The sequence below is a fragment of the Halegenticoccus tardaugens genome, from assembly GCF_004116405.1.
GTDB classification, from domain to species: domain Archaea; phylum Halobacteriota; class Halobacteria; order Halobacteriales; family Haloferacaceae; genus Halegenticoccus; species Halegenticoccus tardaugens.
Map to the genome: position 1 here is coordinate 230,001 of NZ_SDIC01000008.1, position 56,562 is coordinate 286,562.

Here is a 56,562-nt window from a genome sequence, read left to right on the forward strand (position 1 = left end):
CCGTATGGAGGAAATCCTCGACTATGCCGTCGAGAAGCGTCGTCAGGGCGAGCTGGACCTCGCAACCTCGACCGGTGGCCTCCTCATTCCCTGGGATCTCCCCGACGGCAATATCGTCAACGACCCTGACGCATCTTTTGCCGACACGTTCGACGGCGGACTGTGGAAGGGCTACGGCGGAGACCCCGAGATCCGCACGACCGGCGGACACACTGGTGACAACTACTGGGCGATGGGAACCGATATAACCGGAGAGCAAACCAGCGGCATCTTTGAGCAGGGAATCACGCTTAACCCGACGTTCCCCGCCGGAATGATCGACTTCTACGCCCGCGCGCCCGGCGGCGAAGGCAACGTTACCGTGCGTCTCGACTCGTTCGCGAGCGACGTGCTCGAAGGCGAGGAATTCGACACCACGCGGACGGTCGGCAGCGAGTGGACGCGCGTGTTCGTCCCGTTCGGCGTTCCGCGCGCCGATGCCGGCTCACAACAGAGCGGCGGGTGGCGCGTCGCGATCTTTACCACCGACGCTGAGGTTCACCTCGACGACATCAATATCTACCCCTGTTGAAAATAGGGGTTGGTTTTGGATGGATGTCGTACCGGTAAGGACGGAACGGACCTACAGATGCACTCGCGTCTTATCGGCGATATGGTGTTCTTCGATCCGCTGTCGATCGACCGGATCAACGGTCGACCGGTACGCCTTCACCACCCCGACAGCCAGTCGGGTGAGGTGATGACACGGATCCTTTGCATCCTCATCGACGGTGATCTCGAGTTGTCGAAGCGTCCGGGCCGCAACGTCATCCACAATCTGCTGTGCCGTTGCGACGGCATTCAGCACCCACCCAACATCCGCGTGCCACTCACGCTCTGATTTCTGCGTGTCAGTCGTCTCTGCCCCCACTCGCCGATCAAAGATTGCCGGCGTTGTCTCTCGAAGAACGGCAGTCGCTTCATCGCATACCACCGCAAGCGCGGTTAAATACCGTTCCTCAGACGTATGATTGTATTCAGCGAAAAATATCGACGCGGGTAAACTTCTTCCCCCGTGTCGGTTGCGTCAGTCGTCTGCCGCGGCTTCTTGCTCTTTGATGTGCTTGACGATCTCGTCCGTTTCGACAACGAAGTCGTCCACGTTCACCTCGTTCCCATGAAGGATTGTCGAGAAGTACTTCGTGACGCTGGCGAGGTTGACCGCCTCCTCAAGTTCATCCTCCGTGACGCCCTCTAGCCGTGCATCCTCTTTGTGGAAGTAGGAGCAGTAGGGACAGCTGATAGCGGCTGCCACGCCGACGCCGATGAGCGCTTTCTCGCGTGCGGACAGGTCAGTTTCCCCGGCTTCGAGATCGCGGAACAGTCCCCAACTGTGTTCGCTCGCCGGCTCTGCAAGTAGCTCCATCCAGGTGGGTACTTGACCGAGTATTTCTTCCATCTCCTGCTGTGTGTCTTCCGATACCATGGACAATCACCTTCACCTCCCGCAGCCATCTATCTGGACGGTAGGAGATGCAATATGTAAATCGGCAGCACACAGCATGTAGCTTGTCACAACGGACGATTTTCTATAAAGTGTGTATCCAGAGTCACTCCTGTCCACTGTCGATGAGCCGTGACGGTACCGTGAACCGCCTCGGGGTCAAGCCCGAGACACGCGGCTTGCTCCGCCTGTAGAAGGCTGCTAGTCCGAGCATTTAATCACCGATCATCGACAGCCATAGGTATGGGTTACCATCTCATCGATCCCAACGACCTCGACCAGTGGGACGACCGTCCGACCGATGTCCGGTCACTCAGTGTTGCAGCAGGATACGACTATCAGAACTCAAAGCTCGGTCTTCGGGTCTACGAGCTCTCTCCTGGTGAGCAGTCCGGGCTTAGCTACCACTCCCACGATGAGCAGGTCGAGGCATTCTACGTTCTCGACGGGACGCTTCACGTCGAAACCCCCGACAAGACCTATGTCGTTGAATCCGACCAAGTCCTCTTCGTCGATCCTGGAAGCCCACAGCGAGCATTCAATCCCCAAACCGCCGAAACAGCCACACGTATCCTCGCCATCGGGGCGCCGTCAGTCGACGACGCGCACCCGTACGATCCAACTGACGACACTTGACATCCTCCCGCGCCTGAAGACGCGGGAATCCCACGGCACCGTACCGCTGAGTTGGGATATTACGGTTCGCGGTTAGCAACCTGTTCTCGTGGGGCGAAACCACCCTCACGACGGTCGAACAGGTGAACCGCTGGCTGTGCCAACCAGCTGTTATCCCTATCACCGCCGTCCGTGGCGAGACTCAGGAGTACCTTTTGCCGAATGTTCTCCGCACCATTCACGTCCGCATTCGCAACCGTATCACACTCCTTACACACGTACAACCCGCGTTCGACACGCTGGTTATCGTCCGTGTGACCACACGCCGAACACAACTTCGATGTGTCGCGTTCAGACACCAACTCAACGCCGATACCCTCCGCTTCCGCCTTGTAGTCAAGAAGCGTTGTAAGCTACCCACGACTACAGTCGTGGGAGGAATCGCCCTGCAATCTTGTGAAACGGTCGAACGCCCACCCGTGCAAGTCGAGATTGCCGTGGTCGCCCCAATTCCGAGACTCACCACTTTCGTCGTCTTCACGGATCCCACCGAGGTCGCCCACAGCAATCGTTCCGACACATCGTTGAACGCACTCCTCTACGATTGCTTTCGAGAGTGCGTGCAAGAAGTGCGTCCGGCGACCCGTTCGCTTGCGGTCAAGACGAGTGGCCTCCCGGGACGAGGAATCGTCGCACTTGGCTTTCTTCTTCGTGAAGTAGTATTCGTCCTCTTTAAGTACGCCACCGGGATACAACACGGATTCCCCGCCGAACGAGACGGCGGCGAAGTTGCAAATCCCGAGGTCAACACCGACAACTTCCTCACCCGGCGGTTCCGGGTCGATAGTGGTGCGACAGACGAATTGCAACCGCCACTCGTCGCGCGTGTAGACGGCGTGAACCTGTTGAATGTCCCACTCGGTTAGGTCAACATCTGGGCGAGTCTGGTACTCACACAGGATGAAGTCTGACCGGTGTTCTTTGAGGTTGCGGCCTTTCGAGAGGCGAACACGGGTGAACTGTGCGTCATGCTTGAAGCCAGCCGCTTTGAACGACACGGTTGAACGTGGGTGGGAGTCTCCGTTTTTGCGGTAGCCGGGCGGTCGGGCACGGCCGTCGTCGTTCCGACGCTTTGCGAACCAGCCGTTGAACGCTTCAGCGAGTTCTTCGAGAACGCGCTGACTGGATTGAGAATGTAAGTCCGTGTAGCGTTCGTGGTTTTTGAGTTCAGCTTTGAGTACCCCGTCATTGGGAATCTCGCCCGTTTCGTCCCACTGTTCTTGCGTGTAGTAGCGACCGACGTTCCAGAGTTTTGAGGCGGCCCATCCGAGGTGATCAAGGTCGTCACGAACCTGTTGCTGGTTCGGTATCGTGGCCTCGAATGTTCGGATGGTACGCATCGGATTCTGTCCTCATAACTGGTTATGAACGGTGTTCTCTAAATAGCGGGGGGTTGGCGTGGAATATCCGCCCTTGCTGTCGAGCGGTGGATTGTGTAGGAGTTATCGGATGCATCCTGCGGCTAAAGCCGCAGGTATTCTCCCTGATTCTGTATAACGACTCGGTTGGGAGACGGCTCGACGAATATCGGCTCCGGGTTCATGGTAAGTACAGAGGATGTATTCAGCAGGGCAAACTCTACAGATGAGATAAATCTTGAATGGCGTGAAAAAAGTTCAACTTCTATCGTGTCCTCTCTACGTAGGCTATGGAACGATACGTCGATGGTTTCGTCCTCCCAGTCCCGACCGAGAAACTCGATGCGTACCGCGAAATGGCCGACGAGGCCGGAGAGCTTTGGATTGAACACGGCGCCCTCGAGTACTTCGAAGGGGTGGGAGACGACATGGAGCCAGACATGGACGGGATGCAGGTACGGACCTTCCCACAACTTGCCGAAACCGGGGACGACGAAACGGTCGTGTTCTCATTTATTGTGTTCGAATCGCGGGAGCACCGCGACGAGGTGAACGCGAAGGTCATGGACGATTCCGCGATGGATCCAGAACAGGTCGCCGAGGACATGCCGTTCGACCCCGAGCGCATGGCCTACGGTGGCTTCCGCTCCATCGTCAGCTACGAGGGCTGAGTGAAGTTTGAGAGGCGTCTTTCGACGAAGAAGATACCGATCAGCAGCACCCGCTTAGTTACTCATGTTCACCCGTTAGTCCTGCGTTCATCGGAGCTCATATCACGGTGTTTCCGACGGCGGCACTCATCACACTCCCAATACTGAGCGTCAACCTCACTCTCGTTGACGGACGCTAAGTGTGCGAATAACGGCCCATAGTAGTGGCCTTCCGCCTGCGTACCGTCTCCAATACCACGCTACGTTCCCCGATCTGCGACTCGACGTCGAAGGAATGGTCGCCGATATCCATATTTCCCCCACATTATCCCTAAATGACATTAATTGGCAGGCGTCCTGCCTCTGTTTGTTATTAACGAGTGAAGATGAGGAGTTCTATCGGTTAGCTCTCAGTGGACTGTTGCACCTCATAGGTGAGCACCGCAAACACATCCCCCCGTTTTTCCACGTCAGCCAGTTTCAGGGGCGGGGTGGTGATTGTGCGCGGCAAGAGTGGTGCACCCGAAGCGAGCGTTACAGGAGCAACGCTGAGAATTATCTCGTCGAGTAGCCCCTGGTCATGGAACTGTCCGACGAGGTCACCGCCACCGACAAGCCAGACGTTCTTGCCGTCTGCGGCCTTCACCATATCCGCATGGACCGGCGCAACATCACCCTCCACGAAGTGAATGTCCGCGCCCTCGACCGCCGGTACTTCCCGAGTACTGAACACCCATGCTGGGACCTCGTACGACCACTTTCCCGGGTGCTCCAGTAGATTTTCGTGATCGATGATCCACTCGTAGGTCGTCGAGCCCATGGCCAATGCACCAATCTGGTCGATGAACCGGGAGTAATCAGCATCCACGCCCTCGATGTCTTCGATCTCCCCGAACTGAAAGAGCCAGTCGAGGGAGTTATCCTCATCTGCGAGATACCCGTTGATGCTCGTTGCTGTGTAGTATTGGGTCTTCATCTGTTCAGTCGCCGTCTAGGATGTCTTCTGCCGGGATAAAGGCTATATACCCCATCCAGATGCGCTCCATTCTCTACCCAAATCTCCTAAATTGGGGGTGTGGATTAAATCCGGATTTCAAGTCATGTGAATAACCGGTGGCACGCTACTCAGAGGACTAAGTTGGCCATCGGTGCAGCTCAGTACATATCGAATATTTGTCTGTTACTCAAGTGAGTCCCTCACCGACCCCCCCAACGTCTACGACGCTATAGTATTCGACATCAGACAGATAGCCACGAGTTATGAAGTCAGAAGTCTCCGCTTGTAATATTTCATCATCCCGATGAACGCCAGTACGGACGTGGCTACGCTGGTTCCGAGCCGAACCCAGTGTCCTACTTGGAACTCCCACGCCGTCTGTTTCAACACCTCAACTGAGTGTACAGCCACTCCCTCCTCGAACATAATGGTATTCCGTGGCCAGAAATAAAACACTGACAGGATGAACAACCCGATGACCAGTAAGAATACACTCGCTAACAGCCACGTACGAATACCTTCTACGCGCCAGCAGAGAACCACCGAACTGATCCCAAGAACGACCGCGAGCATCCCCACAGACGGAAAGAAGTCACTCGGACCGGCGACGGTAAGGAAGTCCATACTCGTCTGAAGCGATTCCGGGACGTTATGGAAGATGTTCGGATAGATGATGAACGTCTCGAATACGATTGCTCCAAGGAGGATCATTACAGCCCATACATAGGCGACGCTGGATGCGAACGCGAGTTTCTCTCTGTTCATACGAGTTTTCACAGCTACACAGACAGGGGATACGTCGATAAGAACGGAAGCAGAATCGCCGGATCAGCACCCCTGCATAAGGTATTTATAACCCCTATTTTAGAAAAGGTGATCGGCAGAGGTTCTCAGTGCGTTATGGTGCCACGGTGAGGCTTTGAGGATGGATCATTCCAGAGCCCGTACCCGAACGCGATGAACGCCAGATAGATTGGTAACTCAATTCCAAATGCCAGAACCCCGAGAATGGCAACGGAGCAAGAATGAACATCGAGGGGAGAATCAGCGCGAAGAGACCGGCAGCGACTCGGCTGACATCCGTCCGTCGCCACAGAATAACTCCGTACACGGTTCCGAAGATCCGCGTAGCGAAGAACGCAATCCCGATGAGGCTAGTGAACGGATCAATTGAGAACGCAAATACCCTCATCGAAAGAACAATCACAACGGTTGAGGTAGCATAGCTCACCAATGCTAGAGCAAGTAGTAGCGCTGTATTGTTCCCTCCGCCCCCATAAGCACTCTTGTAGCGAGCATTCCCTGCAAGTAGCATGATTGGTGAACTACCCTGCCCTACTCGTTCACGGCTTGCGCCGTTCGCTCCGTGAGGGCAGGGCTTCCTGCTTCCATGACGCGCTGTGCAGGAACCGCAGTGGTTCCCGTAGCGAGCGCAGTCTCCACAGGCATTGAATCGGAGTGAACCACTCCTACGTGATCGAGACCGCGAGCAAGAATGTTCAGCGCCGCGTTCGCGTCCCTGTCCGCTTCGAACCCGCACGACGGACACGAGTGTTCGCGCACCCACAGCGGTTTGTCGGTCGAAACACCACACTGCGAACACTCTTTCGTCGTTCCGCGTGGATCGACCGCGACGAAGTGCGTGCCTTCGCGGTCGCATTTGTATTCGAGCATCCGCAAGAACGTTCCCCATGACGCCGACGCTCGGTTGCGGCTGTTCGACGGGAGTTCCATCAGGCCCTTCGCGTCGAGGTCTTCGACGGCCACGAGATCGTATTCTCGCGCGTAGTATGCGGACAGTCGGTGAAGGAAGTCCCGTCGCTTCCGTTTCAAGTCGGCGTGACGCCGAGCCACGACGCGCTGTTGCGTGCGGTAGTTCGCTGAGCCGTGTTCCTTCCGCGAGAGCTTCCGTTGCTCACGTTCCAACCGCTCGCGTTCCTCGGAGAGATCGAGCGGCCCGACCGAGAAGCCGTCCGAATCGTGGGTGTACGAGAGAATCCCTACGTCGATACCGACGCACCGGCCGGGATTCTCGGGTGGCTCAGGCGGTTCCCGGTCTACTTCAACGCCGAAGGTAGCGAACCACTCGCCCGTCGGTTCCTTCTTGAGCGTGACCTGCTTGAGCTTCGCGTCGTCGGGGATCTCTCGATGAAGCCGAATCGGAACGTCCGCGAGTTTCGAGAGTGACAGGACAGTCTGACCGCCCTTCTTGTCGAGCTTGAAGCCAGAGTGACTGTACGTGAAACTGCGGAACTCGCGTGGTGGCTTCCACGTGAGGTGGCCGACGCCGTAGCCGTTCTGTTTGAGTTTCCCGAGAGACTTGATGTTCTGCTCAATCCGCATGACGGTGGTCTGAAGCACTGTCGAGTACACGTCCGAGAGGCCATCCCACCACACTTTCAGGGCGGGAAGCTCGTCGCGGACGGACCGGACGCGCTGGTTGAGAGTGCCCGCGTCCTTGGGGATTTGGTTGAAGCGGTAGAGCGCGTGATTGTAGAGTTGCCTACAAATATCGCGGTGGCGGTCCAACTCCTCGCGATGAGCGTCGGACGGTTTGAGACGATATTTGTAGGCGTAGTACATCCGCTACTCCCGTTCCTCGAGTTGGTCGCGGACGAACGACGAGAGGTTGAGGTGCTGATCCTCGACCCACTCGTCTTAGTCTTCGCGGATGGTGATAGTCTTCCGTTTCACCACAGTACTACTCATGCACGCTATACGTAAAATATTACCAATAACGTGGGCCTGTGGGCCGGCAGTATCGCACGAAATAGAGACGATGACGGCGTCATCAGAACGCTTCGCGTTCTGATTGGCTAACGAGACGCTTTGCGTCTCGTGAACGCTGTATCCCTTCCCTACGACCGAGCGAAGCGAGGTCGTTGAGGAAGGGGGCTTAGCGCCTGCAATTAGCTAATCGAACCGGGCTCGATACCCAAGCCTGTGCGGCTGATCGAGAGGAGGGAGAGTACGGTTCCGCCGAGACTACCTCCAAGACACGCTAGCTTGACCCGCTGATCGGAGTCCCAGAGTGACGTGCTGTTCTTCTCTTCAGATGTTTCTGTTGTCTGTTGATTCATGATTAGTTCTCTGACCCACCAGTCGCTTCTTCGACCACTATCGCACCCTTCATTCCGATCGACTCGTGTGGCTCACAGTAGTAGAGGTACGTCCCTGGGGACTCGAAGGTGTGTTCGAAGGTCATGTTCTGCTCTGGATTCCCACTATCGAACTCACCACCGTTAGCGACGACATTATGGTAGCCGTCAACCCAGTTCCACGTGACGGTCGTCCCTGGAGTGATTCGAATTGCCGCTGGAGCGAACGCATTCCGTCCAGCGTTACCTTGATCTCCTACCTTCACCGTTACCGATGTTTTCCCGGTCAGATCTCGGAGCGACTCGTAATTCCCGGTGTTCGCGAGCCACTCGTTCACACTCGTCTTGCCGTCGCCGTCGCTATCCCCGCCCGAACCCCGGGTATCACCTCCCAGGCAGCCGGCAACGGAACCGATGACAAGTATGCCGCTTGCTGACTGGAGGAGTTGGCGGCGGCTTACGGTGTGTCGTGGCGTCTGGTCGTTCTGGCTCTTTTCGTCGCCACGGACGAGCGTCTGTCCGGCGTCAGTTTGTCTGGATGTCATTCTGTGGTATCTCCAACGTCCTCTGAGGGGTGGGGTGTGGATATACAGAGAAGCAGAAACGCTACGGTGGCATTTGTGCGTAAAATATATATCGAGGGATCTTCGGAAAATTCTGTCAAACTATACATGACGAAAGCGTAACTCGGCGCACTACTGACTTGGCTTCGTCAACACCAAGTCTACGCCTTCGTGAGCGCGTAGAGAATCGCCAGCACGCCAGCAAGGTGTGAGAGCGTTATGACGAGAAGAATCTCCGCCTCGGTCGCGGTCGTCACTCCCTGGAGAGTGTAGTCCATAGTCACAGGAATCGTCGTCAGGAGCAGGATACCGACCGACAGATAGAGCATCGGACGGCTCGCATTCCGCCGGTACCCCCAATACGCAAGAGAAGCGACGAACAGACCAGCGAGCGCGGTCGTCACCGCGAAAATTGCGATTGCCCCCAGACTGTCGCCCAACGCGATCGGACTCTGAGCGAGCAGCCCCATCATGATTCGTCCTCCTCCGTATGAGCGGAATCGTAGTTTGTGCAGTCGGGTCGGCGGCGGGCGGTAGAGCCACCGATTGATTGGGTGACTCCGTAGATGGCATAGAGCATCGCTGCGAGCCCAGCCAGTTTACTCGAGTTAGCGATGGCAGATCGTACATGCGAGGCTACGTCGAGGTTTGTTAAGATGAATTGGCTCAGTATCGGTCCCGTAGTCAGGAGGAGGAGACCAACAGCGAGATATAGTCGGGCACGATCCCGATTTTGACTGTACCCACGAATTACGAGATATGCGACAATGAGCGCGAGTATCGCTGTAATGAGCAGACTAACGAGTGTGAGTGCGACAATAAAGGGTGACCCGCCCGTCGATGTCTGGAGGAGCGTTAGTGAAGTCATGTTATCGTAGCCCCTCGAAGAGGTCGGTAAAGCGGTCGGCAGCGTTCGCTTCACGATATTCAAGTTCTATGGTGAATTCACCGTTCTCCAGTTCGATTTCGATGCGTTCGAGTCGTGCAGTATACGTGTTGTAGTGATGGCCATCCCTGTCGAGTTGGAGACTTTCCTCGAGCAGCTCGTACTCTTGGAGACGTTCGATTCGACGATAAATGGTGGAGACAGACGCATTGCACGCCTCACTCAGTTCTTGTGCGGACATCTCCTGTGTGCTTGTCTGGATGAGGATAGCACGGGCATACTCGTCTTCGAGGAGTGCACCGATTGCTCGCACATCGCTGTCCTCAGTCATTCCGGATACGACGATGTGGCCTGGGACCAGCTGATAGAGGATAGCGTAGTGCGCTCTGTGCCATCATTCGTTTGAGTAGCATGAATCGGAGGAGCCACTTAAATGGATAGACGGCGTTGCTAAGGGTGGGACTGTGGGTAGGGATTCAGATCCCAAGCGTGAGTTTGTAGCGATCTATCGTCCGACTGTTGAGCTTGCGTCCTATACGTCTGCTTCCACGTGGTCACGGACACATCGTCAACAAGTGACAAGGGAGTCATCGGTGGTTGCGCTGCCAAGACGTTGGCCAGTAGCGCGGTGTTGTCAGCATTCGTCGTGCGTAGGCTGCCCAGAGTTCTGCTGCGGCGTTCCCAAACAGGAGAGTACCCCATAGAAGTACAAGGCCAAACGCGGAGACGAGGAGTGCACCGAACAAGGTTTCGATGTGCCACGAAACAAGGCGGAATGTTGTGGTGAGACCAATGAGGAGAGAGTCCCAGCCGAATAAAATATCGAGTGTGAAGTTGGAGGTAGGGAGTGGCCAGTATGCGGAGATCGGGCCGTCTTGATAATAAGTGGGTGCGAATAGAAAGCTCACCGCTGTAGCGATTCCGGAGGCCAGGAGGCCAAAGGTGATCGTCCCGTAGACGAATTCCGAAAGTAGATATCCCACTGCTCTCCACGTCTGCGAAGCAGTCACAAGGCGTTTGGAGCGCTCCCAGCGTGACCCATCTATATCGGGTTCTCGCGCTGGAATAGCCGTCTCTAAGAGTATCCCCACGAGACGTCGTTCGAACCCAGCTAGTTCGACGATGATACCAAAGAGAATGAAGAGGAGGGGAATTCCGATTCCAATCATGATAAGTGAAATCCCGGTGAAGAACCCAACAATCAGTAGGTTAAAATAAATTATTCCCAAGGGAAACATCAAAATAAGATAGAAGAGTTGCTTGTAGGTCTGGAATCGTAAGGGAGAACTCAGTAACTCCTTGATCGAGGAAGAAAGATCGTTGTCATTCGAAAGCGCGTGAGCAGACATGGTGTCGATATCCACTTCCCGCCGAGGCAATCTATATTTGTCGTAGCTTTCAACGTGTTTAACTGACGTGGTTGTCTTCGTCAATCTCAGAGAGCCATTGTCAAACTAATTGGATTTCTGATGACTATCTCTGTAAAAGCCACGTCATCTCAACGTAAAGACTGGGTGAGATTCATCTCAACCACTTCAGTTCGGACTATTCGCCGTATATCCATTACCACAGTCGACACCGGGATGAGAACCAGAATTGAGTCATTCCTCAAGTAGAACCAATATCGCCCTGTAGGCCGTCAATAGAGGGGAGAGGATATCCAATGTTGAGATCGCAGGAGGCCCATAACGATAGGCGAAGATGACGACTTCCACTCTGGAACACGCGGCTGCTGTCCGACGGCCGTTGAGAGGCGACACCCATGTCAGATATGAGACTGGACCTGCAAACGGACACGCTCGATGAAGGGACGGTCACGTATGAGGACGTCCGTATCGTCATTATTCCTGAAGGGCCGTTTCATCACAAGGTGCTGGTGAGCCACGCTGACGGCGACCGTGCTGACCACGCCGTTGAACACGTCGCTATCAACACGACACTGGTTCACCTGAACAGTCCCATTTGGTTCATCGGCGCGGATCTTGACGTTGGTGTCCCCATTAGACAAGTCGGGGAGACGGCGTGGGTGTGGCCCTGACCTAATCACTGACTATACCGATCCCTTACGAAGCTCTCGTACTTGATATGCGTCCTAAACCGTTTGACTAACCCACACCTCCCCCTCCAACTCAATGTGGGTTAGGAGAGAGCCACCCTCAAGCCATCTCCTCGCCCGGCGTGACAACAGTTTCCCAACCTCCCAGCCAATCAACAGAGACTTAAGGCTCTTCTGTCCATCGATCACCCACGCACACCACATAATGCTGATGAGTATATCCGTTGCTGGTGTACCTTTTGAGTAATGTTTCTCTTCGACCTCAGTGGCTTCCAGTGCGACCTCCTCATCGTCATCGCCGGCCACGACCAACCCTCCGGCCAACAGCTCAAAACAGCACTCGAAGACGCCCGCACCGAAGAGATCACCCACGGGCGCTTGTACCCCAACCTCGACGGGCTCGTTGACAGGGGCTACGTCGAGAAAGGCGAGATCAACCGCCGCACCAATTACTACGAAATCACCGACAAGGGCCGAGATGCCCTCCGAGAACGTCGCGAGTGGGAAGCACAGTACGTCCGAGAGACCGCACTCGCCTAACCTCGAACGTCACGCTGGAAACCCCCTCTGTCAGTGTGAATCCTGAGCCCTCACGAGACACCGAGCCTACGTAATGCGGATTTGCTCGCCAACATAGTAGATGTAGCCACGGTTGTGCAGAATAGTCAACAGCCCCTCCGCAGATTCCTCGTCGAACTCAGACGCAATCACTGCGCGAGCTTGCTCACGAGGAAGGTCACCACCCGCATTCTCGACTGGCGAGCGAAGCGCCTCAAGCGCCTCGTTTCGCTCGCGATATTGATGTCACAACCTGATCGATTCGAAATCAGGGACATCGGTCACTCGAGCCCTCACCTCAGTGTCGGCTATCCTCGTGGTCCAGTGAACATCTCTGGTGAGTCCTCATGAGCCCGTTCACAGCGAGACCGCTAGAAGTAGCGGTCCGCGATGCGGTCCGCGGTCCGCAGCGCGAGGGCCTGTCCACTGTTCGTCGGGTTCGGTCCCCCGACGCCGTTGGCCAGTGCAGAGTGGTCGGCGACGAACAGTCGGTCGACGTTCTTCGCCTCGGCGCTCGCGTCGAGGACCTCACCCATCCGCATCGACGACTGCATATGCAACAGCAGGGGCGGCCAGTCGCACCGGTGAACGTGCTCGGCGCCGGCCTCACGGTGGATACGGGCTGCGATGCGGGCAAGTTCGTCGCGCTTCGCATCGTCGTCCGGGTGAGGCTCCCATCGTACCTTCGGGACCGCCCCGTGTTCGTCGGCGAAGGTGGTGTCGAGCGAGACACCGTTGTCCTGTCGTGGCAGGTCGTCGGTGAGGATGAGCAGCGCTTTCGTCTGGCGGTAGTCGGACATCCGGCGCTTGAGTTCCTCGCCGACGACGTAGCCACGGGTGTCCCACGGTTCGTCCGGGTCGACCGGCGTGTCGAAGCTGTAGCCCGCCTGGCTGAACAGGTAGTCGGCGTACGACACGAGTCCAGGGGACATCCCGATGTCCTCCATCCCACCGACGCCGGGCTTGTCGAGCCGAACGGCGGAGTTCTGCCCGATGTACGGGTCCATGTGCTCCCCCTCCGGATTGATTTCTGCGATGGTCTCGTCGTCGTAGACGCCAACGATCCAGTCGAACCAGTGGGTCGTTAGCCCCTTACCGACCCAGCCGTCGTCCGGAAGGCCCGCGTTGAGCCAGAGTCGCGGCGTCTCGATGCAACCACCTGCGAGGACGACCACGTCGGCTTCAACGGTCTGAGTCCGGCCGGACCAGCTATCGCGGAAGGTAACGCCGGTCGCCTCCAGCCGGCCGGAGCCCTCGTCCGTCTCGACGTCCGTGACGTAGGCGTTCGGCCTGATGGCGACGTTCCCCTTCGAGGAGTCGTCGTTGGTGTCGAGCGCCCGGGGGACGTAGCCCACGTTGCTCGACTTGCGGGCCTTCTCCCGGACCGGAGCGTCGACGGGCGTTGAGGATCCCTGGAAGTGGTCGCCGACAAGTGTGTCGCCCCGGAAGCCGTCGTCGTAGCTGAACGAGCCGTCGTAGTCGGCGTCCAATGGTTTGCCGGTCGACGTCTGCCGGCCGGGTACCTCGACGGCGTTGGCCTGTGGTCGCCACCCCGTCTCGGTGACGTTCGTCGTCTCGATAAGGGGGTAGCCGGCATTCGTCGCCCCCTCGATAAACACCTCCTCCTTGCCGGTCATCGGCGCTTGCTGAGTGCTCGTTAGTTCCTCGTTCAGCTGGTAGTACGGGACGAGGTCCTCGTAGTCGATGGGCCAGTGGGGCTGGTCGTTGAACGCCGTGGGGTAGCCCCGCGGGTGATTGGCGAAGTAATGCAACGAGGTGCCGCCGACGGCGCCGACCTGCCATATGAAGGCGTTCTGGTGGAGATTGCGGAACCACGGCGCCCGCGAGTGGTCAGCCGGACCAACGCGCAGGTAGCCGTAGGTAGGGTCGTTCGCGTCGGCCTCGCGGTGGGTGAACTGCTCGTCGAGCAGTTTCCCGTCGAGGTCGTCGGGGTCGGTACTTACCGTCCCACCCGCGTCGGCGTGCGGTTCGGGCCACTGCTCGTTACCGTGCCACGGTCCACCCTCCAGCACGAGAACGTCGAGACCGTGGTCCTCGGCGAGTTTCCACGCGGCAGCCGGTCCGTCCGCACCGGCACCGACGACGACGACGTCGGGGTCCAGCATCACCGCTCACCCCCGATGCCCTCGATGACGTCATCACCCGTCAGGTCGTCTGGGAGCTCCAGGTCCTCGACGTCCGGGTCGTCGAACCCTCCCTCGACGGCGTGACGCCAGTTCGCGGCGTGTCCGGGAGCGGGCCCGGGGTAGCCGCTCTGGGCTCGGCTCTGGACCTCACCGGGAGGTTTCTGCATCTCCCGCTCGGTTGGCGTGTTCGTCTTCGTCTCACCGAGTCCGGACCACTCCGTGTAGTAACCGAAGCCGTGGAGTCCGTTGACGGCCATCACGACGTACTTCAGGATACCCACGTCGGGCACCAGTGGCGACAGCAGGTCGTCGAGACGGTCGACGACGCCGTCGTCGACGATGGTCCAGAGACATCGAAGCCGGTCCTCGGGCGCGAGCGTGGTGAACGTCCCTCCGGCCGGGAACTTCTCCGAAAGAGCCACTGGATCCTGGTTCTTTCCTTGGGCGAGGAACTCAGCCGCGACGACGTCGAAGACGAGCGTGAACGCCGGCGCGTACGGATAGTTCTGGAGCACCCGTCGATACTCTTCCGTCTCCGTCGCGACGGTGACCTCGAACTCCGCCACCCCCTCGACTTCGGCGTCGAGGAGCGCGACATCGAAACGCTGGGCCGCACCGAACGTCAGGTGGTCCTCGAGGGCGTCCGCGTCCAGGTCCAGCCCAAGAAGATCGAGGAGGCTAAGGTCCGCGAGGTCAAGCAGGGCATCGAGGGGCGAGCCGGATCCGGTCACGTCAAGCGTTGTCTCGAGCAGGTCGACGGGCATCGCGAGCCCTGACGGGTCCGTCTTTTCGGTGACCAATTCCGTTCGGATCTCCTGAAAGTGGTTGAAGTCCCAGATGAGGAACTTCTCCAGTTCGACATCGAGACCCCCGGGGACGTGCTCCGAACCGAGTTCGTCCCCGAGCGCCGGCGTCCGGGGGATGATCGCGTCGACGATCGCCCGATACGTGTCGGCCGTGTGGGGGTCGCTGAACAGCGGGTTGTTCGTGGCTGCCCGTGCCTCTGCGACCGTCGCATTGGACATCGAGAGCACGGCGAGGCCACCGATACCTTTCATCATTCGCCTCCGGGTCAGAGAGTCGTCGTTAGAGTCTTGCATGGTCGTCACTCGTAGGTTCACGTCAACAACCGACAGTCGACTTGTTGGCGAACCGTACCCACCCAATACAATAGTAATAAAATAAATCTTCGTAATAGACAGAATTATCATATTTGCAGAGTGACACGATAAATAGTGATGTTCCGTAGAGTAGCTTAAAGTCGTCTATTACTCCGTTTATCTGCGTTTCACGGAGTTCATATTCGTCGCTCATTCGTGGCGTTGCTATCGGTATCGAAAATGATAGAATCGAGGAAATCATTCCGAAATGAAGCCAGTCTTCGAGGCGTGTGTCCCACATCGTCGAACAGTGTTAAGTGCACGTCGTCCACATGTGGTGCATGGACGCAGACCCTGACGTCCCCATCGAATCGGTGAAACGCTCCTACGCGGTGGTCGACGCGATCCGGGAGCGAGAGCAGGCGGGCGTCACCGAATTGTCGAACGCGCTCGACCTACCGAAGAGCACTGTCCACAACCACCTACGGACACTCGACACGCTCGGCTACCTCGTCCGCCGAGACGGTCAGTACCGGCTCAGTACTCGATACCTCCACCTCGGACGAGAATCGCGCAACGGGAGCGACGTGTTCCTCTACGGCCGCGAGGAGGTGCGGTGCCTTGCCGAACGGTCGAACCGATACTCTCAACTGGTCGTTGAGGAGAGCGGCAGGGGAACGATACTGCTCGCGACCGGTTGGCACTACGAAGACCTCCCACCGTCCGCCCGGCACGTCTATCCGACCCACGAACACCTTCACACTAATGCCCCGGGGAAGACCATCCTCGCGCACTTGCCGGACGGTCGGGTCACCGAAATCGTCGCCCGACATGGACTACCGGAACGCACCGAGAGAACGATAACCGACGAGGCTGCCCTCGACGAGGCGCGAGCGACGGTCCGTGAGCGGGGCTATGCGATCGACAGAGGCGAGATGATACTGGGGATGACGGGCGTCGCCGCCCCGATTGCGACTGACGAGCGGGTCTATGGGGCGGTCGCTGCCTACGGGTCGGATTCCGAGATGCGCCCGGCTATCGAGGGAACCCTTCCGACCCTCGTCCAAGAGGCGGCGGATGGCGTGCGAGCGGAGCTCACGTTCGCGGCGCTCGAGTGACGGGAACCGTCGCGAGGGACGGCCAACACGACTGCGACGTCCCACAATGTGGAACGCGTTCGGGCGACCATGACCGAATCGAACACCACCCGACATCACGGGCGAACCGAACACACGGATTGGGACAAATCTGATATATCAATATACGTCAAAAAGACAGTTGCGCTCGGCGAAGGTTTCTGCGGTATGAACTTCGGTAACATCGTCGACTTGGCTGCCGCGGACATCCCGGCGAGGCCAGCGGCGGGTGACGCCGGGGGACTCCTGACGTACGCAGCGCTGTCGCGGCGGACGAACGCGGCGGCGAACGCGTTCGCGCGCCTCGGCGTCGACGCCGGCGACCGCGTTGCCATCTGCTTGGACAATGGGCTGGCGTTCCTGACCGCGCACCTGGGGGCGATGAAGCGCGGCGCGGTCTCCGTCTCGATAAACACGCAGTTCACCGATGCGCAGGTGCGGTACGTCCTCGACGTCAGCGATGTCTCGGCGCTCGTCACGGATAAGGCGTTCGCGTCAGTGGCCGATGTCGTGGACGCAACGCTCACCGTCGACGGGAGCGCGAGGACCGACTACCGAACCGCGCTGGAAGCGGCCGACGACGAGGCGACCGTCCACCCGCGGCGAAGCGACGAACTCGCGGAGATACTCTACACCAGCGGGACGACCGGCCGACCGAAGGGCGTCCGCCATACCCATGGCAACGTCGTCGCCAATGCGATGGGTATCGTTACTTCCCTCGGATTGACACGGAAGGACGTCGGGCTGACGGTGTGTCAGTGTTTCCACGTCACGGGACTCAACGTCACCACGACACCGCTGCTCTTTGCGCGAGGGGAGAACCGTATGCTCCCGACGTTCACCCCCGAGCGCGTGTTCTCGGCCGTCGAAACCTACGGAATCACATACGCGTTCTTCACGCCGAGTATGGTCATCGACCTCATCGAGGATGGCGGGGCGGCTCGCTACGACCTTTCGTCGCTAACGACCGTCGGCGTCGGCGGCGCGCCAATGCCGAAGGGACGGTTCGAGGAGGCGGAGGCGACGTTCGGCTGTCCGATCCTCGAGGGGTACGGGATGACGGAGACGACACCCTTGGCCGCATTCAATCGCCCCGACACCGAGCGAAAGTCGGGGAGCGTCGGACCACCCGCCCGCGAGGTCGTCGACCTCCGCATCGAGGACCCCGAGACAGGCGACGCGGTCGCGCGAGGGGAGCGTGGCGAACTCCTCTGGCGCGGCGACACGGTGACGCCCGGCTATGAGCGACGGCGAAACGACGCCGCAGCCTTCGTCGAGCGCGACGGCGAACGGTGGTTCCGCTCGGGCGATGTCGGCCGACTGGACGAGGACGGTTACCTCTTCGTCGTCGATCGACTCGAGGACATGTTCACCACCGGTTGTGCGAACGTCTCTCCCCGAAAGATCGAGGAAGCCCTCTACGAACTCGATGCGATCGGCGAGGCGGCGGTCATCGACACGCGCGATGACCTCAAGGGGGCCGTCGTCACGGTCGTCATCGTACGGGCTGGCGACGACCTCACCGCCGAGCAAGTCCAGACGGTCTGCGACGAACGCCTTGAGGACTACGAGGTCCCGCAACGAGTCGAGTTCGTCGAGGAGCTACCGACAACGGCGACCGGGAAGGTGGACCGCGTCGCCCTTCGAAAGGCGTACGGCGACCCCCGAACGCGCCGACAGGGCGAGGCAGGACCAACTCAGTAAACTACCCCGCCCTACTCGCCCCCTCCCGCCTTGCGGCGGTCGGTCACTCCTTGAGGGCGGGGCTTTCCCGCACCGACATTGTGCCCCGTGACCCCATGCATGGACGCGGCCCGGCTTCCTATTACCGTCCTGTCGACGGCGTAGGCGCATTGTTGATGCCTCCTACTCCGACCGCCGACGAGGATTGTCCCGCCGATTTAATTCCCGGTGTTCTCACGCTCTATCCCCAATCGGGGAACGGGAGTCGAACCCGTTCGCGGTCGTCGTTCCCGAGTTTAGGACGCGATACTCTCGCGCCACAGGCGTCGGTCTACTGGCGACGCCTACTCACCCGGACGTGTGCCGGGAGAGCAGTAACTCAGAAGAGGCAGCACACCGGCTTAACCCTTTGCGAAACGCGCTCCTCCCCTCCCTACTCGCTCCCTGTGGTCGCTAGTTGAGGAAGGGGGCTCCGCGCGATCCGCCAAAGCTGAACGTCCAGTAGCTCGCGGTGGTGACGGTACTCACTCCGGTCACCTCACGTCGACCTGCGCTCTCGTGTTCCTGAGGCAGCCGCGTAAAGCGTCGCTGTCGCGATGGAGCGGAGGATCCTGTCACTATCAGTACGTCTCAATCAGTTAGTGTAACATCACGATAGATGTGGTTAGCTTCTCAGAAAGCGTCTGGATGAGTATGAACTTGATCCGTTTCCCAACCTCCCAGCTAACCAACAGAGACTCAAGACTCTTCTGTCCATCAATCACTCACTCACTCACACCACACAATGCTGATGATTATATCCGTTGCTGGTGTCCCTTCTCGGTGATGACCCTCTTCGAACTCAGTGGCTTCCAGCGAGACCTCCTCATCGTCATTGCCGGCCACGACCAGCCATCAGGACAAGACATCAAAACAGAGCTCGAAGACGCCCGCGATGAAGAAATCAACCACGGCCGCTTGTACCCCAATCTCGACGTGCTCGTCAACAAAGGCGACGTCGAGAAGGGCCAGATCGACCGCCGGACCAATTACTACGAACTCACCGACGAGGGCCGCACCGCCCTCCGAGAGCGCCGTGGGTGGGAAGAGCAGTACCTCCAAGAGACCGCGCTTGCCTGACTCCGAGAGCCATATCAGAGCACCTTCTCACCAGAGTAAAGATCTCACCGAGTTGGAGACCACAAAGGACGCTAGCTCGGACTACCGTGACTCTGCAACGAGCGGGACAGCTCGACTACGCCGTTCAGGCGCTGGTGAGGACGAACATTCACGCCTCACCCTGTCTGGTTACGCTTCGTCGAGGACCTGCTTCCACAGTCTCGGCAGGTCGTCAATTTGCTGCCACCCGGCGGCTTCGTCGATGTCTTCTTCGACGATTATGAGGTCCGTGAAATAGTCGTCGAGGACTTCGGCACGTTCCATCGCAAGCGGCGGGGAGCAGTAGTCCTCCTCGATCCAGACCGCCTCCCCACTCGCCGGGTCGAATCGCGCGTTCTCCAGTGCCCTCGTCAGTGCACGGCCAAACGGCTCCATCGCTTTGATCTCACCGCTATCGAGTCGGTTCCGGAGATCTGGTAGCTGCTCACGCTTCATGCGAGCTCGAACGAATCGCTTTGCCATACAAATACGTACGAGCTGGCCGCTAATCAGCTCTCGGACCTGCCGCTGATCAAAGGAGTTCAACGGGAAGCTCGTCATTCCAAAGCGAGTAATGGGGTGGCTTGAACGAGGTAGTAAGTGCGTGCACGCCAACCCCGGTTTCCTGCACCTGGGCGAGTAACTCAGCGAACTCTGGATCGACATCTCGGTAGGGGCGGAAGCGTTCGACGTCGGGTCGTTGCACGACGAACACAACGTGTGTTTCGTGTCCGTCCTCGCAGAGCGCTTTGAGGCTCCGGAGGTGACGTCGCCCACGCTCGGTTTGTCGATCTGGGAACTTGGCGACGCCATCCTCAACGTGTGTGCAGGATTTGATCTCGACGTAGGCGGTGTCGCCGCTCAGTGTATCGAGGAGGAAATCTGTTCGGCCGTGATCTGGCAGCGCTGGTTCACGTTTCCGACAGGTGTAACCAGTGAATGTGGGGATCGAATCGTGAGCGAGTGCGCGTTCGAAGAGAGCGTTCGCTAACGTCGGTCGGACACTCACGTACACGTCGTCCACGTGGACAGCGATGGCGTCGTAATCTGTTGCCCTCTCTGGGTTGTCTACTGGCGAGCAGAGAATCTCATTTCCCGGTTCGACTGTGCTTTCGAGTGCTCCAGGGTCACCGAGGAAGACACGCCCGAGCGTGTCTTCGAAACGAACGCGGACAACGAATCGATTCGGCCGGTCATCGATAATTCCGGTAAGTAGATCGTCGTCGATGGTGAGTAGCAATTCCATGGAAGGTATGTGCGTGAATACGACTGACCGGAGACCAATTATTCGGCTCGGTTGTCTGAGGCAGTCTCATCCACGCCTTGATAGACAATCATCGCCATGAACAACGGTAGGATGAACACGTGTATAACGTGGGGGGTGGAAGGCCAATCGTCACCTGAAGGGCATAGTGGTTGATCACGGCGACCATACCCCGGAACGTTGCAGTTACGTCCTGAATGGGATGGGCCCCAGGTGTTAATGCCTCCCGCACCAACCACGATATATGGTAACGAACACCGAACAAAATTTTGAACCAACTCTGTACGTCTGTCGCGACTGCGGAGACGGTTTCGAAGATCCCGAGGACACGCTCAGCTGTCCGGAGTGTGGTGGGCGGTTGGTGAACAGCAGCGTTCCACACGACGACTGAGAGGCAGTCGTACCCATCACGCTCCGTGTACGAGCCCGTGCCATAGGAGCCATAGCACGGGCACCGACAGTCGAGACCGAGCGAATACTTTCTTTCTCATCTCAGAACCATCACCAGCATGCGTATCGACCAGAGCGATCGTACAAACGTTGATTTCCCAGCCGTCCACAGAAGACCATGGCCGAATTTCCAGACGAACGACAACTCGTACTACGAGCGCGTTCCCAGTTGGACCAGTGGACGAAAAGTGCCCGAATGGAGGCGTACGCTGAACTGTTCGAGGGTGACGATCGCCTCCTCTCCCCTGAAGAGGTGCAATTGCTTGATACACTCGATTCCGAACTGGAGCGAGAGGGCGGCGATGGTGTCTGGGGAACCGATCAGTACGGAATCCACACAGCGGGGACCTCAAGTTCGGATACCTCACTCGGAGTGGTCTGTGTGTACCACCCACAGATCACCAAAGACTCCGTCCTTCGCGGAGCCGACGATCTCGACGACGAGACCGAAGAGCGACTCAACGCAGCACTCTGGCAATATAGCGAACGCGTCGCGACGCTCATCGAAGAGCAACTCCATGAGTTTATCGGTCAAACGCAGAGATAGGTTTCGACTCAGGTTCAATCCCGCATTTACAGGTAGTTGGTTTACACGATAGTCTCTTCTTTCCACGAGTTGACAGAGGGGAAATGACTGCTCGAATGGCACTCGTGGCTTACGTCAGCTACCCACGACTACAGTCGTGGGGTTCCGCCTCGAATGTCGTCTGAATTGCAGGTGGGTAAGGCCCCTTCCTCACCGAGCGGCGACGAAGGAGCCGCGAGGAGGGAGGGGATACGCCCGCCGTCCTCGGCTTTCTGACGTGTGCGCTAGCGTGATGTACTATCCCACCAATGCGGTACTATGCGTGATAGTAGAGGAGTTGAATGTTCAACTCCTCGCACGCACTGCGCAGTGGGGTCAGATAGGCATGGGACGGGCCGAATCGACGCCTCCGGAGACTGCGACCGCTGTGGATTCCGTGTGAATCTGCACGTCGCGTCGGTGACCGAGGAAGCCCCTACCTCAAGAAGCGAGGGGTGAGCAACCCCGGGCGCGGTAGGTGGAGGTAGTTCACTGTTGTTCCCAGCCCGGTCTGGGGGCTCCTGGAAGCTCGTCCGTCGTATCGAGTAGTTCATCCTCAGTCGTCCAGGGATAACACCGCTCGTGGAGTTCGAAGAGGCGAAAGTCGTTCAAGTGAACCCAGCTGTACGAGGGAACGCCAATATGCTGGTCCTCAAGTTCGTTAGCCACGGCGTCGACAGTGATGTCGATACCTGCTTGGTCTGCACGTTCGACGAGCGCCTCGAGTTCTGCAGCTTTCGTCTCCCCGTCGACGTCTGTGGCAGCCAGAATCTGTGCCCCAGCAGCGAGCACGTCGCGTTTAGCTGTAAGATTCTCTTCCATCTCCCAGTGGTAGGAACGTGGGAATGCATACGCTTTCTCGAAGTATTCGGTTTCACCGAGTTTGCCGAGTTCGTTGACTTCGCCACCTGCGTCTTGTTCGAAGATGGCGGCAACGTAGTCACTGAGCGTTGCCGAGATGTGGAATTTCACGCGGAATTCGGGGAGGCGTGGGATGTCGATATCGGCGAGATCGCCGATGAGAAACGCGTACGTTCCATAGCGGCGGTTCAATCGATCGCTGACTGCCCGTACGCGTCGGAGATACGGATCACGATAACTTCCGAGGACGAGATAAGCAGTCTGGTCGCGATCGTAAATTGCCGGTGTCTCACTGTTTGCCCACGACAGAATCTGGGTCGCTTCGATGGACCCGACATCGAGGCCGCGTAACGCCCGCTGGACGGCCGCCATGATTTTGCCTGCGTTCGGCGGAACAGACGGACCACTCATACGCTTGTACGCAACCGGCAGGGTCATAGATATTTCTAATTGACTCAGTCAAACAACGATTTCATTGACTCAGTTGACCCAAACCATTATACAGTTGAGAAGGCTAGATTGGGATATGAGCGATACGGCCCCGGAAGGGTTCGAGGATCCATTTGCAGAGCAGCAACGAATGCGTGAGCTGCTCTCGCAGGAGACTCGGCACCTCATCATCCAACTGATTCTCGGCCATCCGGCCCACCTCGTATCCCTGGCCGAACTCGACTATATGATCCCAAAGAACGAGGCTGCCATCCTCGACCAGCTTGAGACACTGCAGGAGGCAGGGATCCTCGACGTCTACGTGCACGAACCCAACGTGTCGACACGAAATCTCCCGTCAAAGTTCTGGGGACCGACCGAGCGCGGAGTTGAGATCTTCTACGAGCACAATTTCCTGCGGGGCGTCCCCATTGCACGGGCAGTCTATGAGGAGACGGACAAATCTGAGCGGGTACGACGCCACGAGGCCGCACCGCGACCGACGCTTCCCGAAGCCGTTAGAGAGGCGCTCGAATTCGACGAACCGGATATGGAAGAGGCTGAAGCTCCTTAGCGGTCCGTTAGGAGGATTTCAAGGAGAGGGCTTTCACGCTCCTTCAAGTTAGCTTGTACTCCGAACGCCGTATTCGTCGCTGCGACTGTTGGACGCGATGTTGAATGTCACCGACGAGGGCCGAGATGCCCTCAGAGAGCGCCACGAGTGGGAAGATCAGTACCTGCGAGAGACCGTACTCGCCTAACCTCGAGCGTCACGCTGGAAACCCCCTCGGTCAGAGTAACTCCTGAGCCCTCACGAGACACCGAGCCTACGTAATGCGGATTTGCTCGCCAACATAGTAGATGTACCCACGGTTGTGCAGGATATTCACCAGCCCCTCCGCAGACTCCTCGTCGAACTCAGACGCAATCACTGCGCGAGCTTGCTCACGAGGAAGGTCACCACCCGCATTCTCGACTGGCGAGCGAAGCGCCTCAAGCGCCTCTTTCGCCTGCGGTGGGAGCGGTGTTCGAGAGTTCATCTACCGGAAGTTGCAGGACGAGCCGTAATAAGTCTCAGTCAGACGGGGCTCTCAGACCGCGTTTCTGAGGCGTCCAGACGCACTGAATGCAAGACCATCCCATTTTCGTCGAGAGAACGCGGTTTGCCTACGTGACGACTCCTGAGCGTATGTCGGTCCCGTGGACGAACTGAACACACGTGACGAGGGTCGACCCCGACAAATCACTCCCTGACGACAACACCTACGCAGCGCTCACGACACGGGCACGGATGCATTCATCATCGGCGGCACACCAACGTCACTGAACACCGCGTCCACTCGCTTCTCGGCGACCTCTCTCAGTGATTAGCGGACGTCTGTATACGTTTCAACATTACAAGTTTCCTCCCTACTGAAATCTGCGTGCTGAATACAGCGCGTATCTCGCACTGGTTGTATTAGAAATCCGGCAAAAACCAGCGACGGTGCCAAGGTCGGAAAGGTACAGGTTGACTTTGAAAATTTCCGACGGAGGTAGCAGCTGCCAGACCACACGGTCGGTCCAGACATTACTGAATTGAGGCGCTAAGGCCCCTTCCTCAACGTGCGAGCGGAGCGAGCGAGTAGGGAAGGGATACAGCGCCGCACAATTTTCATACACGTTCGACGCTCGGCCCACAGGCCCATCGCCACCTTTATGTTGAAACGAGGTTTAAACGAAAGTGATGGATAGACATGAAATCGAAGGCCACGAAGTCATCGACGGGACGGCCAAAGCCACCGGCAACGGCGCTCACGTCCTCGTCCCGAAACGGTGGCGTGGAGCGGACGTGAAAATCGTCCGCACGTCAGATCCGGAGGATGAAAATGACGGTTGACTCACCACTCACTTGCTACATCTGCGGTGAGACGAGTGACCGAGCCACCGTAGACCTTATCGGGTGCTTCAAAGACCAAGACGCCGCAAGCGAACGGTTCGAGGAGAAGCACGGGCGAGAACCTGAAAGTTGTCTCGACGTGTGTTCCTCGTGCCAAGATGAGAACCCGAACCACGCCCGAAACGCCCGAGAGAAATACGGCGTGTACGAGTAGCACCACACGATGAACTACAACTACAGGTATCGACTCCGACCGTCCGACGCTCTCGAACAGCAGTTAGCGTGGACTGTCGATACCTGTAGACAGGTCTACAACCACTTCCTCCACCGCCTGAATCGGAACGACGACACCTCGGCATACAGCGAACAGAAACTCCTGCCGAGCCTCAAGAAGTGGTGGAACAACCTGAAACAAGTTCACTCGAAAGTTCTACAGAAAGTCGTTCAGCGGTTGTACGACAACCTCTCGACGCTCCGTGGGCGTAAAGAGAAGGGCTACCGCGTCGGGACACTCAAGTGGAAAGCACCGGGCGAGTACCGCAGTTTCACCTACAGTCAATCCGGCTTCAAGCTCAAGAACACGAGCGGTCGGACCCGACTGTGGCTCTCGAAACTCGGAGAAATCCCGCTCACTTTCCACCGCGACCTGCCCGACGACGCCGACATTAAGACCGTCACGGTCAAGCAGGAACCCACCGGAAAGTGGTACGCTATCCTCGGTGTCGAAACCCCGGACGACCCGCCCGCGAAACCGGAGAATCCCGAGAAGTGTGTCGGTATCGACGTTGGCATACTCAAGTACGCCCACGACACCGACGGAACCGCCGTCGAATCCATCGACCTGTCCGACGAACGCGAGCGGTTGGAACGCGCTCAACGGGACCGATCGCGGAAGGAACACGGTTCCGCGAATTGGGAGAAACAGCGGAAGGTCGTGGCCGAGTGTCACGCCGAGTTGAAGAACAAGCGCCGCGACTTCCTTCACAAACTCTCGAACTACTACGCGAGAGAATACGACCTCGTTGCAGTCGAGGACTTGGACGCGAAGGGCTTGGTCGAACTGCCAGGCAACTCTCGGAACCGGGCAGGTGCGGCGTGGGGAACGTTCCTGCGGATGCTCGAATACAAGTGCGAACGCGAAGGAACGCACTTCGTCGCGGTCAATCCGCGCGGAACGACCAAAGAGTGTGCGTCTTGCGGCGTTTCGACCGGGAAACCGCTGTGGGTCCGTGAACACTCCTGTCCGGCGTGTGGGTTCGAGGCGGACAGAGACGCGAACGCGGCGTGGAATATTCTTTCTCGCGGTATCAAGAAGCGGTTAGGAGCGGGACGCTCCGAATCAACGCCTGTGGAGACTGCGCTCCCTGTGGATACGTCCGTATCTGCAAATCGCGTCGTTGAAACAGGAAGCCCCACCCTCAAGCGCGAGCCGAAAGGCGAGCGGTAGGGTGGGGTAGTTCACGTCTCTTTGCTTCGTTCAGTACAATGCTCTATACAGAGAATGTCGCCCGTTTCCGTGTCGAAGCAGAAAGCGTCTCCTGGCTTGATCCGCTTTCCATCTTCGCCACACCCATCGGCGTGAGTGAGGAAGTATTTGCCCTCCGTCCTGCCGGTTTCTAACCGACCAGCCTGCACTGCGAACCGAACGAGGCCTTCGCCGATCTGGGTTCGCTCAGTCGAGTCAGCCATCTCAAAGTGGATTAGGGGCATGGACGTCACCTGATCCGGTATACAACAGCGTGAACAATAAACCACCTTCCGTCTTCAGTACCAAGAATCCGGACATTTGAGAACCCGTGAGGGAGTGTAATCTCTTGTAGCTGTTTTCCGTGGAATTTGGCATGGTCGACAGAGACGCCACCTCAATCTACAGCGAGTTCGGAGGTGACCGACTACCACCCGGCCAGCGACGAACTGATCGCTTCCCGGTGCTGTCGAAAAGTGGGACACCTTCGTGGGATATGCAGACGTGGGAGTTCACGGTAACCGGTGCCGTCGATAACGAATTGGAGTTTACGTGGGAGGAGTTCAACGATCTCCCTCAAGAAACTCAGCGTCAAGATTTCCATTGTGTGACCGGCTGGAGCCGGTTTGACAACAAATTTACTGGCGTCACATTCCCGACGCTCGCCGAGCGAGCGAGTGTCCACGACGACGCTGAGCACGTCCTGTTCGGCTCGTTGGACGGATATTCAACGAACCTTCCGTTAGACCAGTGCCTTCGCGATGAGGTTCTGTTCGTCCTCGAACTCGAGGGTCAGCCCCTTCCCTCTGAGCACGGTGGCCCACTTCGGGTCGTCACACCTCATAAATATGCATATAAAGGTGCAAAATGGGTTACGAACGTGACTTTGCTCACCGACCCTATGCGTGGCTACTGGGAGATGCGTGGGTATTCGAATACCGCAAATCCCTGGGGAGAAGAACGATACAGTTCACTCTGAACTTCTCTCTCAGCCAATGTGCGAAATTTGAACTAGTTAGGTGTCGAGTGATAGAGATTCAAGCGCATACCTCCGTCTTCAGGCGGAGGTCGAGCGACACTCAATTTGGTTGCCACAGGACGGTTAAGCCTGTGGCCCTCATTGGCACGGACGCTACGGATTCGGTGAGATGCCGTCTCCGAACCACACGGGGTGGCGAACCAGCGGTGGTTCGCACGGCGATGACACGGAATCCAATGGGGCCTCAGTGGCCGGGCCACAGCCCTCCGAGGGAGACAACCGAGAGTTCCCCCGGTGTCTCGCGAGAGCGTTGCTCTCGCGGACTTGTCGGGGGACTGTGTCTTCCGAGATGTCGCCGGTTCCCTCTGAGTGCGGGTTGGAACCGAAGGGCGTCGACCGCCCGAATCCGATGGTCGGATTCCCGCGTCTTCAGGCGCGCGAGGAGGTCAACTCTGCAGCGGTGTGGGCAGTGAACTCATCGCCTGTCAGAATCCCATATACGCCCAATAATTTGCTTCTATAGAGCACAAACACACGATGACTTTCAGAAGATAATCAAATATTCACAACAATCTAATTCTGAAGAGGTCACCTCTATTACCTCTCGTGTCGAATCTCTCCCTGAGGGAGGGGTAAGCCATACCGATAAACGGCTGACAGAATCCACAACATCAGTCAATTGCATTACCAAGCCCCAAGGGCCATCCTTCCGGTCCGCGGTGGCATCGATCCGGCCACACGTCGCCTCCCCGAGACGAGGAGGGCTACGGTAGATGCGGTGGTGGTGAGGAAAAGCCAACGTTCGGCCCGGGAACCGACATGGGCTCCCTTTCTGCCGTTATGTCTACCACCTAAGGGAGAAGACCCATGCCCAACGAACCTGAGATCGAACCCTTCAGCATCGATGTTCCTGACGAGGACCTCGAAGACCTCCGCCGGCGCCTTGGGGCGACACGCTGGCCGACCAAGGAACTCGTCGAGGATCGGTCGCAGGGCGTGCAGCTCGCTACGATGCAGGAGCTCGTGCGCTACTGGACGACCGAGTACGACTGGCGCACGTGCGAGGCCCGATTGAACGCACTGCCTCAGTTCACGACCGAGATTGACGGGGTGGACATCCACTTCATCCACGTGAAGTCGCGGCATGAGAACGCATTGCCGTTGATTATGACACACGGCTGGCCCGGCTCGGTCATCGAGATGCTTGAGACCGTCGGTCCGCTGACCGACCCGACCGCCCATGGCGGACGCGCCGAGGATGCATTCCACCTGGTCCTGCCGTCCCTGCCCGGCTTCGGCTTCTCGGGCGAGCCGACCGAGCTCGGCTGGGATTCCGGCCGCATTGCCCGCGCCTGGGCGGAGCTCATGTCCCGGCTCGGCTACACCCGCTACGTCGCCCAGGGCGGTGACGTGGGCGCACTCGTGACCGATGTGATGGGGCGCCAGGCACCCGACGGGTTGGTCAGCATCCACCTCAGCTTGCTCGCGGGGGCACCGTTCATCGTCGATCAGCTGCCGGCGGAATCCGAGCAGGAACGCGCAGCACACAACGCGCTCGAGACGTTTACGAAGGACGGTTTCGGCTACTTCCTGGAGCAGTCCACCCGGCCCCAGACGATCGGCTACTCCCTACTGGATTCACCTGCCGGGCTGGCGGCCTGGATGCTCGACCACGACACAGACAGCTATTACAAGATTTCCCGCGCGTTCGTCGACGACGAGCCTGTGGGCAATCTCACGCGGGACCAGATCCTCGACAACATCACGCTGTACTGGCTGACGGGCACCGGCGCCTCGGCCTCCCGGTGGTACTGGGAGACAGGACGAACCGCAGCGCGTGAGGCCGGCCAGGCTCCTCCGGCGGTCTCTGTCGCCGTCGGCTTCACAACGTTTCCCGGCGAAATCTTTTCGGCACCGCGCAGCTGGGTGGAGACGGTCTATCCCGACGTCGGTTACTTCAACGAGGTCGACAGGGGCGGGCACTTCGCGGCGTGGGAAGAGCCCCAGCTGTTCTCCGAGGAGGTCCGAGCCGCATTTAGATCGCTACCTGACAACGTTGTGAAAGGTGAATCCTCATGAACGCCGGGACCAACATCTCTGATCCGGGTGCACAGCTGAGAGGAGGTCGCCGACTACGCCGTCGTTTCACTCCATTGTCTCCGTGTCTACCTGGAAAAATCCTACCGTGTCGCACTTGATTTGCTGAGTCAGATGCCCAATATCCTCGGGGAGATCGGCCGCGTCGAGGCCGATCTCCCCGATCACTCCACGCTGGTAAAAGCGTTTGACAGGACCAAGATGGCGGTGTGGCGAGTGCTGCTGCGCCTCTCGGCGCAGCTGCACGAGCCCTCGGGCCATGCTGCGATTAACGCGACATTTTTTGACCGTGAAACCGCGAGCTCCCACTACCGCCGTCGGACGAATTATCAGGTTCAAACGCTGAAAGTGACAGCTCTGGTCGATACAGAAACCCAAGCGATTCATGACGTTTACTGTACGACCAACAAACGTCACGACACCCAGCTCGGCTGGCAGGTCGTCCGTCGGAACGCGGGCGACCTGCACAGCCTCGCTGCCGACAAGGGATACGATTGGATGGACCTCCGTGAAAACCTCCGCGAAAAGGGTGTACGACCGCTAATTAAACACCGTGAGTTCCGGCCCATCGATCACGCGCATAACGCGCGGATCGATGGGCCTCGCTACCGCCAACGATCGATGTGTGAGACGGTATTTTCGTCGATCAAGCGCACGCTCGGCGACGCCGTGCGTGCGCGCACCTGGTACGGCGAATTCCGTGAACTCGTGTTGATGTGTGCGGTTCACCACATCAAGCAGGCAGTGAAACAGTGAAATCAGCCGCCCTCTGGTGATTCACCGCGGCTAATTCGATCAAAGCTTGGTTTTGGTTTCAATGATGTATCTACTTTCGGTGGTCTTATTGGACGAAAAATAGTTTGTTGAGCAAGAACGAAATAGCTCGTTCCCATTGTACAGATTGGGAGATTCGTGTGGTCACTGCGCTACTACTTGTGGGATTGTTCGTCGCCATATTCGTCGGGTACAACATTGGTGGTTCGTCGACGGGGGTCGCGTTCGGTCCCGCAGTTGGCAGTCGTATCGTCGGGAAAATCGGAGCAGCGGCACTTTTTACGGGGTTTGCGCTACTCGGTGGCTGGACGGTCGGGCGAAACGTCATCGAGACGATGAGCAACGGCATCGTCCCAGCGAGCCAGTTTACGCTAGAGACGAGTGTTGTCGTCCTCTTTTTCGCCGGAGTCGCGCTGCTCATCTCGAACCTCTACGGCGTCCCGGCATCCACGTCGATGACTGCCGTCGGTGCCATCGTCGGGTTGGGGCTGGCGTCGAATTCGCTCAACTATCAGCTGATGTTCACCATCGTCTCGGCGTGGATCGTCGCACCGCTTTCGGCGTTCTTCGCCGGGTTGGTCATCGGTCGATACGTCTATCCATATCTGGACGCACGGTTTTCGTTCTCCCGAATCGAGGAGGGGCTGGTGTCAATCGACCGCTCCAGGTCGGTTCCGCGGTTGCGATTCGGACGCGGCGTCGGTGGCCGCGAAGTCGGCGGTTCGGTCTCCGTGCTCGTCATCGCCTGCTACATGGGCTTCAGCGCGGGCGCGTCGAACGCTGCGAACGCAGTCGCACCGCTCATCGGGAATGGGGCGATTACCGCCAGCCAAGGGATTTTACTGGCCATCGGCGCGATCGGCCTCGGCGCATTCACCATTGCACGCCGGACGCTCGATACCATCAGCGAGGGAATTACTGACCTTCCCATTCTGGCCGCCCTCATCGTCTCGCTTATCGGTGCGACGATCATCACTATCCTCTCACGGCTCGGCATTCCAGCGAGTCTCGCAGTAAGTACTACGTCGTGTATCATTGGTCTCGGATGGGGGCGCGCCAGTCGTGCGGTAACGATCGCGGATGTGGCCGACGCCGCCATCGAGGGCGAACCAGCACCAACCGCCGACCTGTCGTCGGGAGCGCTCATCGCCGAGACGAGCAAGTCCGACGTGCCACCTGGCCCGACGATCGGCGAAGTCGCGGAAGGTGAAGTTCCCGACCCATCCACGGTCGGCGACGGTGGCAAGGTCGGACGGGTACCCGCCATCGGCGAGGAAGACATCGAGGAACTGGCGGCCGAGAGCCTGTTCGACCCGGCGGCGACGAGTCGAATCGTCCTGTTGTGGATTCTCTCGCCGACCCTCTCGATCATCGGATCCTATCTCGTCTTCGCGTTTGTCTTGCACGTTGGGTGAGTCGTTCGGTCGTGTTCGCCGTGATGTCGCGTTGTAATTCTGTCGTGTTCATCCCCCGAATCTTTTGTCTCGATTCGTGACGAAAGCAGAGAAAACCATTTTACTTCGTGACTGCCGTTTCAGCTATCATGGGGGAACACGTTCTCGTTCCGTTGGATGGCTCACCGAAGGCGGAGGAAGCGTTCGAATATGCGTTGAGAATGCCGGACGTGGATATCACGGTCATCACCGTCGTCAATCCATTCGACATCGATCCGCTGACGCCGGGGTTACAGTCGCCGCTCGGAAAAGCGGGGATGCCAGCGTACTCAGAGGAGTGGTACCAGAAAGAGTGGGAAAATGCAAAACAACTCCACAAGGAGATGCATGAGCTGGCGGACGAACAGGGGGTTCCATTCGAGAGCGTCGTCAAGATGGGCCAACCGGCGCGCCAGATCCTCTCCTACGCGCGGGAGAACGATGTGGACCACATCGTCATCGGAACGCACGGCCGTGACGATATCACAGATGTTCTCCTCGGATCCGTCGCAGATCGGGTGATGCGCCGCGCGCCGATGATGGTCACTGTCGTTCGATGAAATCCGTGGGAAAGGCTTCGAAGACGAGAAGAGATCAATCATGGGAAATCATCCGTAACTGGTTCGGAAACGGATAAAATCAAACTACAATATTGCACGGTTTCATGGGACCAGAACCATTCACATTGGTGGCGAACGAGACTACCTGTGCTCCTTCAGAAATCGCTTTCCCTGCTGGCACGGGTCCTGAAGTTCACGTCGAATTTGGAGGCCGTATTGCCGAGACCGATGAAGCCCACGTCATGGTCACCGTTGCCTTATTATCACTAGACGGATGTGATGAGCAGTTTTTGCTTAGACAATCTGAATCGGCCGTCTAAGCAGATGTCTCGAATTTCTGGAATTAGGCGCTAAGTCCCCTTCCTCAAGGAGCAGCGCAGGGAGCGAAGCGACCGAGTAGCGCAGTAGGGAGGGGATACAGCGCCGCACGGTTCTCAAACACGTTCACCGCTCGGCCCACAGGCCCACCGCTACCTTTATGTCTATCCATGGTCTATACACGGGTGATGGATAGGTTTGAAATCGAAGGCGAAGAAGTCCTCGACGGAACCGCAAAACCGTCGGGGAATAGCGCCCACGTCATCGTTCCCAAACGCTGGCGTGGAGCCGACGTGAAAGTCGTCCGCGTCTCCGAACCCGACTTAGACGAATAGCCCATGCACTACAACTACAAGTATCGACTCGACCCGCCAGAACCCCTCACCGAGACGCTTCTGCATCACGTCGATACTTGTAGGCAACTGTACAATCACGTCCTCTATCTGCTCAACGAGGCAGACGACATTCCCGCCCGCTACGAGGTGCAGGGACGGCTTCCCGACTTCAAAACGTGGTGGGACGACCTGACCGATGTTCACTCGAAAGTGTTGCAGATGGTCGTTAAGCGCGTCTACGACAACCTCTCCACGCTCAAAGCGCAGAAGGAGAACGGACGCGCCGTGGGGATGTTCAAGTGGAAACCGCCTCGGGAGTATCGGTCTCTCACCTACAACCAGTCCGGCTTCGAACTCAAGAATACGAGTGGTCGGCCTGTCTTGTGGTTGAGCAAAATCGGTGAGATACCGATTCACCTCCACCGAGACATCCCCGAGAATGTGACCATCAAACAGGTCACGGTCAAACGAGAACCCACGGGCGAGTGGTACGCCACGTTCGGCATCGACGTGGAGGAAGCCACGCCTGAAAAACCAGAGACGCCCGAGAAGGTCGTTGGTATCGACGTGGGGATTCTCAAGTACGCCCACGACACCGATGGGTACGCCATCGAAAGTCCCGACTTCAGCGACGAGCGCGAACGACTCGAACGCGCACAACGCGACCTCTCGCGGAAGGAACACGGGTCTGCGAATTGGGAGAAACAACGGCAGGTCGTGGCCGAACGACACGCCGACCTCAAGCGAAAGCGACGAGACTTCCTTCACAAACTCTCGAACTACTACGCGAGAGAATACGACCTTGTGGCCGTGGAGGACTTGGACGCGAAGGGGTTGGTCGAACTACCGGGCAACTCTCGTAACCGGGCGGGAACGGCGTGGGGAGCGTTCCTACGAATGCTCCAATACAAGTGCAAGCGCGAAGGGACACACTTCGTCGCGGTTGACGCGAAAGATACGACGAAGGAATGCGCGGCCTGTGGTGTCAAGACAGACAAGCTGCTGTGGGTGCGCGAACACTCGTGTCCCTCGTGTGGGTTCGAGGCGGACAGGGACGCGAACGCGGCGTGGAATATTCTTTCTCGCGGTCTTGAAAAGGTAGGAGTGGTTCACTCCGAATCAACGTCCTCAGAATCGCACCGCGATTCTGATGGGCTGCGAAAATCGCTACGCGATTTTCGAACGCCTGTGGAGACTGCGCTCCCTGTGGACACCGTTGTGTCTGCAAAGCGCGTCGTGGAAACAGGAAGCCCCACCCTCACGGAGCGAACGGCGAAAGCCGTGAGCGAGTAGGGTGGGGTAGTTCACCAGTGCCCTGTTCAGAGAATATTCGTTCTCAAGGGTTGGAGACAATAGTGGCCAAGTATAGTGTTGCCATCGTCGGATGAAATTGCTGGGGCGATACCGACCGAACCACCAACTTTTGATATCCAGGGATTACCTGATAGGGCTTGAGCCCATAGTAGCCACATGGCGAGTCTCCGTCTCGGTTCGCTGTTCGGCATCCCGATCAGATTGGGCGTTTCGTTCTTGTTGGTCCTCCCGCTCCTGGCTTACCTCATCGGTTCGCAGGTTGGCCTCACTGTGAACTTGATCAACGGGATCTTCGGGACCCCACTCGATCCTGAGCCGCTTACCGCGGGGTTGCTCCCCTGGCTCTTGGGAGTGGGCGCTGCACTCGGCCTCTTCGCCAGCGTTCTTTTGCACGAACTGGGTCACTCACTCGTAGCACGCCGGTACGGCCTTGAGACTGAATCGATCACGCTGTGGTTCTTGGGTGGTCTCGCACAGTTTGCGGAGTTGCCTGACAATTGGCGCCAGGAGTTCGCGATCGCCATTGCTGGCCCGATCGTTAGCGTCGCACTCGGGGTCCTGTTCTACGGGTCGTTCGAACTGCTCGCTGGTAGACTCCCCGCAGTTCGGTTCGTGATCGGCTACTTAGCGGTGCTCAATGTGGTGCTCGCGGCGTTCAATATGCTTCCGGGATTCCCGATGGATGGTGGGCGAGTTCTCCGCGCGGTGCTCTCGCGCAACCGGTCGCGCTTGCGGGCGACCCGCATCGCCGCTGCTGTCGGGAAGGGGTTCGCGTTCCTGCTCGGAATCGCTGGGGTCTTTACGCTTAACCTGTTCTGGATTCTCATCGCCTTCTTCATCTATATCGCCGCGACGAGCGAGACCAACCAGGAGGTTATGCAGGCGGCCTTCGAGGGATTGACCGTCAGGGAGATAATGACGCCGGCGGCCGAACTCGATACGGTGGCACCCGAGATGTCGATCGATACCTTGCTTGACCGGATGGTCCGCGAACGTCACACCGGGTATCCAGTCGTCGACGGCGATGACCTCGTCGGCATCGTCACGCTCGAAGACGTCCAAGAACGGGCATCCGACCGCCGAGATGATGCGACAGTCAATGACATCATGTCGACAGATCTGGTGACGGTCCGACCCGGCGGCGAGGCGACGAATGCGCTCATGACCCTCCAGCAGGAGGGTATTGGTCGGCTTCTCGTAACCGAAGGCGCCGGCTCGCTTGCCGGTCTGATCTCGCGGACAGACCTGATGACGGTCCTCGAAATCACCCAGTCCAGTCAATCGATGGCCGACACCCCACCGACGATCGAACGCTGAGTATGATTCATCGGGAGGGAGTTTCAACCCAAGGGCGGAGGATCGACCTGGTTAGTGATTTCGTGTTTATCCCAAAACACGCAACCAGAACAGCCATTAACCCGCAAACCTCCCGAAATCACCCGATTCAATATTTTACCTGTAGAACCAGGCGATAATCGTCACACTCTCGAATGGACTGGCACCCGTGTTTTCGACGGTCCCGTACACTTTCGCGTCCCAGTCATCAACGGTCAGCTCGGACTCAACGATCTCTAACGCGGCCGAATCGAATGCAGGCGCAGACCGCTCAGCATCAACACGGGCATCGACGCTATCGATCTCAGCGGCGTCGGCGTCTCCCCAGTACATAGTCACAGCTCGCCACGATTCGCCTGGCTGGAGGCTGTGGAGATACGACTCCTCTTCGGACAGGAGCTCCCCAGCAGCGTCGTAAAAACGCGTCTTTAGGGACACTCTGCCCGATACTCCATCGCCACCGTTCTCTACCGTGACAATGTTGTACGCGTCGATGCCAAAGTTATCCTCCAAGGCAAGCTCAGCCGACGTGACCGACACGCTAGCCCTCCCTTGCGTTTGTGGATCCTCCTCATCTTCTTCGACGGAAGTGTCTGCAGGAGTTTCCGTCTCCTCATCACCAGTCTCCTTGCGATGCTTCTCACCATCTTGGGAGGCATTCGGGGGGGGATCTTCCGCTTCTACCGTTGAGTCCGTGCAACCTGCAAGTCCAATGAGAAGGGCTGATCCTGCGAGACCAAGGTACCCTCGGCGAAAAAAGCCAGTCTTTGAAGTAGAAGTTACCCTTCAGCTTTCGAGCGCCACAGTACAAGCAGAGGCATTGTCTCGTTAAGCCAGATTGTGGAGCGAGCAGGTCGTTGAATTTCTTGTCCACAGATACTTGCAGACCGGCTCAGCGAGCCGGCGGCTTCATAGTTTGTCTTTTCGTTATTGTTCCAAATTACCTTAAAGATATTCAAGCGTTCTGAACATATATTAGTAAGTAAAATATAATAAATACATCCATAATATTAATGTTTGAATATGTGGTGATTGTTATCGTATGGCTCAAATTGAAGCTCATGCGGTCGATCATCCGCTTGACCCAGTGAACTACCCTGCCCTACTCGCTCACGGCTTGCGCCGTTCGCTCCGTGAGGGCAGGGCTTCCTGCTTCAACGACGCGCTGTGCAGGAACCGAATGGGTTCCCGTAGGGAGCGCAGTCTTCACAGGCGTTGATTCGGAGTGAACCACTCCTACGTGATCGAGTCCGCGAGCAAGGATATTGTACGCCGCGTTGAGGTCGCGGTCCACCTCGAACCCGCATGACGGGCATGAGTGTTCACGGACCCACAACGGCTTGTCGGTCGAAACACCGCACTTCGAACACTCCTTGGTCGTTCCTCGCGGATCGACCGCGACGAAGTGCGTACCTTCGCGTTCGCACTTGTATTCGAGCATCCGTAGGAACGTCCCCCACGCCGCAGACGCCCGGTTCCGGCTGTTCGACGGGAGTCCCATCAGCCCCTTCGCGTCGAGATCTTCGACGGCCACGAGATCGTATTCTCGCGCGTAGTATGCGGACAGTCGGTGAAGGAAGTCCCGTCGCTTCCGTTTCAAGTCGGCGTGACGACGTGCCACGACGCGCTGTTGGGTGCGATGGTTCACCGACCCGTGTTGCTTCCGCGAGAGCTTCCGTTGCTCGCGTTCCAACCGCTCGCGTTCCTCGGAGAGATCGAGTGACTCGACCGAGAACCCGTCCGAATCGTGAGTGTACGACAGAATCCCTACGTCGATCCCGACGCACCGCTCGGGACTCTCGGGTTTCGTCGGCGGTTCCCGGTCCATTTGGACGCCGAAGGTAGCGAACCACTCGCCCGTCGGTTCCTTCTTGAGCGTGACCTGCTTGAGCGTCGCGTCGTCGGGGATCTCTCGGTGAAGCCGTATCGGAATGTTGCCGATCTTGCTTAACCACAGTACGTTGCGACCGCCCTTCTTGTCGAGCTTGAAGCCGCGTTGACTGTAGGTGAATGATCGGTAGTCCCGAGGCGCTTTCCACTGTAGCGACCCGACGCTGTATCCGTTCCGCTTGAGCGCGGAAAGCGACGAGAGGTTGTCGTAGAGCCGTTCCACGACGACCTGTAGTGTGCGGGAGTATACGTCGGTGAGATCGTCCCACCACTGCTTGAGGTCCGGCAGTTCCGACCGAAGCGCGGACATTGACGGGATTCCGTCTCGGTCGTACTCGTTGAGCCGGTAGAGGAAGTGGTTGTACGTTTGCCTACAAATATCGCGGTGCCGGTCCAATTCCTCGCGATGAGCGTCGGACGGCGTGAGTCGGTACTTGTAGGCGTAGTACATCCGCTACTCTCGCTCCTCAATAAGTTGATCGAGTTGACTGCGAACGAACGACGAGAGGTTGAGGTGGTTTTCCTCGACCCACTCGGCTTGATCCTCGCGGATGGTGATGTTCTTCCGTCTCACGACATGCGCACTATGTGTATTCATGCGCATAAGTATTGCGGAACGTGGGCCTGTGGGACGGCTACCGAACACGTTTGAGAACTGTGCGGCGCTGTATCCCCCCTACGACCTCGCTTCGCTCGGTCGTTGAGGAAGGGGGCTTAGCGCCTCAATTCAGCTAACAACTGATCGCCCAAGACATTGTTTAATCTAGTCACTCTTTTGATATGTTTGGTCGGCGGTTCGCTGTCGGGGACTTGATAGCTAAGTAGGTGGTGTAGGTAGTCAAGCCAGCGCCGAGCCCTGACCTGACTGCCGTTTCACGTCTCGTGGAATCGTCCGATCCGCATCGTGAAGGTCTGAAACAACTTCTCAACGGCGTTTCGCTCCGAGTAATCAGGACTCCCGCTCAAATCGGTTTTTGCGAGGGCGGTCAGATACCCCATGCCATCTCCACATTCGGTGTGATAACAATTTCCCAACCTCCCAATCAACCAACAGAGACTCAAGACTCTTCTATCCATCGATCACTCACTCATACCACACAATGCTGACGATTATATCCTTGGGTGTTGTACCTTCTCGATGATGACCCTCTTCGACCTCAGCGGTTTTCAGCGCGACCTCCTCGTCGTCGTCGCTGGCCACGATCAACCCTCGGGCCAACAGCTCAAATCCGACCTCGAAGACGCCCGGGACGAAGAACTCTCCCACGGCCGCTTATACCCCAATCTCGACACCCTCGTCAACAAAGACTACGTCGAGAAAGGCGAAATCGATCGCCGCACCAACTTCTACCAGATCACCGACGAAGGCCGCACTGCACTCCGAGAACGTCGCGAGTGGGAAGCACAGTACGTGCGAGAGACCGCCCTCGTCTAACGGTGCAGCACCGTCACAGAACCTCCTTCGTCTTCAAACTCTGAATCCAAATCACGGGAATTTTTCCAAAGGTGTCCGGGTCTCCTCCCACTGTGCGTCGGGCTTGTTAACTAATTTCGAAATTATTTGTATAGTGAGGTATATTATAGATATAATTGGATTTTTTTTGGCCTCCTCCTTTTCGTTGGGTGTAGTGATCTGATCTCACAGAATCTCCTCTTGTTCTATGTAAAAAGACGAGTCTTCGTTTATCGACTCGCTATACGGGATACCTTGGCCTCAACATCCGCCTCACGTTAATAATCATCTTCATTGGCTCAATTACCCCAATACTAGCACTTGTCGATAGCATCAACGGCAAATTTACTTAGTGTATCTTATCAAATTAAATTTAAATGCTAAAATAACTTTTGTACCAATTATCCCCTCATACTCAACCTGCTCCAACCATACGATAGTACAACCTAAAATGTTCGTTTGAATCTCATAGTTCTGTCGGACTTCCGAAGTGGTGCCAAGAGAGTGATGACGTCGCCCAATGCCACTGGTGCTCGGCGAGATGGACGCAACTAGGATACAGGAGACACTTATGTCTGAGGTTCTCTTCGATAATCCTGAATCAGATAGAGAGGCTTTATTGAAATCTGCTGAATAGGATTCTTAGGTGCATCTCCTCACTGTTGCCGATCAGACTTCACACCGAGGTTCCAGACAACAGTATTATGAAGCAAGCCAAAAAGAGAAACCCATGCGGATTGCTCGCATACAGACTGCAGCGGGACCTGTGACCGGCAAATACGTTGATGGGGCGGTGAAGACCGAGGACGGAGACTCATACAGCGTGGGCGACGAAGGAACGTTACTCCCTCCGTGTGAGCCCTCAACGTTGTACTGTGCAGGTCGGAACTATCAGGATTACCTGGAGCACAAGGGAAATGAGCGTCCAACCACGCCGCATTTCTTCCTTAAGCCGCCGGCCGCACTCCTGGCTCCTGAACGGTCTATTCCATATCCGACGTTCGCCGAGGGGGTTGGCTACGCGGGGGAACTCGCGGCCGTGATGGGCGAGGATTCCCGTAACTTGAACACTGACGAGGCTCTCGACGTCGTTCTCGGCTACACCATCATGAACGACGTCGATGCGCTTGGTGAAGAGGGGGCCGGGATGAAGGTGTTCGAAGCCGCTGCCCCCCTTGGACCATGGATCGAGACAGACGTTGACCCTGACGGGCTGGACCTGGAAACCAGAGTCGGTGGTGAGATACGCCAGGAAGGGAACACCGGCGAAATGCTCTTCTCGGCAGCAGAGATCATCTCATTCCTCTCCAGTCGAATTACCCTTCATCAGGGTGACATCGTCGCCCTCGGCAGCCCTGCAAACCCGGGAGAAGTCGAGCCAGGCGAGGAGGTCGAAATTTGGTACGAAGGAATTGGTACTCTCGTGAACGATCTAGCATCACCAGATTCTCCTTAGACGTGAGAACTATGTAGGTAGCGGCTTCAGACCGAACTGCGATGGATTTAGGAATCGCGGACGACGCGGCTATAGTAGCGGCTTCAACCAGTGGACTGGGCAAAGCAACGGCAACTGCCCTCGCACGGGAGGGGGCAAATGTGGTCGTCAACGGGCGAGATCAGGAGAAGTTAGACACCATAGTTGCGGAACTCCGATCGGTCGGCAGCGGGGACATCGTCGGAAAGCAAGCCGACCTCACCGATGCGGACGATATCTCCGATCTCGTTGAGGCGGCTGTCGACGAATTTGGCGGTCTCGATCATCTCATCACCAATGCTGGCGGTCCGCCCAGTGGCCCCTTCATGGAAATGAACGATGAGGAGTGGTATGACGCGTTCGATCTCCTCGTGATGAGTGCTGTTCGACTCGTCCGTGAGGCAGCATCCCATCTCAAGGAGGGGGGTGGGACGATCACCAACATCACCTCCATGACGGTCAAGGAAGCCGCGGATGGACTCATTCTATCGAACTCGGTTCGGATGAGTGTTATCGGCTTAGAGAAGACGCTCTCGAAGGAGTTCGCGCCCGACGTACGGGTGAACGCGGTGCTCCCCGGCTCACACGAGACCGACCGGACGCGAGAACTTGTAACTCAGGGAATCGAACGCGGGGACTACGAGGACTACGAGAGCGGGCTCAAGGAGCGATATGATGATATTCCCCTGGGAATCGGCGATCCGATGAACCTCGGAGATACTGTGGCATTCCTCTGTTCTGAGCGGGCGAGCAACATCACCGGCGTGGCCCTCCCAGTCGACGGTGGGCGGAGTCACTCTAATCTTTGAATTCGGGGGATCGACACCTCCAACCTGTCCCTCGTGAGTTTTTATATCGGTGTACACACTGAACGAGGAACGGCTTCGTGCTCGATGAGTGAGATTCAATGCTGGTTGGTCTCTGTTCTACTATAGTGTAGGACCTGTCGTCCTGACGCGACTCGTTACGTACGTAATCCTGTAATGGAGGGGTAGAGAATCCGTTTGAATACTATACATCGTTGAAGTAGGAGGTGTTGTTCACTGCTCGTTCGAGTACGTTCGGTATCGTTCGGACAACGAGAGGCCTGACGAAATCGATCGTACACAAAACAAGTGTAGAAAACATCCCGCCTGTTACGCAAATCGGTAGTTGATCTCGATCGCCTGCGCAGCCCGCTGCACCTCCTGGGGAAGCGTCTTCTCGAATCGCTCTCCTTGTATGCGCGTACAGGGACCCGAGATGCTAATTGCGCCGACCGAGATGCCTTGGTCGTTCTTTATTGGGGCTGCCACACAGCGCATTCCCTCGATCCCCTCTTCGTCGTCGAACGCAACCCCAGTCTCACGAACACGTTCGAGTTCGTCGACAAACGCCTCCCTAGATGTGATAGTGTATTCCGTCATCGCAGGAAGCCCGTCTCTGTCGAGAATACGATCAACCTTCTCCGATGGCTGGTAGGCTAACAGTGCCTTACCGATGGCGCTTGAGTGGAGGGAGACTCGCGTTCCAACGCGGGAGCTCGTTCTAATTGCTCGGTCGTCGGTCTGTTGGTAGATGTAGGTGCCGTGGCCATTCTCTTCGACTAACACCTGACTTCGTTCTCCCGTCCCATCGACGAGCTCATCTACTTCGTCGACCGCCATCTGGTAGAGTCGGTTAGATTTCTGGATGACGTCGCTGAACCAGAGAAACTGTAGTCCAAGTCGGTACTGGTCGTTCTCGTTCACTACGTACCCCCGATTTGTCATCGTATTCAGATGATTGTGAATCGTACTCTTTGAGACATTGAGTTCCTCGGCTAATTCGGTGACGCCTACCGTGTTCCGCTCGCCAATCTTCTCGAGAATGTTTAACGTCCGGTCGACCGACCGAATAGTTTTCCCGCCTTGGTTGGAGCTCATCTGTATCGACTCGCTTCGTAATGGACTACTATATGTTTGCTGTTCACTTGCATCGTTAATTCGTTCACCAAAGGTTGATTAGCGTTGAGGAGCGGTTATCATTTTGCTCGGCCAACGAGGGGGATATCCATGGCACGAGTCTGTGGACCTGCTTTACCCAAAATGATAAATGGTCTGTTTCAGATTAGTGAGTATGGCAATCAGCGACGCAGTTATCGATCTATTAGTGCAAAAGGAGATAAACACCGTGTTCGGTATACCGGGCACGCAGACGCTCCCGCTTAACAAGGCGATTGAGGCGACGGATGAACTCAGGCATATTATGGCGCGTCACGAGACCGCAGTGAGTCACCAAGCGTGGGGCTACACTCAGACAAGCGATAGAATGGCAACGACGCTAGTCGTCCCTGGTCCAGGTGACATGAATGCGATGAATGGCCTCAAGAACGCACTCAACGATAACGCACCGCTACTCCATCTCTCGATAGAAACGGACCCGGAAATTCGCGGTGGCGACGGAATTCATGAGACGCCCCATGATACCTACGACAACGTCGTCAAGGAGAATATCCTCGTCGAGACGCCCGAGAGCACCATCGCTGCCGTTGCAGAGGCGATTGACATCGCACAGACACCCCCCCAGGGTCCCGTCAGAGTCGGAATTCCCCGATCGTTCCTAGGAACAGACGAAGAGAAAGCAGCAGCAATTGGTAGTTGGGACTGTGAGCGAACACCGTCCTTGCCAACAGCCGCCGTCAAGGAACTCACTGCGTTATTAGCTAACTCAACCTCGCCCGCCATCATCGCTGGAGGCGGCGTTCGAATTGCAGACGCTTCACAAGAGCTTCGAACTGTGGCAGAAACGCTTTCTGCCCCGGTTTTCGTGACTACAAAAGGGAAGGGCGTATTCCCAGAGGACCACCCGCTGTTCGCCGGCGTCCTTTGGGGTGGGGCGAGTGCAGCCGTTCGTGACGAACTGGCGGCCTCAGATGCGACATTCGCTATCGGGTCTGACCTCGACGCAGTTGCGACGAACAAGTGGGAGTTCGATCTTCCGAACCTACTGCATGTGACGCTTGATCGCGACGATATCGGTGGGTCACGAAACGGATATGATCCTCAGTTCAGCCTCATCGCCGACGCGAAAGCGGTCCTTGAGTACCTGAACGAGGCGCTCGACAACGATACCGCAAGGGGAGAGACTCGAGCCGAAACTGTTCGGACTGCCGAGGCTGCAGCCGTCGAGCCGCTTCGTACAGTAGATGAGCCGCCACTTAATTCAGTAGCTGCGCTCAACGTTGTCCGAGAGGCTGTCCCCCGAGAGACAATTATCACAGCTGATGCGGGTGGATCACGGCTCTGGACAGTTGTCACATTCGACGTTTATGATTCACACAGTTACGTCAATCCTGGCTCGTGGGCGTCTATGGGGACTGGGCTCCCGGCTGCTATCGGTGCAAAGGTTGCAAATCCTGATCGTCCAGTGGTCTCGCTTATCGGAGATGGTGGTCTAATGATGTGCCTTCATGAACTCCACACAGCGGTAGCTGAAGGCGTGGATGTCGTAACTGTTGTGTTCAATAATGGCGATTATGCCATCATCAGTGATGGAGCAACCTCAGAGTTCGGCATTCGAAGCCAGGCATACGGGTGGGAGAAGGCCCCAATTGATTTTACCACGGTAGCTACGGGGCTCGGAATGGAGAGTTTCTCCGCCAGGACTCGAGAGGAAATATCGTCGGCGATATCGACTGCACTGAGTCGTGATAAACCGACGCTCGTCGAGATTACCACTGATCCACTTGAACCACAGACGGCCGAGTGGATGCGTGATCACTGACCCACTACTCGGGGCCGACCTTCCGTAACGTCTGGAGGTAATCACTCACCGCAGATGTGGCATCGTACCGTGGCTCGAACGCGAACTCATGGCGGAAGCGAGAGTCATCGAGCGGGGCCGGAAGAACAGGATCAGCACCCTCCCGAACCTCGATAGTAGCGTCTTCGTGAGCCTCGGCCGCAGCTAATTTGGCGAGTTCTCGTACCGTTACGGTGTGGCCGTAGACGTTGTATACATCGTTGTCAAACGAGTCGGCTTCGAACATCTCCACGAACAGCGGTCCAATATCACGTTCGTACAAAAGATCCCAGGTGGTGTCGCCGTCTTCGAGGGCGATAGTACCACCCGATGCCGCGGCGTTGAACAGCTCAACGATGAACGGCTGCGCGCCGGGATACCGATTCGGTCCGTAGATCAATGGCAGGCGGATTCCGGCAACATCGAGGTCATACTGTTCTCGATAGTGTGAAGCCTGGTACTCATTCGAGACCTTGCAGGCGCCGTAGAGCGACTCCGGAGCCGTCGGACTTTCCTCATCGACTGGATCGATGGCTAGAGCCTCGTAAAACGCCGGCGGCCCATACACGACGGTCGATGATGCCCAGACAACAGAGTCAATGTCGAACTGACGGGCTGCTTCGAGGATGTTGTTGAACCCCTCAACATTCGTGTTCGACGCCTCATAGGGATTTGTCTCTGCTGAGTCGAGCAAGCCTTTTTCGGGTGTGCCGTAGTATGCGAGCTGAATAATCCCCTCCACGTCATACGTTGTGAGAACGTTAGAGAGTGCGGCAAACGAGCGCATATTTTCCCGTTCCACTGACAGTCTTGCAGTTCGTGAGGCACGCGAGCGTAGCGCCTCGCTGGGGGCAAGATCGAACCCGACCACCTCATAGTTACGGGCCAGCAATTCGTCGACGACGTACGTTCCGAGGTATCCAGATGCGCCGATGACTACGACGGTCATACAAGCGAAAGCTGGGCGAAGGATAGTAAGTATTGCTTCGAAGGCTATACCCCCGCCGTGCAGTATCTATAAGTGTGAGTGTGAATAGCAATGGGCATGGAAGTCGAGGCGATAGAGGCGATACCACTCTCATATCCGCTTGGCAAGGGACATGGCTACGGGAGCGCACGTGGCACTGTTGAACAACGTACGTCGACGCTCATCCGAGTCATATCGACAACAGGGATGGTGGGGTGGGGTGAAGCGTTCGGTCCACCACAGACGATCTCAACGCTCGTCTCAGAACTCCTCTCCGACATCGTTGTTGGCATGGATCCCTTTGAGGTGGAGTCCCTCTGTGAGAAGAACTACGCTGGTCTCTACCATTTCGGGTCAAGCGGCTTGTTGCAAAGTGCAGTCAGCGGTGTTGACGTCGCTCTTTGGGACCTTCTCGGCCGAGAGCTTGGACAGCCAGTTGCGCAACTGCTCGGTGGATTCGAGCGAACTGAGGTCACCCCATACGCCTCGACGATGTACATCACTGACTGGGAACAGAATCCAGCAGAACCGATCGAGGAGGCAGCCAGGGAGGGGTTCACCGCGGCGAAGATCAAGATTGGACGCGGTCTGGAGGACGACATCATACGCGTCCAGACCGCCCGGGAGGTGCTTGGCGACGATGCGACTCTTATGGTAGATTTCAACGGGAACTACCGACCGGAGCAGGCGATCAGCGTCGCCAAGGAAATCGAGCCGTTTGACATCTACTGGCTCGAAGAACCGGTTCCCCCAGAAAACCATTCAGGTTATCGAAAGGTGAGCGCTGCTGTGGATATTCCAGTAGCTGCAGGCGAGGCAGCGTACGCCCGTTTCGATTTTGCTGACCTTATCCAAGAGCGAACTATTGATATCGCCCAACCGGACGTCTGTAAATGTGGCGGACTCTCCGAGGCACGGTTCATCGGCAAGCTAGCCACAATGGAGAACGTCCATGTTTCGCCGCACGTCTGGACAGGCGCTGTCGGTATCGCCGCGAGTCTCCAGTACGCTGCAACTCTCCCATCGTACCCCCATTCAACGAACGTGCCTGAACCATTCTACTTCGAGTTCGATCGGGCAGAGAACGGCCTTCGTACTAACCTACTCGCCACCCCGTTCGATCCGACAGATGGGTCCCTCGAGATTCCTGATGGCCCAGGACTCGGCATTGAGGTGGACGAACGAGTAGTCGAGGAGTACCGTATCGACTGACCATGAACGACGCCGATTCACCCATGGTGGATGACGATGCGGTGGATTCTGGTAAGAATCCACAACACCCGTCTGCGGCGGATGGGTCGTTCGAAATCGTCACTCAACCACGGACGATTTCGAACGACGAAGCCAGAAAACGTGTTATGAGCAGCTTCTCTCAGAAGCTTCGGTCTCTTCGTCCTTCTCGAGCCGTCAAGCAAACCACGCTCCGATATAAACCCTACTTCGAGTTCAAAGCGACGCTGCGGAAGAGAATTTTCCGCGGTGACGATGATATCTATCATGGTGCAATTGTCGTCGACGGGTTAACGGGTGTCGCTCGACCCATCCTGAAGGAGCAGGTCGAGACGACGGTCGAACGCATCCCCGAAAATAACGTTCTCAAGCCGGATATTGACGAAGGAACTGCCCGAAACAGGGCCAATCGGAATCGAATCAAGGTCCAACAGCGCGAAAGTGGACGGATCGAACTCTGTGACGAGCCATCGTTGGTATACAAACCGCTCTGGCTTGTCGAGCTCGGCAATGACGTGGAAGTCGTCGATGCAACCAATGGACAGGTGTTCGCAGGTCGTCTTCTCTAATTCGCTTTCCTGAGGATCGTTTGGATACGAACCTGCTGCGGTTCGAGGCGAATGTTGCTACTAAGGAACGTTAGCAGAACAGAGATGGTTAGTTTCAACTGAATTATATTGAATACATGGGGAACTATTATGCTACGGCAATTGAATCCATGTAGTGTGCTGTCAAGTGGAATCCAGAGATTCCTCCCGCAGTGAGTAAACCATGAGTAATCCGGAAACCGAGTCATCCGACACGGTTACCGCAACGAACGTGCAGAGGTTGGAGTCAGGGTATTTCGACCACATGCAGTCGTTACGGGAGCAGGTGCCGGTCGGAGAGTACATCGTAGAACCGATAACAAGTAAATTGGCACTCCTTGCAATGCTGGTAGCGACGGTGGTAATGCTGGTGTTGTTTCCACTGACGATGTTTCGGTCGTTTTCACTCGTCGTTATCGTAGTGTGGCTCGTCGTGTTCGTCATCTGTAGCAAGGTGTTTTATGAACGCGTCATTGTGCCGAAGGAGGAGGCCGAAACCTGGAGGGATTAAGGATGGCAAAGAGCCTCCTCTCTACTGAAGGGATTATCGTCCTCGTCTATCTCGTGGGAATCTTCCTGATCGGTATTTGGGGCGCACGGAAGACCAAAAACTTCCGCGACTACTTCAGTACAAGCAACCAACTTGGGATGATCGTCCTGGCAGGAACAGTGTTGGCGACACAGTGGGGAGGGGTGACCCTCCTCGGTATTGCCGGATACGCATATCAGCACCTCTGGATGGGTGTTTGGTACTCATTGGGGGCCGTGGTCCGCTTCCTATTCTGGGCACTCCTGATGGGGCTGGTATTACGGAAAGTGAACGCCTTTTCGATCTCCGAGTGGTTTGGAATCCGGTTCGACAACAAGAACGCACTGGTGATGACGGTGCTCAATCTCGTCGTGAGTATCGGGTTACTCGGCGCACAGTTCGTTGCCTTTGGATCCATCATCACCGTGTTCTTCGACGTTCCCCTCACCGAGAGTATCGTCCTCGGTGCCATTGCCGTGGTTGTGTACACTATTATCGGCGGGATGTGGGGAGTCGCCTATACCGATGTTGTCCAAATTGCCGTCTCTGGTGCGGCCGCCGTTGGGATGGTTATCTACCTTCGATTCACGGAAGGCGGATTTTCCACGCTCAGGACGTCAGCTGCCTTCCCTGATGGCTACTTCAATGCGATGGAGATAGCAGCGCTAGGGGACTTCACCGCAGGTTGGTTTTTCTTCTTTACAATCATCGGCCTCTGGACCGCAGATATGTTCCTGAATCATAACATGCAGCGAATGGTCAGCGCTCGAAACCTCAGAGTCGCCTACTGGGCGCCCATTTTCGGTGGGATGAGTTACATGCTCATCGCGTACATCTCCCCGGCAGTCGGTGCGTACGCCCGCGTCGTCCTCGGGACCGGTCTCGAGAATCCGGACTTCGCCTTTCCGATGCTGGCACAGGAGTTACTTCCAGCCTGGGCGGCCGGGTTTGTCGCCGCAGCATTACTAGCGGTTGTTATGTCGAGTGGAGACAGCTACCTCCTCGGTCCGTCAACGCTGGCCGCGAACGACCTCTACCGTGCCTACCGGCCGAACGCCTCGGACGAACACATCTTGAAAGTGGCACGGTTCATCACGCTCATCTATGGCAGTGTGGCCCTGCTAAGCGCACTGTTCTTCCAGACCATTATCGGCCTCATCCTGACGTTTCTGACGATTGGGTGGGCGATCATCCCCGCCCTTTGGGCCAGCGTAGCGTGGCGCCGAGCGACGCCGAACGCGGTCTTCGCAAGCATGGTTCTTGGCGGTGGAGTAAATGCACTCCTGATGTTGAGCCCCCCTGCGGTCTTCTCCGGTATGCCGCCGTACTATGTTGGCTGGATCGGCTTCCTCTTAGCAATCGTTATTCTGCTCGTCGGAAGCATCTTAGAAGGAAAGTCGGCCGTCCCGGAGAATGTCTTAAAGCGTACAGTAACCGATGGCGGAGTTACGAAGGAGGAAGATTTAGAGGTCCGCGCAAAGTCTGCTATGGAGAAAATTCATTACTGAATACTGATTCCACCTTTCTGATGGCACTGTCTAGTTAGTAATTTCACGAGGGCGGGGTTGCTGTCGAAGAGATTAATCACGTTGATTTTAATTTAGATATTATGATAATTATATGGAATGAACGATTCTACAATCAAAGATAGACTTTGGCACTGTTTGATGGAGGCCAAACCTGTGCAATCGTCGTTCGTTCTTAGCCGTTTGGAATCTCACACGGTATCAAATAAAATGAGTACGTATTTTCCACCTCGCGATGAACATACAGTATGACAGTTGACACCGTCATCCACAATGCAAGGATCGTAGATGGGACTGGGGCGCCGTGGTGTCGTGGTGCAGTTACGATTAACAATGGTGAGATTGACGAAATATATCAGCGAAGAACCCCACGAGTATCTGCTGACACGAAACTCGATGCCGAAGAGATGGTTGTCTGTCCGGGATTCATCGACACGCATTCTCACTCTGATTTAGAGCTATTTTCAAACCCAACGTTAGCTCCAAAAATACGGCAAGGAATCACTACAGAGGTGATCGGCCAAGACGGCTTTTCGATGGCTCCACTGTATCGCGACGACACAGAGGCGTGGGAAACACATCTGAGCGGCATTAGTGGCCGACTCAATAGAGATTGGACGTGGAATTCTACTGGGGAGTATCTCGAAGCAATTGACCGCCAAGGGACTGCACCGAACATCGCGACGCTAGTCGGACACGGAACGATACGGTTCAACATTCTCGGGTTTGGAGACTCAAATCCGACTGCAAACGATCTCTCTCAGATGACTGATCTCGTTACTGAAGCGCTCGATGAGGGGGCTGTTGGGCTTTCGACGGGACTCGTCTATACTCCCGCTCGCTACGCAAGTACGAACGAAGTCTGTGAACTAGCATCGCAACTTGAACCGTATGGACGACCGTTTGTGGCTCACATTCGAAATGAACGTAGACAAATTTGGGAGGCTCTCGACGAATTCATCGATATTGGCGCTGAGGCAGGCATCCCGCTCCACCTATCGCATTTCAAGCTCGCTGGACCGGCACAGCAGGGAAAAGTGCAGCGTGCAAAAGGTATTATCGAAGCGGCACGAGAGCGGGGTGTCGACCTCACAGTCGAGCAGTATCCATACACAGCAGGGAGCACGACGCTCACGAACGTCCTTCCGCCGTGGATTCAAACTGAAGGGCCGAACCAAACGCTCGCATACCTACAGGATGAGCAGTCCCGAACCCACATTCGACGCGATATTTCTGAGTGGCGAATCGATGGCTGGGAGAATCGAGGCGCATACACGGGCTGGGAAAGTATCGAAGTGACGAGTATTGCGTCCGAAGCTCACAAGTCGATTCAAGGAAAGAGCATTGCCTCGATCGCCGATTCCCGTGACACCGATCCCGTTGCAGTTGTCTGTGATCTTCTCGTTGAGGCGGAGCTTGAAGTTGGAATGCTCCTCCATCAATTAACGGAAGCAGATGTGCAGGACGTCCTCGTTAATGAGCGGGTGAACGTTGCGACAGACGGACTATTTGGAGGCCGACCGCATCCGCGTGTTTACGGGACATATCCGAGAGTCCTTGGGCGGTACGTCCGTGAACTGAACATCCTTACGCTCGAAGAGGCCATTCGGAAAATGACATCCCTTCCTGCTCGCTCAATGGGATTTGAGACAAAAGGGGTGCTGCGCCCGGGCTTGGACGCGGATCTAGTTGTGTTCGACCCTGCGACAGTCGATTCGAATGCAACGTATAACCGACCGTGCCAATTCCCAATCGGAATCCATCATGTCATAGTTGACGGTACATTCGTCGTTCGCGATGGCACTGTGACTGGCGCCCGCCCCGGGGAAGTGCTCACGAAATAGTGACCAGTGATTCCGTTTGAAAACCGTAGAGTAACGAACTACTTTACTTTCCCGCGTGCTTGGACGTCCCAGAGTTCTTCGACGCAACCATCCCGAACCCCAACAATCGTGTCGTGCAGATTGATCGTCGTACAGACATGCGGAACGATGAATTCGATTCGGTCGCCGATATCAACAGGGTCACTACATTCAGTAGTGTCGATCCAGCCGTGCTCTTCGGACGCATTTACGTATTTGATATCGTCACGGTGTTTGGGAACAGGATATTGTGGCTTATCCATCGAGAGTGACTTGCTTCCGGCATCGACGATAGCTCGGTCTTCAGATGGTTTGGAAATCACTGTCGAGATGACCGTGGCTGCGCAGTCCGATTTGTCAATGTCAAATGGTCGATGTTCGAGCTCTCCCACATCCATGAACGGATACATTCCTGGATTAATCTCGGTTACGACAGGGTGTTTACCGCTGTACTTGGACGTCGCCGTCCCCCCTACTTTCACCTCTTCGACGGGGATTCCTTCTGCTTCGAGAAGTTCGACTGTGTTTTGTGCTTGATCCATAGCCTCGGTGCAGTACGCTTCGTACTCGGTCTGGGTTTCAGCCTCCGACTTGACGTGGGCCTCGTATGAGAGGAGCCCACGAAAGTTCAAGTTTGATTGCTCACGAATGAGTTCTGTCATTGTAAGTGCGGGCTCCCCTGGCGAAACGCCAGTTCGATGTAAACCCACGTCAATTTCAAGAATCACGTCAATTTTCACACCATGGTCTGCAGCCACGTCCTGGAGCGGCTTGATATTACCCGGGCCATCGACCGTTGTGGCGAATCGGTCGAGTTTTTGGGCTAACCAAACCAGCCGTTTCAACTTTTTCCGGCCGACAACCATGTAGGAGAGATAGATATCGTCGATGCCGTTTTTTACCATGACCTCAACTTCACTGAGAGTTTGACAGACAATCCCGCTATTATTGGCATACTCACTCTGTCGTTTCGCAAGCTCGGCGTTTTTATGAGTTTTAACATGTGAGCGAAGCCTGACGTTATGTTTTTCAGCGAACGTAACATACCCTTGAATGTTTGTCTCCATCACTTCGAGGTCGATTACGAGAGCTGGTGTCTCTATCTCGTTTCTCGGCATATGGAGTGGTGGCTGCATCTCCGCCGTGGTAGGAACTGGCATGAGAGGGATTCAGATGATCATTATAAAAGTCTTTATGAGTCTAGCAGGCAGCGTTTTTCTCTAAAGGTCAAGCTACGACCTACTATTGTCATCCACATATTGTTTAGACAGCAGCATACGATATATGTGATAACGTACCTAGAGTAAACTAGCGTACAATACCGGAATTTATTTAGACCCCTCCTTGATATGCTATCTCATGGTTCAAACGATTGTCGGTGGAATTGTTACAGTTTACATAATTGGAATGCTCGGTATCGGTTATTATTTCCACAAGAAAGGAATGTCTGATCTTGAGGATTATTTCCTAGCGGGGAAGGGTGCATCCTGGTACCTGGTTGCGTTGTCCTTCTTTGCGACTGGAATTGGTGCAGGTGGGACAATTGGTCTTTCAGCGGATACGTTTGACGGCCAAAGTATTGCAGCATTTTGGAGTTACGGAATTTCGATTGGGAGTTTCTTCATCGTTGCTGCCCTTCTGGGACATAAACTCCCCAGTACGCAGAACATCACGATCCCTTCGATGTTAGAGGACCGATACGACGAGAAAACACGGGTCGTCGCTGTCCCTTTTTATATTCTTAGGTTTGTGAGTACCCTCGGTGCCCAGTGGTTAGCGGCTGGGACAATCATTAGTTTCGTTCTTGGAGACCTCATCACTCTTGAACAGGCTGCCCTACTCGGTGCGATCATTATCACAGGCTATACTGTCTTAGGCGGTATGTCCGCGGTCATGTGGACAGACTTCATTCAAGGGATCATCCTTTTTATCGGTCTTTGGATAGTCGCTATCTTTGGCATCGTTGAGTTGGGCGGCTGGTCAGCGATGACATCTGAAGTATCGGCAACAGCACCGCAGGCGTTTGATCTCTTTGCGATGGAATGGACGTTAATTGCTGGATACGTTGTCACTCTCGTGCCAACGATGCTAGTACGGCAGGGGTACCTCCAACGGATCATGTCCGCACGAAGTGATCGTGACGGGTTCGTCGGCACGACGCTCAACGGTGTGATTGGATTTGCGTATATTCCGGTGCCGCTTATTATTGGCGTGATGGGCCTTGTTCTGTATCAAAACATCAATGATCCACAACTCCTTATGCCGCAGATGGCAATCGATCTTCTGCCTGTCTGGCTTGCTGGTCTCGTTCTAGCCGCACTCGCGGCAGCAATAATGAGCAGTGGCGATAGTTTCCTTCTGTCGGGCGCGTCCAATATCGTCGACGACATCTATCTTCGATATCTGAATCCGGATGCTAACAACGAAAAACAACAGAGAGTCTCTCGGATTACCGTTATCGGTTTGATGGTCGTATCACTCGCACTCGCAGTGGTCGTTCCGGGGATCATCGACCTCATCGTCTTCGGAGCTGTTGCGTTGACTGGCGGTGTGCTTGTCCCGTGGCTTGCCGTCTTTTACTGGCCTCGTGGCACGTCAGATGCTGCATTTTGGAGTCTCGTTGTTGGCGCAGGACTAACCGTCGTTTGGTGGTGGGCCGGCTATTTTGCCGACACGTCCGAATTTATGGGTCTTCATCCAGTGTTCATCGGACTCCCGCTATCAATCATCCTGTTTTTCGGAATATCACTGGTTCAGGATCCCGAGTACGACAAGGTACTGGAGACTGCACGTAAGCATAACCTCGAATCGCTGGAAAGGCGCACGCTCAACGCGATGGACAAGCACGATGATGAACCGGGCGCCGTCGCCGATGACTGAGTAACCTATCCTCTACGCGTGTCCTGTGTTCTGCGTGTGAATTTCACAGAGGAGGTCTCCTAATTCCGATTGTAAGTGCTCGAATAGCTGTCGACCTTTGTCTGCGGTCGCAAGTTCGGGGGCGCCAATAGCCCCCGACTGACTGTACTCATCGAAGGTTCTGTATACCGCGAGCGGACCGTCTACAAAGAGATCCTGTCGACCGAGTTCGTACGGTTCGTCACGGCGCGTCCCCGTGATTCGGTCACGCTCTACAAGTTCCGGATGGACGTGCAGCATGAGTGAGGTTTCTAATTCACCACCGTGAGAGATTCCACCTGGGTCGCTCTCTCGGATGTCATCAATCACCGTCTCGGCGAGATGAAAATAGGTCAGGCCAAGGATTTCACGATCGGGATGGCGGTCACCGACTTCAGTAACACCATCTGATACAACCGACATATTTCCGCCATGCCCATTAAGGAATAGCAATGCATCAAAGCCATTTTCGAGGGCTGTATCGGCGATTTCCGAAAGTGTACTAAGAAGCGTAGTTGTCCGTAATGAAATTGTTCCGCCAAACGGAAGATGGTGTGGCGAACGCCCGGACCAGACCGTCGGCATAACGAGAACGGGGACGGACCCACGTACCTGCGCTGCGCCAGCGTGAGCGACCGATTCGACAAGAAGTGTGTCTGTAGACACAGGCAGATGGTGACCGTGCTGTTCTGTGCTCCCGACCGGTACTATTACCATTGAACCGTCTTCCTCGGCGGTGTCAACGATATCTGGATACGATTTCGACATCCAGGCAACCGGTGACATCGGGGGTGTGTTCTGTCCCATAGTCGGAGACACGATTTTAGATGGACTAAAACAGTAATGATCGGTGTTGACTGTCACTCGCTGTACGTTACCTGTTCGCGAATGTTTTTGTCGCTTGTTTCAACACAATCGTGTATGGCCGCGATCAACGAGTTTTCGCTGGCGGAATTACGACGTGACCTTCATAAGTATCCTGAGGCGGGGTGGAAGGAGTTCCGCACTACTGCACTCGTTGCTGAAGCGTTGGACACGCTCGGATATACCCTCTACCTCGGAGCTGACGCGGTCGACGTCGACAAACGTCTGGGCGTTCCAGACGATGACGAAATACACCGTGCTCGCGCTCGCGCTCTCGACAAAGGTGCCCCTGAGACGTATCTCGACCAAATGGGCCCCGTTACAGGGCTTATCGCTGAGAAGACGTTCGGTGACGAACACGCTCCAGTTGTGGGTATTCGTGTCGACATGGACGCGCTCGAAATGACTGAGGCTAGCGACTCAGATCACCGGCCTGAACGTGAGGGCTTTGCAAGCCGTCATCCCCATGAAATGCACGCATGTGGTCACGACGGCCATACAACAATCGGCGTTGGCATTGCCCGCGCACTTGAGGGAACTGACACGTTCACTGGGACAATCAAACTCTTCTTCCAACCAGCAGAGGAGGGAGGGCGCGGAGGCCTCCCAATGAGTACAACCGCACATCTCAATGGTGTAGATTATCTCATTGCACTTCACCTTGGTCTTGATAACGAAACTGGAAAAATCATCGCAGGATACGATCGTCCACTCTCAAATGCGAAAATCGACGTGATGTTTCGCGGTGAATCAGCTCACGCCGGGAAGGCGCCCAATGAGGGTCGAAATGCACTCCAAGCAGCGACTACCGCAATTCAGAACCTCTACGCCATCCCCCGGCACGAGGAGGGCGCAACGCGTATCAATGTCGGACAAGTCCGCTCCCCGAACGCTCAGAATGTAATTTCCGACCGCGCAGAGATACGACTCGAGGTACGGGGAGAAACGGCCAATCTGAATGAGTATATGCTCGGCTCTGCCAACCGCGTGATCGAACATGCCGCCGGAATGTACGATGTCGAGTATGAGACAGCACTGTATGGGAAGACCACGACGTTTGAAGCGGACGACGAACTCGTCACCATGGTCGCCGAGGGAGCTCAGTCACTTGACTCAGTCAACACCACCGTCAAACGAGCCCAGATTGGCGCGAGCGAAGATGCCTCCTATCTGATCAAACGTGTGCAGGAAGAAGGCGGACAAGCGACCTATATTGGAATCGGTGCAAGCAACGTCTCCGGCCACCACACTTCTCGGTTCGACATTGACGAAGACGCGCTTGAAATCGGTGTCAACGTCGTTGTCACTACACTTGAACGTCTTTCTACGGCGCAGAAAACGACGTTTTGAGTTCCTCACCCCCTGCCACTTCAAATCATAATCACGAGAACATGTATGGAACAGAAGGACGAGATCTCACGTTCGCCGCTGTTGGAGACGCAATCGTCACGCGGAAGTTTTCCGTGTACGAGGAACCACAATTTCAGACGTTAATCAATGAGATCCAGAATGCAGATGTCTCGTTAGCGAATCTCGAAGTTCTACTTCACGATTATGAGGGGTATCCATCTGCTCAGAGTGGTGGCACGTATATGCGAGCTCCACCGTGGGTTGCAGACGAACTGAGCTGGGCAGGTTTCGATATCTTCGCCGCCGCCACAAACCACGCCGGTGATTTCTCACATGGCGGGATGATCACCACGATGGAAGCGCTTGAGGATCGAAATATAGCGTATGCTGGGTTAGGAAGAAACCTTGCAGAGGCGCGCGCGCCAGCATACGTGGACACTCCAGCAGGTCGAGTTGCACTCGTGGCTGCGTGTACGACGATTACACCGGGAACCGAAGCAGGACAGCAGTTACCAAACATTCACGGGCGACCAGGTCTTTCACCACTCCGATTAGAGACGAGGTACACGGTCCCTGAATCTGCCC

At 56.4% G+C, this 56,562-nt stretch carries 55 protein-coding genes and 3 pseudogenes (2 of these 58 running past the window's edge); 34 read left to right on the plus strand and 24 right to left on the minus strand.

Annotated elements, in window-relative coordinates; all coding sequences use genetic code 11:
* Positions 1-571, plus strand: the end of a protein-coding gene (locus tag C3L37_RS19915) for a hypothetical protein (RefSeq protein ID WP_129116288.1). 908 nt of this gene lie to the left of the window's left edge; 571 of the gene's 1,479 nt are visible here — the last part of the coding sequence; the start codon falls outside the window, past its left edge; the stop codon is at positions 569-571.
* 81 nt (positions 572-652) lie between these two features.
* Positions 653-880 (plus strand): hypothetical protein, encoded by a 228-nt coding sequence (locus C3L37_RS19920; RefSeq protein WP_129116289.1) that lies wholly within the window; start codon positions 653-655, stop codon positions 878-880.
* A gap of 186 nt (positions 881-1,066) precedes the next feature.
* On the opposite strand, the gene C3L37_RS19925 is transcribed toward C3L37_RS19920, so the two are convergent.
* Complete coding sequence (locus tag C3L37_RS19925; protein ID WP_394345818.1) at positions 1,067-1,438, minus strand: carboxymuconolactone decarboxylase family protein; 372 nt, start codon at positions 1,436-1,438, stop codon at positions 1,067-1,069.
* Positions 1,439-1,726: 288 nt separating this feature from the next.
* Here C3L37_RS19925 and C3L37_RS19930 point away from each other — a divergent pair, with 288 nt between their 5' ends.
* Positions 1,727-2,119, plus strand: a complete 393-nt coding sequence (locus C3L37_RS19930; protein WP_129116291.1) for a cupin domain-containing protein — start codon at positions 1,727-1,729, stop codon at positions 2,117-2,119.
* A gap of 59 nt (positions 2,120-2,178) precedes the next feature.
* Here the strand turns inward: C3L37_RS19930 and C3L37_RS19935 are convergent.
* A pseudogene (locus C3L37_RS19935) lies at positions 2,179-3,498 on the minus strand (RNA-guided endonuclease InsQ/TnpB family protein).
* A 308-nt stretch (positions 3,499-3,806) separates the two neighbouring features.
* On the opposite strand from C3L37_RS19935, the gene C3L37_RS19940 reads away from it, so the two are divergent.
* Positions 3,807-4,187: a DUF1428 domain-containing protein gene (locus tag C3L37_RS19940; protein ID WP_129116292.1), complete on the plus strand. Its 381-nt coding sequence runs from the start codon at positions 3,807-3,809 to the stop codon at positions 4,185-4,187.
* Positions 4,188-4,569: 382 nt separating this feature from the next.
* Here C3L37_RS19940 and C3L37_RS19945 read toward each other — a convergent pair whose 3' ends face one another.
* The 8 genes from C3L37_RS19945 to C3L37_RS19975 all read right to left on the minus strand — a co-directional run bounded on the left by C3L37_RS19945 (position 4,570) and on the right by C3L37_RS19975 (position 11,143).
* On the minus strand, positions 4,570-5,142 hold the full coding sequence (locus C3L37_RS19945) for a dihydrofolate reductase family protein (protein WP_129116293.1): 573 nt from the start codon (positions 5,140-5,142) through the stop codon (positions 4,570-4,572).
* Positions 5,143-5,424: 282 nt separating this feature from the next.
* Positions 5,425-5,928, minus strand: coding sequence for a DUF1772 domain-containing protein (locus tag C3L37_RS19950; protein WP_129116294.1), 504 nt, complete (start codon positions 5,926-5,928; stop codon positions 5,425-5,427).
* Positions 5,929-6,498: 570 nt separating this feature from the next.
* Entirely contained in the window at positions 6,499-7,746 is a 1,248-nt protein-coding gene (locus tag C3L37_RS19955) for an RNA-guided endonuclease InsQ/TnpB family protein (protein ID WP_129116295.1), read from the minus strand.
* A gap of 499 nt (positions 7,747-8,245) precedes the next feature.
* Complete coding sequence (locus C3L37_RS19960; RefSeq protein ID WP_129116296.1) at positions 8,246-8,806, minus strand: halocyanin domain-containing protein; 561 nt, start codon at positions 8,804-8,806, stop codon at positions 8,246-8,248.
* 179 nt (positions 8,807-8,985) lie between these two features.
* The gene (locus C3L37_RS19965; protein WP_228546388.1) at positions 8,986-9,297 is read right to left on the minus strand and encodes a DUF7521 family protein; all 312 of its coding nucleotides are present in this window, start codon (positions 9,295-9,297) and stop codon (positions 8,986-8,988) included.
* Positions 9,294-9,692 (minus strand): DUF7521 family protein, encoded by a 399-nt coding sequence (locus C3L37_RS26050; protein WP_449267289.1) that lies wholly within the window; start codon positions 9,690-9,692, stop codon positions 9,294-9,296. Before C3L37_RS26050 ends, C3L37_RS19965 begins: the two co-directional genes overlap by 4 nt.
* A 1-nt stretch (position 9,693) precedes the next feature.
* Complete coding sequence (locus tag C3L37_RS19970; RefSeq protein WP_129116297.1) at positions 9,694-10,041, minus strand: helix-turn-helix domain-containing protein; 348 nt, start codon at positions 10,039-10,041, stop codon at positions 9,694-9,696.
* 256 nt (positions 10,042-10,297) lie between these two features.
* The gene (locus C3L37_RS19975) at positions 10,298-11,143 is read right to left on the minus strand and encodes a sensor domain-containing protein (protein ID WP_164974826.1); all 846 of its coding nucleotides are present in this window, start codon (positions 11,141-11,143) and stop codon (positions 10,298-10,300) included.
* Positions 11,144-11,472: 329 nt separating this feature from the next.
* Between C3L37_RS19975 and C3L37_RS19980 the strand changes: the two genes are divergently transcribed.
* A complete protein-coding gene (locus C3L37_RS19980; protein WP_129116299.1) occupies positions 11,473-11,748 on the plus strand; it encodes a hypothetical protein in 276 nt (91 codons plus the stop codon).
* Between the two features lie 264 nt (positions 11,749-12,012).
* Complete coding sequence (locus C3L37_RS19985) at positions 12,013-12,306, plus strand: PadR family transcriptional regulator (protein WP_129116300.1); 294 nt, start codon at positions 12,013-12,015, stop codon at positions 12,304-12,306.
* A gap of 389 nt (positions 12,307-12,695) precedes the next feature.
* On the opposite strand, the gene C3L37_RS19990 is transcribed toward C3L37_RS19985, so the two are convergent.
* Positions 12,696-14,450 carry a GMC family oxidoreductase N-terminal domain-containing protein gene (locus C3L37_RS19990; protein WP_129116301.1) on the minus strand — a complete coding sequence of 585 codons (1,755 nt, stop codon included), beginning with the start codon at positions 14,448-14,450 and terminating at the stop codon, positions 12,696-12,698.
* Positions 14,450-15,529 (minus strand): hypothetical protein, encoded by a 1,080-nt coding sequence (locus tag C3L37_RS19995; protein WP_228546389.1) that lies wholly within the window; start codon positions 15,527-15,529, stop codon positions 14,450-14,452. The genes C3L37_RS19990 and C3L37_RS19995 overlap by 1 nt, the downstream gene beginning before the upstream one ends.
* A gap of 383 nt (positions 15,530-15,912) precedes the next feature.
* On the opposite strand from C3L37_RS19995, the gene C3L37_RS20000 reads away from it, so the two are divergent.
* From C3L37_RS20000 to C3L37_RS20010, 3 genes are all read left to right on the plus strand, one after another.
* The gene (locus C3L37_RS20000; RefSeq protein WP_129116303.1) at positions 15,913-16,689 is read left to right on the plus strand and encodes an IclR family transcriptional regulator; all 777 of its coding nucleotides are present in this window, start codon (positions 15,913-15,915) and stop codon (positions 16,687-16,689) included.
* Between the two features lie 186 nt (positions 16,690-16,875).
* Positions 16,876-18,411 carry a class I adenylate-forming enzyme family protein gene (locus C3L37_RS20005; RefSeq protein ID WP_129116304.1) on the plus strand — a complete coding sequence of 512 codons (1,536 nt, stop codon included), beginning with the start codon at positions 16,876-16,878 and terminating at the stop codon, positions 18,409-18,411.
* Positions 18,412-19,215: 804 nt separating this feature from the next.
* Positions 19,216-19,509, plus strand: a complete 294-nt coding sequence (locus C3L37_RS20010; RefSeq protein WP_129116305.1) for a PadR family transcriptional regulator — start codon at positions 19,216-19,218, stop codon at positions 19,507-19,509.
* A 168-nt stretch (positions 19,510-19,677) separates the two neighbouring features.
* Here the strand turns inward: C3L37_RS20010 and C3L37_RS20015 are convergent, their stop codons facing one another.
* Together C3L37_RS20015 and sfsA are read right to left on the minus strand one after the other, a co-directional pair.
* Entirely contained in the window at positions 19,678-19,983 is a 306-nt protein-coding gene (locus C3L37_RS20015) for a hypothetical protein (RefSeq protein ID WP_228546390.1), read from the minus strand.
* Between the two features lie 76 nt (positions 19,984-20,059).
* Positions 20,060-20,773: a DNA/RNA nuclease SfsA gene (gene sfsA, locus C3L37_RS20020; protein ID WP_129116307.1), complete on the minus strand. Its 714-nt coding sequence runs from the start codon at positions 20,771-20,773 to the stop codon at positions 20,060-20,062.
* Between the two features lie 262 nt (positions 20,774-21,035).
* Here sfsA and C3L37_RS26055 point away from each other — a divergent pair, with 262 nt between their 5' ends.
* Together C3L37_RS26055 and C3L37_RS20030 are read left to right on the plus strand one after the other, a co-directional pair.
* Positions 21,036-21,182, plus strand: a complete 147-nt coding sequence (locus C3L37_RS26055; protein WP_129116308.1) for a DUF7129 domain-containing putative zinc-binding protein — start codon at positions 21,036-21,038, stop codon at positions 21,180-21,182.
* A gap of 177 nt (positions 21,183-21,359) precedes the next feature.
* Positions 21,360-21,788 carry a DUF7539 family protein gene (locus C3L37_RS20030; RefSeq protein WP_129116309.1) on the plus strand — a complete coding sequence of 143 codons (429 nt, stop codon included), beginning with the start codon at positions 21,360-21,362 and terminating at the stop codon, positions 21,786-21,788.
* A 507-nt stretch (positions 21,789-22,295) separates the two neighbouring features.
* Here C3L37_RS20030 and C3L37_RS20035 read toward each other — a convergent pair.
* On the minus strand, positions 22,296-23,078 hold the full coding sequence (locus C3L37_RS20035) for a hypothetical protein (protein WP_228546391.1): 783 nt from the start codon (positions 23,076-23,078) through the stop codon (positions 22,296-22,298).
* Between the two features lie 115 nt (positions 23,079-23,193).
* On the opposite strand from C3L37_RS20035, the gene C3L37_RS20040 reads away from it, so the two are divergent.
* Positions 23,194-23,670, plus strand: coding sequence for an ArsR family transcriptional regulator (locus C3L37_RS20040; RefSeq protein WP_129116310.1), 477 nt, complete (start codon positions 23,194-23,196; stop codon positions 23,668-23,670).
* A gap of 253 nt (positions 23,671-23,923) precedes the next feature.
* Here the strand turns inward: C3L37_RS20040 and C3L37_RS20045 are convergent, their stop codons facing one another.
* The gene (locus C3L37_RS20045) at positions 23,924-24,136 is read right to left on the minus strand and encodes a hypothetical protein (RefSeq protein WP_129116311.1); all 213 of its coding nucleotides are present in this window, start codon (positions 24,134-24,136) and stop codon (positions 23,924-23,926) included.
* 686 nt (positions 24,137-24,822) lie between these two features.
* On the opposite strand from C3L37_RS20045, the gene C3L37_RS20050 reads away from it, so the two are divergent.
* Positions 24,823-24,975 carry a DUF2080 family transposase-associated protein gene (locus tag C3L37_RS20050; RefSeq protein WP_129116312.1) on the plus strand — a complete coding sequence of 51 codons (153 nt, stop codon included), beginning with the start codon at positions 24,823-24,825 and terminating at the stop codon, positions 24,973-24,975.
* A 223-nt stretch (positions 24,976-25,198) separates the two neighbouring features.
* The gene (locus C3L37_RS20055; protein ID WP_129116313.1) at positions 25,199-26,422 is read left to right on the plus strand and encodes an RNA-guided endonuclease InsQ/TnpB family protein; all 1,224 of its coding nucleotides are present in this window, start codon (positions 25,199-25,201) and stop codon (positions 26,420-26,422) included.
* An 11-nt stretch (positions 26,423-26,433) separates the two neighbouring features.
* On the opposite strand, the gene C3L37_RS25915 is transcribed toward C3L37_RS20055, so the two are convergent.
* Positions 26,434-26,685, minus strand: a complete 252-nt coding sequence (locus C3L37_RS25915) for a hypothetical protein (protein ID WP_129116314.1) — start codon at positions 26,683-26,685, stop codon at positions 26,434-26,436.
* A gap of 131 nt (positions 26,686-26,816) precedes the next feature.
* Between C3L37_RS25915 and C3L37_RS20065 the strand changes: the two genes are divergently transcribed.
* The 8 genes and pseudogenes from C3L37_RS20065 to C3L37_RS20100 all read left to right on the plus strand — a co-directional run bounded on the left by C3L37_RS20065 (position 26,817) and on the right by C3L37_RS20100 (position 35,567).
* Positions 26,817-27,419 carry a sulfite oxidase-like oxidoreductase gene (locus tag C3L37_RS20065; RefSeq protein WP_129116315.1) on the plus strand — a complete coding sequence of 201 codons (603 nt, stop codon included), beginning with the start codon at positions 26,817-26,819 and terminating at the stop codon, positions 27,417-27,419.
* An 867-nt stretch (positions 27,420-28,286) separates the two neighbouring features.
* Complete coding sequence (locus C3L37_RS20070) at positions 28,287-29,498, plus strand: epoxide hydrolase family protein (RefSeq protein ID WP_129116316.1); 1,212 nt, start codon at positions 28,287-28,289, stop codon at positions 29,496-29,498.
* 48 nt (positions 29,499-29,546) lie between these two features.
* Positions 29,547-30,272 (plus strand): annotated as a pseudogene (locus C3L37_RS20075) (IS5 family transposase); the annotation flags it as partial.
* Between the two features lie 158 nt (positions 30,273-30,430).
* Entirely contained in the window at positions 30,431-31,705 is a 1,275-nt protein-coding gene (locus C3L37_RS20080; protein ID WP_129116317.1) for an inorganic phosphate transporter, read from the plus strand.
* 128 nt (positions 31,706-31,833) lie between these two features.
* The gene (locus tag C3L37_RS20085; protein ID WP_129116318.1) at positions 31,834-32,283 is read left to right on the plus strand and encodes a universal stress protein; all 450 of its coding nucleotides are present in this window, start codon (positions 31,834-31,836) and stop codon (positions 32,281-32,283) included.
* Between the two features lie 506 nt (positions 32,284-32,789).
* On the plus strand, positions 32,790-32,936 hold the full coding sequence (locus tag C3L37_RS20090; RefSeq protein ID WP_394345814.1) for a DUF2080 family transposase-associated protein: 147 nt from the start codon (positions 32,790-32,792) through the stop codon (positions 32,934-32,936).
* A gap of 3 nt (positions 32,937-32,939) precedes the next feature.
* Entirely contained in the window at positions 32,940-34,229 is a 1,290-nt protein-coding gene (locus C3L37_RS20095; protein ID WP_129116319.1) for an RNA-guided endonuclease InsQ/TnpB family protein, read from the plus strand.
* 177 nt (positions 34,230-34,406) lie between these two features.
* A complete protein-coding gene (locus C3L37_RS20100; RefSeq protein ID WP_129116320.1) occupies positions 34,407-35,567 on the plus strand; it encodes a site-2 protease family protein in 1,161 nt (386 codons plus the stop codon).
* 135 nt (positions 35,568-35,702) lie between these two features.
* Here the strand turns inward: C3L37_RS20100 and C3L37_RS20105 are convergent, their stop codons facing one another.
* The 3 genes and pseudogenes from C3L37_RS20105 to C3L37_RS26060 all read right to left on the minus strand — a co-directional run.
* Positions 35,703-36,125: an FxLYD domain-containing protein gene (locus C3L37_RS20105; RefSeq protein WP_129116321.1), complete on the minus strand. Its 423-nt coding sequence runs from the start codon at positions 36,123-36,125 to the stop codon at positions 35,703-35,705.
* A gap of 562 nt (positions 36,126-36,687) precedes the next feature.
* The gene (locus C3L37_RS20110) at positions 36,688-37,926 is read right to left on the minus strand and encodes an RNA-guided endonuclease InsQ/TnpB family protein (RefSeq protein WP_129116322.1); all 1,239 of its coding nucleotides are present in this window, start codon (positions 37,924-37,926) and stop codon (positions 36,688-36,690) included.
* Positions 37,927-38,351: 425 nt separating this feature from the next.
* A pseudogene (locus tag C3L37_RS26060) lies at positions 38,352-38,480 on the minus strand (IS6 family transposase); the annotation flags it as partial.
* Positions 38,481-38,616: 136 nt separating this feature from the next.
* Between C3L37_RS26060 and C3L37_RS20120 the strand changes: the two are divergent.
* The 3 genes from C3L37_RS20120 (at position 38,617) to C3L37_RS20130 (ending at position 41,211) form a co-directional block, all read left to right on the plus strand.
* Complete coding sequence (locus C3L37_RS20120; RefSeq protein ID WP_129116323.1) at positions 38,617-38,910, plus strand: PadR family transcriptional regulator; 294 nt, start codon at positions 38,617-38,619, stop codon at positions 38,908-38,910.
* Between the two features lie 748 nt (positions 38,911-39,658).
* A complete protein-coding gene (locus C3L37_RS20125; protein ID WP_129116324.1) occupies positions 39,659-40,384 on the plus strand; it encodes a fumarylacetoacetate hydrolase family protein in 726 nt (241 codons plus the stop codon).
* Between the two features lie 41 nt (positions 40,385-40,425).
* A complete protein-coding gene (locus tag C3L37_RS20130; RefSeq protein WP_129116325.1) occupies positions 40,426-41,211 on the plus strand; it encodes an SDR family oxidoreductase in 786 nt (261 codons plus the stop codon).
* 327 nt (positions 41,212-41,538) lie between these two features.
* Here C3L37_RS20130 and C3L37_RS20135 read toward each other — a convergent pair whose 3' ends face one another.
* Positions 41,539-42,306 (minus strand): IclR family transcriptional regulator, encoded by a 768-nt coding sequence (locus tag C3L37_RS20135; RefSeq protein ID WP_129116326.1) that lies wholly within the window; start codon positions 42,304-42,306, stop codon positions 41,539-41,541.
* Positions 42,307-42,499: 193 nt separating this feature from the next.
* On the opposite strand from C3L37_RS20135, the gene C3L37_RS20140 reads away from it, so the two are divergent.
* Positions 42,500-44,146: a thiamine pyrophosphate-binding protein gene (locus C3L37_RS20140; protein WP_129116327.1), complete on the plus strand. Its 1,647-nt coding sequence runs from the start codon at positions 42,500-42,502 to the stop codon at positions 44,144-44,146.
* A 4-nt stretch (positions 44,147-44,150) separates the two neighbouring features.
* On the opposite strand, the gene C3L37_RS20145 is transcribed toward C3L37_RS20140, so the two are convergent.
* Positions 44,151-45,113 (minus strand): NAD-dependent epimerase/dehydratase family protein, encoded by a 963-nt coding sequence (locus C3L37_RS20145; protein ID WP_129116328.1) that lies wholly within the window; start codon positions 45,111-45,113, stop codon positions 44,151-44,153.
* A 96-nt stretch (positions 45,114-45,209) separates the two neighbouring features.
* Here C3L37_RS20145 and C3L37_RS20150 point away from each other — a divergent pair, with 96 nt between their 5' ends.
* The 5 genes from C3L37_RS20150 (at position 45,210) to C3L37_RS20170 (ending at position 50,847) form a co-directional block, all read left to right on the plus strand.
* Positions 45,210-46,343, plus strand: coding sequence for a mandelate racemase/muconate lactonizing enzyme family protein (locus tag C3L37_RS20150; RefSeq protein ID WP_129116329.1), 1,134 nt, complete (start codon positions 45,210-45,212; stop codon positions 46,341-46,343).
* 2 nt (positions 46,344-46,345) lie between these two features.
* Positions 46,346-46,930: a hypothetical protein gene (locus tag C3L37_RS20155; RefSeq protein ID WP_129116330.1), complete on the plus strand. Its 585-nt coding sequence runs from the start codon at positions 46,346-46,348 to the stop codon at positions 46,928-46,930.
* Positions 46,931-47,132: 202 nt separating this feature from the next.
* Positions 47,133-47,459 carry a hypothetical protein gene (locus tag C3L37_RS20160; RefSeq protein ID WP_129116331.1) on the plus strand — a complete coding sequence of 109 codons (327 nt, stop codon included), beginning with the start codon at positions 47,133-47,135 and terminating at the stop codon, positions 47,457-47,459.
* 2 nt (positions 47,460-47,461) lie between these two features.
* Positions 47,462-48,985, plus strand: coding sequence for a sodium:solute symporter family protein (locus tag C3L37_RS20165; RefSeq protein WP_129116332.1), 1,524 nt, complete (start codon positions 47,462-47,464; stop codon positions 48,983-48,985).
* Between the two features lie 266 nt (positions 48,986-49,251).
* Entirely contained in the window at positions 49,252-50,847 is a 1,596-nt protein-coding gene (locus C3L37_RS20170; RefSeq protein ID WP_129116333.1) for an N-acyl-D-amino-acid deacylase family protein, read from the plus strand.
* 38 nt (positions 50,848-50,885) lie between these two features.
* Here C3L37_RS20170 and C3L37_RS20175 read toward each other — a convergent pair whose 3' ends face one another.
* Entirely contained in the window at positions 50,886-52,025 is a 1,140-nt protein-coding gene (locus C3L37_RS20175; RefSeq protein ID WP_228546392.1) for an alanine racemase, read from the minus strand.
* A gap of 199 nt (positions 52,026-52,224) precedes the next feature.
* On the opposite strand from C3L37_RS20175, the gene C3L37_RS20180 reads away from it, so the two are divergent.
* Positions 52,225-53,745, plus strand: coding sequence for a sodium:solute symporter family protein (locus C3L37_RS20180; RefSeq protein WP_129116334.1), 1,521 nt, complete (start codon positions 52,225-52,227; stop codon positions 53,743-53,745).
* A 12-nt stretch (positions 53,746-53,757) separates the two neighbouring features.
* Here C3L37_RS20180 and C3L37_RS20185 read toward each other — a convergent pair whose 3' ends face one another.
* Positions 53,758-54,570: a creatininase family protein gene (locus tag C3L37_RS20185; RefSeq protein ID WP_129116335.1), complete on the minus strand. Its 813-nt coding sequence runs from the start codon at positions 54,568-54,570 to the stop codon at positions 53,758-53,760.
* Between the two features lie 114 nt (positions 54,571-54,684).
* Between C3L37_RS20185 and C3L37_RS20190 the strand changes: the two genes are divergently transcribed.
* Complete coding sequence (locus C3L37_RS20190; RefSeq protein ID WP_129116336.1) at positions 54,685-55,977, plus strand: amidohydrolase; 1,293 nt, start codon at positions 54,685-54,687, stop codon at positions 55,975-55,977.
* A gap of 41 nt (positions 55,978-56,018) precedes the next feature.
* Positions 56,019-56,562 carry the 5' end (the start) of a CapA family protein gene (locus C3L37_RS20195; RefSeq protein WP_129116337.1) on the plus strand. The gene runs 815 nt beyond the window's last position, so the window shows 544 of its 1,359 coding nt (coding positions 1-544); the start codon lies at positions 56,019-56,021; its stop codon lies beyond the right edge, outside the window.

Excerpts from the sequence above, each read along its gene's own strand:
- C3L37_RS19920 (WP_129116289.1), top strand. The coding sequence starts at position 653 with ATGGTGTTCTTCGATCCGCTGTCGATCGACCGGATCAACGGTCGACCG.
- C3L37_RS19925 (WP_394345818.1), bottom strand. The coding sequence starts at position 1,438 with ATGGAAGAAATACTCGGTCAAGTACCCACCTGGATGGAGCTACTTGCA.
- C3L37_RS19930 (WP_129116291.1), top strand. The coding sequence starts at position 1,727 with ATGGGTTACCATCTCATCGATCCCAACGACCTCGACCAGTGGGACGAC.
- C3L37_RS19940 (WP_129116292.1), top strand. The coding sequence starts at position 3,807 with ATGGAACGATACGTCGATGGTTTCGTCCTCCCAGTCCCGACCGAGAAA.
- C3L37_RS19945 (WP_129116293.1), bottom strand. The coding sequence starts at position 5,142 with ATGAAGACCCAATACTACACAGCAACGAGCATCAACGGGTATCTCGCA.
- C3L37_RS19950 (WP_129116294.1), bottom strand. The coding sequence starts at position 5,928 with ATGAACAGAGAGAAACTCGCGTTCGCATCCAGCGTCGCCTATGTATGG.
- C3L37_RS19955 (WP_129116295.1), bottom strand. The coding sequence starts at position 7,746 with ATGTACTACGCCTACAAATATCGTCTCAAACCGTCCGACGCTCATCGC.
- C3L37_RS19960 (WP_129116296.1), bottom strand. The coding sequence starts at position 8,806 with ATGACATCCAGACAAACTGACGCCGGACAGACGCTCGTCCGTGGCGAC.
- C3L37_RS19965 (WP_228546388.1), bottom strand. The coding sequence starts at position 9,297 with ATGATGGGGCTGCTCGCTCAGAGTCCGATCGCGTTGGGCGACAGTCTG.
- C3L37_RS26050 (WP_449267289.1), bottom strand. The coding sequence starts at position 9,692 with ATGACTTCACTAACGCTCCTCCAGACATCGACGGGCGGGTCACCCTTT.
- C3L37_RS19970 (WP_129116297.1), bottom strand. The coding sequence starts at position 10,041 with ATGACTGAGGACAGCGATGTGCGAGCAATCGGTGCACTCCTCGAAGAC.
- C3L37_RS19980 (WP_129116299.1), top strand. The coding sequence starts at position 11,473 with ATGTCAGATATGAGACTGGACCTGCAAACGGACACGCTCGATGAAGGG.
- C3L37_RS19985 (WP_129116300.1), top strand. The coding sequence starts at position 12,013 with ATGTTTCTCTTCGACCTCAGTGGCTTCCAGTGCGACCTCCTCATCGTC.
- C3L37_RS19990 (WP_129116301.1), bottom strand. The coding sequence starts at position 14,450 with ATGCTGGACCCCGACGTCGTCGTCGTCGGTGCCGGTGCGGACGGACCG.
- C3L37_RS19995 (WP_228546389.1), bottom strand. The coding sequence starts at position 15,529 with ATGAAAGGTATCGGTGGCCTCGCCGTGCTCTCGATGTCCAATGCGACG.
- C3L37_RS20000 (WP_129116303.1), top strand. The coding sequence starts at position 15,913 with ATGGACGCAGACCCTGACGTCCCCATCGAATCGGTGAAACGCTCCTAC.
- C3L37_RS20005 (WP_129116304.1), top strand. The coding sequence starts at position 16,876 with ATGAACTTCGGTAACATCGTCGACTTGGCTGCCGCGGACATCCCGGCG.
- C3L37_RS20010 (WP_129116305.1), top strand. The coding sequence starts at position 19,216 with ATGACCCTCTTCGAACTCAGTGGCTTCCAGCGAGACCTCCTCATCGTC.
- C3L37_RS20015 (WP_228546390.1), bottom strand. The coding sequence starts at position 19,983 with ATGAAGCGTGAGCAGCTACCAGATCTCCGGAACCGACTCGATAGCGGT.
- sfsA (WP_129116307.1), bottom strand. The coding sequence starts at position 20,773 with ATGGAATTGCTACTCACCATCGACGACGATCTACTTACCGGAATTATC.
- C3L37_RS26055 (WP_129116308.1), top strand. The coding sequence starts at position 21,036 with ATGGTAACGAACACCGAACAAAATTTTGAACCAACTCTGTACGTCTGT.
- C3L37_RS20030 (WP_129116309.1), top strand. The coding sequence starts at position 21,360 with ATGGCCGAATTTCCAGACGAACGACAACTCGTACTACGAGCGCGTTCC.
- C3L37_RS20035 (WP_228546391.1), bottom strand. The coding sequence starts at position 23,078 with ATGAGTGGTCCGTCTGTTCCGCCGAACGCAGGCAAAATCATGGCGGCC.
- C3L37_RS20040 (WP_129116310.1), top strand. The coding sequence starts at position 23,194 with ATGAGCGATACGGCCCCGGAAGGGTTCGAGGATCCATTTGCAGAGCAG.
- C3L37_RS20045 (WP_129116311.1), bottom strand. The coding sequence starts at position 24,136 with ATGAACTCTCGAACACCGCTCCCACCGCAGGCGAAAGAGGCGCTTGAG.
- C3L37_RS20050 (WP_129116312.1), top strand. The coding sequence starts at position 24,823 with ATGGATAGACATGAAATCGAAGGCCACGAAGTCATCGACGGGACGGCC.
- C3L37_RS20055 (WP_129116313.1), top strand. The coding sequence starts at position 25,199 with ATGAACTACAACTACAGGTATCGACTCCGACCGTCCGACGCTCTCGAA.
- C3L37_RS25915 (WP_129116314.1), bottom strand. The coding sequence starts at position 26,685 with ATGCCCCTAATCCACTTTGAGATGGCTGACTCGACTGAGCGAACCCAG.
- C3L37_RS20065 (WP_129116315.1), top strand. The coding sequence starts at position 26,817 with ATGGTCGACAGAGACGCCACCTCAATCTACAGCGAGTTCGGAGGTGAC.
- C3L37_RS20070 (WP_129116316.1), top strand. The coding sequence starts at position 28,287 with ATGCCCAACGAACCTGAGATCGAACCCTTCAGCATCGATGTTCCTGAC.
- C3L37_RS20085 (WP_129116318.1), top strand. The coding sequence starts at position 31,834 with ATGGGGGAACACGTTCTCGTTCCGTTGGATGGCTCACCGAAGGCGGAG.
- C3L37_RS20090 (WP_394345814.1), top strand. The coding sequence starts at position 32,790 with ATGGATAGGTTTGAAATCGAAGGCGAAGAAGTCCTCGACGGAACCGCA.
- C3L37_RS20095 (WP_129116319.1), top strand. The coding sequence starts at position 32,940 with ATGCACTACAACTACAAGTATCGACTCGACCCGCCAGAACCCCTCACC.
- C3L37_RS20100 (WP_129116320.1), top strand. The coding sequence starts at position 34,407 with ATGGCGAGTCTCCGTCTCGGTTCGCTGTTCGGCATCCCGATCAGATTG.
- C3L37_RS20110 (WP_129116322.1), bottom strand. The coding sequence starts at position 37,926 with ATGTACTACGCCTACAAGTACCGACTCACGCCGTCCGACGCTCATCGC.
- C3L37_RS20120 (WP_129116323.1), top strand. The coding sequence starts at position 38,617 with ATGACCCTCTTCGACCTCAGCGGTTTTCAGCGCGACCTCCTCGTCGTC.
- C3L37_RS20125 (WP_129116324.1), top strand. The coding sequence starts at position 39,659 with ATGCGGATTGCTCGCATACAGACTGCAGCGGGACCTGTGACCGGCAAA.
- C3L37_RS20130 (WP_129116325.1), top strand. The coding sequence starts at position 40,426 with ATGGATTTAGGAATCGCGGACGACGCGGCTATAGTAGCGGCTTCAACC.
- C3L37_RS20135 (WP_129116326.1), bottom strand. The coding sequence starts at position 42,306 with ATGAGCTCCAACCAAGGCGGGAAAACTATTCGGTCGGTCGACCGGACG.
- C3L37_RS20140 (WP_129116327.1), top strand. The coding sequence starts at position 42,500 with ATGGCAATCAGCGACGCAGTTATCGATCTATTAGTGCAAAAGGAGATA.
- C3L37_RS20145 (WP_129116328.1), bottom strand. The coding sequence starts at position 45,113 with ATGACCGTCGTAGTCATCGGCGCATCTGGATACCTCGGAACGTACGTC.
- C3L37_RS20150 (WP_129116329.1), top strand. The coding sequence starts at position 45,210 with ATGGAAGTCGAGGCGATAGAGGCGATACCACTCTCATATCCGCTTGGC.
- C3L37_RS20155 (WP_129116330.1), top strand. The coding sequence starts at position 46,346 with ATGAACGACGCCGATTCACCCATGGTGGATGACGATGCGGTGGATTCT.
- C3L37_RS20160 (WP_129116331.1), top strand. The coding sequence starts at position 47,133 with ATGAGTAATCCGGAAACCGAGTCATCCGACACGGTTACCGCAACGAAC.
- C3L37_RS20165 (WP_129116332.1), top strand. The coding sequence starts at position 47,462 with ATGGCAAAGAGCCTCCTCTCTACTGAAGGGATTATCGTCCTCGTCTAT.
- C3L37_RS20170 (WP_129116333.1), top strand. The coding sequence starts at position 49,252 with ATGACAGTTGACACCGTCATCCACAATGCAAGGATCGTAGATGGGACT.
- C3L37_RS20175 (WP_228546392.1), bottom strand. The coding sequence starts at position 52,025 with ATGCCAGTTCCTACCACGGCGGAGATGCAGCCACCACTCCATATGCCG.
- C3L37_RS20180 (WP_129116334.1), top strand. The coding sequence starts at position 52,225 with ATGGTTCAAACGATTGTCGGTGGAATTGTTACAGTTTACATAATTGGA.
- C3L37_RS20185 (WP_129116335.1), bottom strand. The coding sequence starts at position 54,570 with ATGGGACAGAACACACCCCCGATGTCACCGGTTGCCTGGATGTCGAAA.
- C3L37_RS20190 (WP_129116336.1), top strand. The coding sequence starts at position 54,685 with ATGGCCGCGATCAACGAGTTTTCGCTGGCGGAATTACGACGTGACCTT.